Here is a 53,919-nt window from a genome sequence, read left to right on the forward strand (position 1 = left end):
GCAATCTTGACCCGGAATTGCGCGAGTTCTTCGGCAAAGCCGTTCATACCTTGATTCCGTTCTTTGCCTTCGCTTTGGGTAACACCATCGATTTGGCCGTGATCGCACAAACCGGTTTGTTGGGCGTATTGCTCGGTGTAGCAGTCATCATCATCACCGGTATTCCACTGATTATTGCCGACCGCTTGGTGGGTGGTGGTGATGGCACGGCGGGGATCGCAGCCTCCAGCACCGCAGGCGCGGCAGTGGCCACGCCGGTACTGATTGCAGAGATGTTGCCTCAGTTTAAACCGGTCGCTCCTGCAGCGACTGCACTGGTAGCGACATCCGTTATTGTGACTTCTGTATTAGTGCCGATTATCACCGCCGTCTATTCGAAACGCGTTAAGCGTTCTCATGTGGCGGTGGGACAGCGCGCTGCCATCAAGTAAGCCTGCTTATCTTTCCCCGGCCCTATGGTCGGGGATATCTCTGGATTTTACTTTATAAATCAATCTCTCATTTGGTCTGGCCTCACTCTGGATTACGCTGATGTTGCGTTTAACGCATCACATAACTAGAGGATGAGACTATGACAGTAATTAACCAACCAACTTGCAGATTGTTTACCGAAGTCGGACAAACTACCCAGCTGGCGGCCTATTATGAGGAGGGCCGACACACCATGTGGATGATGCTGCGTGCGCAGCCACGGCCTAGTTTCAACCACGAATTAATCGAGGAAATCATGAATCTGAGCTATGCCGCTCAGCGTTCGGGTTTGCCGATTGATTTTTGGGTGACGGGTTCGCTGGTGCCGCAGATGTTCAACGCCGGTGGCGATTTGCGTTTCTTTGTGGAGTGCATTCGTAACAACCGTCGTGAAGCGCTGCGGGCCTATGCGCGTGCCTGCGTGGATTGCATCCATTCGGCAGCGCGGGGGTTTGATACCGGAGCGGTGACGCTGGCGATGATTGAAGGTAGTGCATTGGGTGGTGGCTTTGAAGCCGCGCTGGCCCATCACTTCATTCTGGCGCAGAACTCTGCCCGGATGGGGTTCCCGGAGATCGCGTTTAACCTGTTCCCTGGCATGGGCGGCTATTCACTGGTGGCACGTCGTTCCGGCATGAAGCTGGCCGAAGAGCTGATCTGTGAAGGGGAGTCGCATAGCGCGGAGTGGTATGAGACGCGCGGTCTGGTGGATAAAGTTTTCCAGCCAGGCGATGCCTACCGCACCACGCGTACCTTTATCGATACCTTGCGTCCGAAGCTGAATGGTGTGAGAGCCATGCTGAAAGCGCGCCAGCGCGTGCTGCAACTCTCACGAGCCGAGCTGATGGATATCACGGAAGATTGGGTGGATTACGCTTTCACACTGGAGCCTAAAGACATTGCTTACATGGAACGACTGGTGCAACTACAGAACCGTCATAGCGCATCCCTGCGCAAAGCCGGATAATCGAGAGCAGCGTTAAACGCGGGCAGGATGCTTAGCCAGCCAATGCCCGAGCTGTTCTGCGGGCATTGGTTTTGCATAGTAATAACCCTGACGCCCATCGACACCGTTGGTCATAACAAACTTCTCTTCGGCTTTGGTTTCAATCCCTTCCGCAATGACTTGCAAATCGAGGGTTTTGGCCACGGCGACAATGGCACGAACCAACGATTGCGCCACGGGTTGTTTGTTGATGTTACGTACGAAACTTTGATCCAGTTTGATTGCATCAATGGGCACGCGAGCCAACTGGGAAAGCGAGGAATAACCGGTACCAAAGTCATCAAGATGAACCTGAGCACCCAGTTCCTGGAACTGCTTCATCAGCGTGAGTGCACCGGCTTCGTTCTCAATCAGGCAGCTTTCGGTGAGCTCGATATCAATGGGACAATCAGTGAGACCAGCTTCGATCAGCGCCTGCTTTAAATCGGTATAAATACTTTGGTCAATCAATTGTTTAGCTGAAACATTAACGGCAACGCGCAGGAAAATGCCCTCGCTGCGCCACTGAATAATTTGTTGCAGAACGTTCAGCATAACCCAGCGGCCGAGCGGAACGATGAGGCCCGATTCTTCAGCATACGAGATAAAGTCGCCAGGCGGCACCAGACCGCGCTCGACGGAATTCCAGCGTACTAATGCTTCTGCGCTGCGCACTTCGCCGTCACGATCTAATTTGGGCTGGTAATACACCACCAGATGCTCCAGTTCCAGTGCTTTACGCAGGTTGGTATCAAGCCACAAGTATTCGAAAACGCGCTGATTCATCTCGTTGGCGAACACGCAGAATTTGCCGCGCCCATTCTCTTTGGCGTGATACATCGCGGTATCGGCGTTGCGGATCAGACTTTCCCGATCCTCGCCATGCAGCGGGGCCAGGGCAATACCAATCGAGCAACCGCTATAGACTTCGATCAAACCGACGCGGAAGGGTTGACGCAGGCGCTCAAGAATACGTGATGCCATGGCTTCCAGCGCAGCCTGACTGGTATGTTCTGCCAGTACCACGAACTCATCACCACCAAGACGGGCCAGCGTCTGATCTTTGCCCAGACAGCTGAGAATGGCGAGGGAGACCGCTTGCAACAGTTGGTCGCCAAACATATGGCCGTAGGCGTCGTTCACCTTCTTAAAATTGTCCAGATCGAGATAAACCACGCCAGTTTGACTGCCATTAGCTAATTCCAGTGCCAGACTAATCTGTTGATGGATGGCATTGCGGTTCGGTAAACCGGTCACCGTATCGGTGTTGGCGAGAACACGTAAGCGTTCCTGAGCGCGTCGCTCTTCTGTGATGTCGGTTCCAGAACAGATGAGGAAAATTTCATTTTTCCCGCTACCGCTGTGCACAAACTTATTACGAAACAGAAACAGTCGCTGACCTTTTTTGGTTTTGATCCAGCGTTCCACTTCATAAGAATTGCCATCGCGGAAGAAACCCGAAATGTTGCGCCGTGAAGCCTGCGCTTCCTGCTTGGTCATAAACAGTTGAAACACGTTACGGCCGATCACTTCCTGCTCTTTCAGACCGGTGTACTCTTCGCTTAAGCGATTGAATCGCTGAATATTCCCACGTTGATCGAGGATCACAATCACCGAGTTTGCTTCGGAGACCACTTGTTCAGCAAAAGACAATCCGAGTGTTAAATCACGCGCCACGGAGGAGGTATCACCCCAGGCGGAAGAGGTACCAGCCCATGTTGATTGGTTGACCTTACGGCCGACAAAGTGCATAGGCACCGGCGCACCGCGCAGGGAGAGGGTCAGGTTGATACTGGAAGTGATCACCGTCATCGCACGCAGCAAACTGGCCTGCGCGGGGGTTAATGGAACCGCCAAATTGGTATTGGCATTCTCATCTTCGGCAAAATGCAAAGCATCGCTATCTGAAGTTAAACGCCAATGAGGGCTGGTTGTGCCAAACAGGGTGTATAGCAACGTTTGCCCTTGTTCATCGGTCATGGAAACTTCCTCCGGGGAAATGCTGAGCAGGCGGTATCTCATTATTTTAGCAACAGTATTCAACCTCCTGCGTTAGCACAAGATGCAAACCAAATATATTTTTGTTTTCACTAAAGAATGGCACGAAAAAGCCCCGAAAATCGGGGCTTAAAAATGTCAGCAAGGACACTTGCCGAGCTTGCCTGCCTGGCTGGGAAAACGGGCCTCAAGGCAGTAGCGATGAAAGGCTCGCTCATCCATCGGCGTTTGCCCGGGATGATGCTCGCGCATATGCTTCAGATAAGTTTGATAGTCGTGAACGCCAACCATTAAGCGAAAACTTTGCTTCAATCCCTGCCATATTCGTTGCCAGCGATTAAGAGTTTGCCCGGTGGTCTGGGGTGCGATCGGTAAGCAATGCTGAATGTGCCAGGCACCAATCGGTTTTTTCCAGCGATGAATGGACTCAGACATTCCGCACCTCCTTACGCAGGGAGACTTCGGACTCATGGGTGGTAGGGACCTGACTGCCCAGGGCACGGCGGATAACAAAGAACGCTGCAATCAACATGGTGACGGCCACCAGCATAAAGAAGCCACACAGGGCCGCGTTAATTTGATTGCTAAACACGATGGTTTGCATGTCCGCCACGGTTTTCGCCGGGGCGATAATCACACCCTCATCAATCCCTTTACGGAACTTGTTGGCTTGCGCAAGGAAGCCAATGGCGGGCTTCTCGTGGAAAATCTTCTGCCAACCTGCGGTCATGGAGGTCACAAACAGCCAGGCGGTCGGTAAAATCGTCACCCACGCGTAACGCTGCTTCTTCATTTTGAACAGCACCACGGTGCCGAGAATCAACGCCATCGAGGCCAGCATCTGGTTGCCAATGCCAAACAGCGGCCAAAGGGTATTGATGCCGCCCAGCGGATCGACCACACCCTGGTAGACAAAGAAGCCCCATCCGGCAACGGCCACCGTGGTGCCCGCCATATTGCCCAGCCATGAACGGTTGTTGGCCATGGAAGGCACTACGGTGCCGACCAAATCCTGCACCATAAAGCGACAGGCGCGGGTACCGGCATCGACCGCCGTCAGGATAAACAGCGCTTCAAACAGGATGGCGAAGTGATACCAGAACGCCATCATTACCCGGCTGTTAAATACCTCGGTGATGATGTGCGCCATCCCCACGGCAAAGGTCGGTGCACCTCCGGCTCGGGAAAGCACGGTACTTTCACCCACATCGCGCGCGATGCCGCTCAGCATCTCCGGCGTGACGACAAAGCCCCAGCCGTTAATCACCTGCGAAGCGCTCTCAACGGTGGTGCCGATCAGTGCAGCGGGTGAGTTCATCGCAAAATAGACGCCCGGATCGAGCACTGAGGCGCAAATCAGCGCCATGATCGCCACAAAAGATTCCATCAGCATCGCGCCATAGCCAATAAAGCGGATGTGACTTTCGCGCTCAACCAGTTTTGGCGTAGTGCCGCTGGAGACCAGCGCGTGGAAGCCAGAGATGGCGCCGCAGGCGATCGTGATAAACAGGAACGGGAACAGTGCACCGGAGAACACCGGCCCGCTACCGTCGATAAATTTGGTCACCGCCGGCATTTTCAGTTCCGGCATGGCGAACAGAATCCCAACCGCCAGCCCGATAATGACACCGATTTTCAGGAAGGTTGACAGGTAGTCACGCGGAGCCAGCAGCAGCCACACAGGCAGTGACGAGGCGACAAAGCCATAGATCACCAGTACCCAGGTCAGTTCAGTGCCTTTCAGCGTGAACAACGGTCCCCAATAGGGATCGGCTGCCACATCGCCACCGTAAATAATCGCCGCCATCATCAGCACAAAGCCAATAATCGACACTTCAGCGATCTTGCCGGGGCGCAGATAGCGCATATAGACGCCCATAAACAGCGCGATCGGAATGGTGGCGGCGATGGTAAACAGCCCCCACGGACTGTTGGCTAGCGCTTTCACCACCACCAGTGCCAGCGCCGACAGGATGATGATCATCACGCCGAGTGCACCGAGCATGGTGACCACGCCCGCAAACGACCCCAGTTCCTGACGCGCCATTTCGCCGAGCGAGCGACCATCACGACGCGTAGAGATGAACAGGATCAAGAAATCCTGCACCGCACCGGCCATCATCACGCCGACCAGAATCCAGATGGTACCAGGCAGGAAGCCCATCTGCGCCGCGAGGATCGGCCCAACTAAGGGACCCGCACCGGCAATCGCCGCAAAGTGGTGACCGAACAGTACCCATTTATTGGTCGGCACATAATCGAGACCATCATTGAGCCGCTCAGCAGGCGTGCGGCGACGGTCATCCAGTTCGAAAATACGTTTAGCGATAAACAGGCTGTAGAAGCGATAAGCAATGCTGTAGCAGGCAACGGACGCAATAACCAGCCAGACGGCGTTGACGTGTTCGCCACGGCTGAGGGCCAGCATGGCAAACGCACCCGCACCAATTAACGCCACCGCTAACCAGATCAATCCGGTTTTGACGTTGTTCATGAGTTAACTCCTTGTAGAGACCGGGAAAATAGGCGATCGGATACAACAAGTTAAAAGTAATGTAATGAATTGTTAACGACAGGGAATCGAATCAGAAGTGTGAAGCGGAAGGCAAATTTAACATCAGATAAAACGTAGAGGGAAAAATGCGGGATAACGGCTGTTATCCCGCAGATATTCATGCTCAGGCAGCAGGGCGCGCCACAACGCTACGGGTTTCCATACGCACTTCGGCAATGGTCACGTCGATAATGTCGGTCACGCGATAAGCGACTTCGCCTTTAATCTGCACGGTGCCGCTCTCTTGTGAGCACACCAGCTCATCACGCACCGCGTGGATGAACGGGGCAGGGATAAAGGCAACGGCGCCATTCTCCAGCAGACGTACGCGCATACCACCACGAGACACATCGATGATCTCGGCGCTGAATTTGCGATCGGTCCCGGCAGATGGCGCGAGGAAGCGCGCATACAGCCAGTCACCCACGTCACGTTCAGCCATGCGGTTCAGGCGACGGCGTTCACTCATAATGGTGGTGAACTCGTCTTTTGGACGCGCAATGCTGTCGCCGCGCACAATGGCTTTCAACAGGCGATGGTTGATCATATCGCCGAATTTACGAATCGGCGATGTCCAGGTCGCATAGGCTTCGAGACCCAGACCAAAGTGCGGACCCGGTTCGGTGCCGACTTCAGCGAAGCTCTGGAAGCGACGAATACGGCTGTCGAGGTACTGAGTTGGCTGGGCATCCAGCTCACGACGCAGCTGGCGGAAACCTTCCAGCGTGGTGATCGCCTGTGGATCAACGGTGATACCGTGACCCGCTAACACGCCAGCGGCTTGCTCCGCATTGGCCAGATCGAAACCGGTGTGCAGGTTATAGATACCAAAGCCCAGCTTCTCCTGCAGCACTTTGGCCGCGCAGACGTTAGCCAGAATCATGGATTCTTCAACGATGCGGTTGGCGATGCGACGTGGCTCAGAAACGATATCCAGCACTTCGCTTTTGTCACCCAGCACAAAGCGGTAATCAGGGCGATCTTTAAACACCAGCGCATGAGTTTGACGCCACTCGCTGCGCGCCAGGCACACACGATGCAACAAGCGAATCTGCGCGGCAATCGCCTCATTCTCAGGCTGCCAGCTCCCGGCATTTTCCAGCCAGTCTGACACTTCGTCGTAAACCAGCTTGGCTTTGGATTCGATCCAGGCCGCGAAGAACTGCACTTCGCCCGCTACACTGCCATCTGGCGTGAGCGAAACGCGGCAGGCCAACGCCGGACGACGTACGTTTGGACGCAGTGAACAGATGTCATCAGACAGTTCGCGCGGCAGCATCGGGATGTTGAAGCCAGGCAGATAGTTAGTGAAGGCGCGTTTAGAAGCCAGTTTATCCAGCTCGCTGCCTTCTGCCACGTAAGCGGTCGGATCGGCAATAGCGATGGTCAGCTGCAGATTGCCGTCAGCCTGCTCTTCAACATACAGCGCATCATCCATATCTTCGGTGCTGGCGCTGTCGATGGTAACGAAGTTGAGCGCGGTAAGGTCTTCGCGCTGCAAGTGCTCATCCAGCATTTCGCCGAAGCCAACTTTCGGGGCTTCGCGCTCCAGATTATGGCGCGACAGGGTGACCCACCACGGCGCAAGATGATCGTCGGCTGTGACAATGAATTCGGTCAGTTCAGCATAGAATCCGCGGTCGCCTTTCAGCGGATGGCGGCGCATTTCAGCCACGGCCCAGTCGCCATTCTGAAAATCATGGGTCACGTCACGGGCAGCGCGGCACTGAATCGCCTCTTTCAGCAGCGGATGGTCAGGCACAATCGACAAACGATCGTCCTTCTTCTGCACGCGGCCAACAAAGCGGCTCAGGAATGGCTCAATCAGGGTTTCCGGCTCGGCGCTCTCGCGATCTTTATCAGTGTGGATCACCGCAGAAATACGGTCACCGTGCATCACTTTTTTCATCTGCGGAGGGGGAATGAAGTAGCTTTTTTGAGCATCGACTTCAAGGAAGCCAAAGCCTTTTTCCGTGCCTTTCACAACACCTTCGGCGCGCGGGGTTTGCGCGTGAAGCTTCTCTTTCAGCTGCGCGAGCAGCGGGTTATCCTGGAACATAATATATTTAGTTTCGTGGCCTAAGAGCGGTGGACAGTTTTACGCGAATCAGGGGCGCGCGGCAAGGCCAAAACAGGCTAAAAAGCCGCATTACGCGGCTTTTTACCTTCTGATAACGCTGAGGACTCAGGCGATACGTTGGGTCGGTACGGCGGCGGTTAACGCCAGTTTGACCGGTACCGATTTCGAGGTCGGTGTCCCGCTGCCATCACCGTAGCTGGAGAGCGGCACCAGTGGGTTGGTTTCCGGATAATAGGCCGCGAGATTTCCACGCGGAATGTTATACGGCACCAGCTTAAAGCCACTGACACGGCGCGTCAGGCCATCATTCCACAGCGTTTCGATATCCACTAACTGGCCTTCACTAAAGCCAAGTGACGCCATATCATCCGGGTGGATAAACACCACTTCACGCTGGCCATAGACACCGCGATAACGGTCATCGAGGCCGTAAATCGTGGTGTTGTACTGGTCATGTGAACGCAGGGTCTGCAGTGTGAACGGCACTTCAACATCATTACCCAACTGCGGGAACAGTGAAGCTGGCAAGGCCGCCGCGCTGAATTCCGCCCGTTGACTTGGCGTATTGAAACGCAACTCTGCCGCCGCGCTACCGAGATAGAACCCGCCCGGAATATCGCATTTGTTATTGAAGTCGGCAAAGCCTGGAATGGTGGCGCCGATGTGATCGCGGATCACATTGTAATCATCGGCCATGCCCAGCCAGTCAATCTTGTCACTGCCCAGCGTGGCGTGTGCAATGCCTGCCACAATCGCCGTTTCGGAGCGTTGGGTGTCTGCCAGTGGAATGCCCACACCTTCTGAGGCATGCACCATGCTGAAAGAGTCCTCAACGGTGATGAACTGGTTACCGCTGGCCTGACGATCGCGCTCTGTACGGCCCAGCGTTGGCAGAATCAACCCCTCGTGGCCGGGCACTAAATGGCTGCGATTGAGTTTGGTGCTGATGTGCACGGTCAGACCGCAATGCTGCAATGCTTCCTCTGTCACCGGTGAGTCGGGTGCAGCAGCAGCAAGATTGCCACCCAGGGCTATCAGCACTTTCACTTCATCACGCAACATCGCGCTGAGTGCTTCAACGGTGTTATGGCCGTGTTCACGCGGCGGTTCAAAACCGAAATGCGCGCCCAGTGCATCGAGGAATGGCTTATTGGGTTTCTCATCGATACCCATGGTGCGGTTACCCTGCACGTTACTGTGGCCGCGCACTGGACACAGGCCGGCGCCTTTTTTACCCAGTTGGCCAAACAGCAGTTGCAGGTTGGTGATTTCACGTACGGTATCAACAGAATGCTTATGCTGGGTCACACCCATCGCCCAGGTAATGATGACGCGCTCAGCACTTTGGTAGATCGCTGCCGCTTCCCGAATCTGCGCTTCGCTCAGTCCGGATTGACGCACGATATCTTCCCAGCGCGTGTTATCCACGGCAGCCAGATAACCCTCAATGCCATGGGTATTAGCATCAATAAACGCCTGGTCGAAGATCCCCGGTTCACCGGCCGCCAGACGCGCACGCTGGACTTCCAGCAGGGTTTTCACCATGCCGCGAATGGCCGCCATGTCACCGCCAAGATTGGGCTGGTAATAGGCAGAACTAATCGTACCTGCTTTAGAGGTAACGATTTCCAGCGGTTTTTGCGGATCGGCAAAACGTTCCAAACCGCGCTCGCGCAGCGTGTTGAATGTCACGATTTTCGCACCGTGATCGGCCGCGTGGCGCAGGCTGTGCAGCATACGTGGATGGTTAGTTCCCGGATTTTGACCGATAACGAAAATCGCGTTGGCGTGGTCAAAATCATCGAGACGAATGGTGCCTTTCCCGACGCCGATACTGCGCTTCAAGCCGGTGCCGCTGGCTTCATGGCACATGTTGGAACAGTCAGGGAAGTTATTGGTGCCCATCACGCGGCCAAACAGCTGATAAAGCCATGAGGCTTCGTTACTGGCGCGACCGGAAGTGTAAAGCTCCATCTGGTCGGGATGATCCATCGCCTTGAGATGACGAGCAATCATCGCTAGCGCATCGTCCCAACTGATCGGTTCATAGTGATCGGTGGCATTGTTATAGCGCATCGGATGGGTCAGGCGACCCTGATACTCCAGGAAATAGTCGCTCTGTTGATACAGGGTGCTCACGCTGTGTTGGGCAAAGAATTCAGGCTCCACTACGCGGCGGGTCGCTTCCCAGGTCACCGCTTTGGCGCCGTTCTCACAGAAGCTGAAGGTACTTTTATTGTCATCACCCCACGCACAACCCGGGCAGTCAAAGCCACGCGCTTTGTTCATGCGCATCAAATTGCGCATATTTTTCAGCGCGGCTTTACTATCAAGGACGAAACGGGTAGTTGCTTCCAAAGAGCCCCAGCCGCCAGCAGCGGCACGATAAGGCTGAATTTTACGTTTAAATTTCATAGTCGTTGCAGGCTTATTGTTTATGAATTGTTATCAGAATATGACTTCTGTTGTGGGAAAGTGTGCGACTGACAGCAAAAGTTGTCTAATTGATTGGTTTAATGGTGCGATAGGCGGCGTTTATCGCGCTCAAGCTGGCAGAAGCGTGATACAGTTCAAATTTTACCCGCTGGCAGGACCGGGCTGCGACGTGAGAATCCGATAACTGGCTAATAATTGCTCTTTCCATCGATGAAAGGGCGCGCACCATGAAGAATCTTGCCAGCCAAATTCATGCCTTCGGTAAAGCATTAATGATGCCGATCTCCGTTATTGCCGCTGCCGGTATCTTTCTCGGCCTGGCTGCCGCGATGCAGAATCCCGCGGTCACCGGCGATGCCTTTGCACATCTGCAGGTACCACAACTGATTATTGGCTTTATCCGCAAAGTGGCGGCGGCCTTATTTGCCAATCTGCCCGTGTTCTTCGCCGTTGCCAGCGCCATTGGTCTGGCGAAAGCGGAGAAGCCTACAGCGGCTTTTGCGGCAGTCATTGGCTATGTCGTGATGAATGTGGGCATCAGTGCTACGCTGGCGGCCAAAGGGCTGACGGCGGCTACCACTACCCCAGAAGCCTTGCAGCAAGCAGGCCTGGATCAAACCACGGCGATGATGACCTCGGCAGAGTACATCGAAATGCTGGGCATCTTTACTTACAACATGAGTGTGCTTGGCGGTGTGATTGCCGGGCTGGTCACCGTGGCACTGCATAATCGCTTTTACACGCAACAATTGCCGACGGCGATTAGCTTTTTCGGCGGGCGGCGCTTTGTACCCATCGTCACCGTTATCATCTTGCCGCTGATTGGCGTGCTGCTGGCGCTGATCTGGCCCACGATCGGCGAAGGCATTGCCTGGGTCGGCAAAATGATTGGGAAAAGCGGCCAGTACGGCGCGTTTCTGCTGGGAACCGGCGAACGCCTGCTTATCCCCACTGGTTTACACCATATCCTCAATGAAACGGTGCGTTTCACCCCCATCGGTGGCATGGCGACGGTGGACGGGCAAACCATTGTCGGTGCACTGAATATCTTCAACACCTCGCTCACCAATCCAGGCGCTATACCTGATGAGACGGTGCGCAGCGCCACCCAATTCCTGGCTCAGGGTAAAATCCCGGTGATGATGTTCGGCTTGCCTGCGGCTGCACTGGCGATCTACCACACCGCGCGCCCGGAGCATAAACAGCGGGTTAAAGCGCTAGTGATGGCAGGTGCGTTGACCTCCTTCACCACCGGCATCACTGAACCGCTGGAGTTCTGTTTTATCTTTGTGTCACCGGTGCTTTATATCCTGCATGCGTTGTTGACCGGCCTGTCATTTATGCTGATGTCGATGCTGCATTTAATGATCGGCAACGTGCAGGGCGGCGCGATCGATCTGGTGGTGTTCGGTATTCTCGGCGGCAGTAAAACCCAATGGTGGTGGACGGTAGCGCTGGGGGTGATTTATGCACCGATCTATTACTACGGCTTCCGTTTTGTCATCACGCGCATGCGAGTGGAAACGCCTGGACGAGATTCGGATGAGGAGCCGCAAACCGCGCAGGTGACAGCGGATGAACGCACTCAGGTGATCATCAGCGGGTTGGGCGGCGAGGCCAATATAGAGGACGTCGATTGCTGTTTCACACGCCTGCGGGTGCGCGTGAAAGAGATGAAAGAGGTGGTGGATCAAACGCTGCTGACCACCGGCGCTAACGGGATTAATCGTGTCAGCGAGCACGATGTGCAGGTGATTTATGGTCCGCAGGTGGAGAAAATTGCTAACGAAGTGAAAAGCGCATTAGGCGTGGCGTAACACATTTAGTTACCAGGCTAATAATAAAATGAGCAATCAATGTTAAATCCAGTTCGCCATAATTTGCGAAGATGCATTTGCCCCTTCAAGAGCTAAGCCATTAAGAGTGCCGGAGATAAGCGCCGGGTGGGGCATTAACTTTCAATCGAAGGCTGCCGCAGGGTGGCCTTCGTGCTTTTTGCGCCGTGAACAGGATAAAGCGGTGCGGGTTTGCTACCATAGCGCGATCGAGACTTTAAGGTGGATGCCAAAATCGACATCAAGCAATTGATATATCTCTGTAATTTAGAGCGTGAGCGCCATTTTGGCCGCGCGGCAGAGGCCAGTTTTGTCAGTCAGCCGACCTTATCCATGCGGTTAAAAAACCTTGAGCGTGAGCTGGGTTTATCGCTGATTAACCGCAGCAATAACTTTGACGGCTTTACGCCAGAAGGGGAACGCGTGCTGACCTGGGCGCGTGAGATCGTGTCGGTCTACTCGGGCCTGAAGCTGGAAGTCGAATCGCTGAAGCATGGCGTCAACGGCACGCTGCGCCTGGGCGTGATGCCACAGTGCAGTGTCGCCTTGCCAGCGTTATTAAAAGCGGTTGAAACGCGTTATCCGCAGCTGGATTATCGCGTCTCCGCCATGAGTGCGGACCAACTGCTTGAAGCACTGAATAGCCATACGGTGGACGGCGGCATTGGCTTCTTCGAACTCACCGCTCTGCGAGAATTACACTTTCAGACCGCGCTGTTAAAAGACCCCGGCGTGGAGGCGATTTTTAATCCTCAGCACTTCCCGGATTTACTTCAACACGAAACGGTTTCACTTTCGCAACTGGCGCAGCAACCGCTGTGCCTTGCGGAACCCACGCGCTATTTCCGTCGTTACGTGGATAGCCAACTACGCGAAACCGGTTTGTTACCGCGAGTGATTGTGGAAAGTGCCTCGATTATGCAGCTATTACAGAGCGCGCAGGTGGGATTAGGCGTGATGGTGTCGCCGCGCGGACATTTACTGCCGGAGATGCTGCAAAATCTGGCGCGGAGGCCGATAGAGATGGCGCCCATGGGACGCCAGGCCGCGTTAGTGATTGCTGAGCCGGGCAGGGCATCGCCGCTGGCTCAACATTTCTTTGACGAAGCGCGGCGCCATCTGCCGGATTAACGTGTTTCACCCAGCGCCATCCATAACCGATCCTGCCAGCTGGCAAACGCCACTGTCTGCAACAGCGTAAAAATGCGCTCGGTTCCCCATCCCGCATTCAGCAATGGCTGCAGGTGTGCTGCGCTAAAGCGCTCAGGCATGCGGACCAGCTGAGCGCTAACGCCAATCACCGGCTGCACTTCTCCCGCTTTATCAACATCTGCAAGCAACGCTTCGCGCTGGCTAGCAGCATGGCGCGTGAACGGGCGCTGACAACCCAGGATGCGTGCGCTGGTTGCCAGCGCCAACGCGGATTGCTCGTCATGATGTTCGCCGATGCGCTGTTGCAAAGTCGCCCAGCCATACAGCGCCTGCGCGTCATGTACCAGCAACCAAATCGCGTCCTCTAATCCTTCGATGCCCTGACAAAAGGTTATCGCCGCCAGTTGATCGGCACTGGCATAGCGCAACTCAACCGGTTTGAGCGCGTGCTGCCATGCGGTGTCGCGGTCAAAAAGCGCCGGATCGGCATCCGCGGGTGGTGATACGCCGGGTATCCAGCGTACCGGCAAGCCCATCATGGCCTGCAGTGCCGCGACGACTCGCGCCTGATAGCTGACGAATCCCACCAGTTGGTTGAGTGTGACGATATCTGGTTCTGTGAGCCCGACGGCATCCAGGGCGCTGATACCCGTGGCATTGATCAGTGCCGGTTGCATCGCCAACTGACGCGCGTACTGGGTGATTTGCGTCAGGCGGTTGTTACTCTCGCGGGAGGAATCCGGGCCCGGCAGTGGATTGAGGCGCGCGGAGTAGTGATTACACAGGCGCTGCACACCGGCAACCTGCGCCACCGTCAGCGCGGTACTGAGACGATCGTAGAGCGTTAAGGTATGCGTGAGCGAGTTGCTCAGCGTATCCGGCAGCAAAATCTGGCTCAGATCGCGCGCGGCCAGTAACGCCGGCTGGAAGCGAGTAAACAGGGGCTGAAGAGCAGTGGCTTCCTGTTGCAGACCTAATAAAAATCGATCTTCGAGATAGGCGGCTTCGGGCACTAAGGGCGCGGTGGCCTGGGTGTGCGGGCGAGTCTGGCTTTCATAAAACCAGTGATCATGGCCGGGAGAACGGCGTTGTTCCATGGTCGTTCCTTGCGCAAAAAACGGTCTGGGTACGCGACGGGCAAATCTGAAAAGCGCATCGCCACCAAAAGGCTAGCTTATCGTCGCTGAAGCACTGGCTGTGGCAAAAGAATGAAGGGGAATAATTAAGATCGAATGAATCTATACGCCTGAAATTTCAAGCGGTAGCTAGCAGGGAGAGGTGAGTTTGCGGGAGCAGTCAGGCGAAAGTGAACAGGGCGAAAATCGGCCAGGACAGCCGAGACTTCGCTGAGAAAAAAGGCGAGCACCAGGCTCGCCTTCAGAACTTATTTCAGTTCCAGCTCGTTCATCGCGGCAATGCTGAAGCCGCCATCAACGTGAACCACTTCACCGGTGATACCACCCGCCAGATCAGAGCACAGGAAGGCCGCAGAGTTACCTACGTCTTCGATGGTGACAGTACGGCGAATCGGGGTAACGGCTTCACAGTGAGCCAGCATCTTACGGAAATCTTTGATGCCTGAAGCTGCCAGGGTACGGATTGGACCCGCGGATACGGCGTTAACACGCGTACCTTCAGGACCCATCGCGTTCGCCATGTAACGCACGTTGGCTTCCAGAGACGCTTTAGCCAGTCCCATCACGTTGTAGTTCGGGATCGCGCGCTCTGCACCCAGATAAGACAGGGTCAACAGGGCTGAATTCGGGTTCAGCATCGCACGGCACTCTTTCGCCATCGCAACGAAGCTGTAGGCAGAGATGTCGTGAGCGATTTTGAAGCCTTCACGGGTCACGGCGTTCACGTAGTCACCATCCAGCTGATCGCCAGGTGCGAAACCAATTGAGTGAACAAAGCCGTCAAATTTTGGCCAGGTTTTTGCCAGTTCGGTGAACAGCGCAGTGATGCTCTCGTCTTCTGCCACATCGCAAGGCAGAACAATGTCAGAACCCAAATCTTTAGCGAACTCTTCCACACGACTTTTCAATTTGTCGTTCTGGTAGGTGAAAGCCAGTTCTGCGCCCTGTTTGTGCATCGCCTGTGCAATACCGTAGGCGATGGAGAGTTTACTGGCAACGCCAGTAATCAGAATGCGCTTACCGGAAAGAAAACCCATAGCTGTAATCCTTATGGTCATTGTTGTTGGCGGTCGCAATGATTAAATAGTAGGCGACCGACGTTAATCGACGTGCGGATTCTAGCACGTCTCTCTCAAATGCGGTAAATCGCACCGCGTTTTCGCGATGTGATGAACAATCAACGAACTTTGCGCCAGGCTTCGGCGGTTAAGGCTTCGCCAAAATGGCTGGTGATCAGCCGTTTAGTGAGGTCATGCAGTGGCGAGGCCAACACATCAGCCGTGCCGCCGCGTTCCACCACTTCACCCTGATGCATCACCAGTACCTGATCGCTAATGTGCTTCATCATGCCGATATGTTGCGTCACATAAATATAGGCGATGCCGTGCTTCTCCTGCAGTTCCAGCATCAGATTCACCAGCTGCGAACGCATCGTCATATCCAGTGAGGCGAGCGCTTCATCCGCGACAATGACCTTCGGCTGCAGGATGAGTGCGCGAGCCAGCGCCAGACGTTGTTTCTGGCCGGGGGCCAGCATATGCGGATAGTAACCGGCGTGATCGCGCAGCAAGCCCACCTGACGCAGCGTGGCAATAATGCGCTTCTCCCGCGCTTCATCATCCAGATCGGTATTCAGGCGCAGCGGAAAGTCGAGAATCTGACTGACGCGCTGACGCGGGTTGAGTGAGGTCGATGGATCCTGAAAAATCATGCGAATACGCTGACTGCGATAACCGTAATCGCCATACTCCAGCGGATGATCGTCAATCAGCATCTCACCTTCCGTCGGAGCCACCATGCCGCTCAACATTTTCGCCAGCGTGGATTTCCCTGAGCCGTTCTCACCAATAACCGCTAAGGTCTGCTTCTCGCGCAAGGTGAAGCTTACCCCTTTCACCGCCTCAACATGCTGTCGGCGAAACAGACCGGTGCGATAGCGATAGGTTTTACTCAGGTTGCGCACTTCCAGCAGGGTTTCCATGCTCATTGCCCCTCCACATTCAACGGGAAGTGACAGGCAAACAGATGCGATTTGGTACCGGTGAGACGCGGCGTTTCAATACACTTACGCTGCGCATAGGGACAGCGTGGCCCTAGTCGACAGCCAATCGGCAGATGTTCAAGCGAAGGAATGGCACCGGACAGTGTGTTCAGGCGGCTTTTATGCGGCAGTGCACTGCCAAAGTCGGGCATTGCGCGGATCAGCGCCTGGGTATAGGGATGATGCGGCGTATCCATTAAATCTTCACTCTGCGCGGTTTCAACGGTCTGTCCGCAGTACATCACGTTAATGCGATCCGCCCACTGGCTCATGGTGCGCAGGTCATGACTGATCAGCAAAATCGTGGTGTTGTTATTTTGGTTGAGACGGCTCAACAAGCGGAATATTTGTGCCTGCGTGGTCGGTTCCATAGCATTGGTCGGCTCATCGGCGATCAGCAGACGCGGCTGATTGGCCAGCGCAATGGCGATCATCACTTTCTGGCATTCACCTTCCGTCAATTCATACGGGAAACTGCGCATGATGTCTTTGTGGTCTTTAATGCCCACGCGGTGCAACAGCTCGATGGCACGCGCTTTGCGCCAGAACCACAAACGCTGATACCAGCGCCCTTTAAAAGTCCAGCGTGGGATCGCCTGCATCAACTGGCGGCCGATGCTTTCAGAGGGATCCAGACAGGATTGCGGTTCCTGGAAAATCATCGACACGTTATGGCCGACAATGCGGCGTCGTTCGCGCGGCGACAAACGCAGCAAATCGATATCATCGAACACCATACGATCGGCGGTGACGCGCCAGTTATCTTTGGTTACGCCGCAAATCGCTTTCGCAATCAGGCTCTTGCCAGAGCCTGATTCACCCACCAGCCCACGCACTTCACCTTCACTGAGCGTCAGGTTAATGCGATCAACGGCTTTCACCGGACCTTCTGAGGTCATGAACTCGATAGTGAGATTACGAATATCCAGTAACGGCATTATTCAGCTCCCGCTTCTACGGCGCGACGGATGCCATCGCCCAGCAGGTTAACGATCAACACACTGACCATCAGCGCGACGCCGGGCAGCATCACGGTCCAGGGCGCGACATAAATCAGCTCCAGCGCATCGCCCAGCATCGCTCCCCATTCAGGTGAGGGCAGCTGTGCCCCTAAATCGAGGAAACCGAGTGCGGCAATGTCGAGAATGGCCATGGAGAGTGAACGCGTAAATTCCCCGACCAGCAGCGGCAGGACATTGGGCAGCACTGCGTTCCACAGAATATTCAGATTGCGCGCGCCATCCAGACGCAGCGCCACCACATACTCTTTTTCCATCTCGTTATGTACCGCAGTATAGATCTCCCGCACCAGACGCGGAATGATCGCCAGCAATACCGCCAGCATGGCGTGTTCAAGGCGTGGGCCTAAAAAGGCCACCACAATGATTGCCAGCAGCAGCGAAGGGATGGAGAGCAAGGTATCCAGCACGTGATTCATGACCGCAGAGCGCAAACCGTGAGTAACGCCAGCCAGCACACCCAGGATCAGGGCGCAAATCGCGGCTAAAACCGTCACCATGATGGCCGAACCGACAGTAGGCGCGACGCCGCTCAGCAGGCGACTCAATACATCGCGGCCCAAATCATCGGTACCGAGGAAGAAGGAGACATCCCCGTAACGCGACCATGAAGGGGGCAACAGCTGATAGCCGAGGAACTGCTGATCGATGCCATAGGGCGACAATAAGCCGCCAAACAGGCACAGGAATAGCAGGGTACCAAAGCCGTACAATCCGATCATGCCACTGGTATCACGATAAAAACGCTGCCAGAACAGACGAAACGGGCTGGGCAGCCGCTTCTCTGCATAGATATCATCGTAAGGCATACCATTCCTTGTGTTTCAACGGATTAAGCGCCGCACCCAGAATATCTGACAGCACGCTGACCAGAATCACCAGACCGCCTACCACCATCACACCGGCAGAGATGGCCGCATAATCCTGCTGACGAATGGCGTTGATCAACCAGCGGCCAATGCCCGGCCAGTTGAACACCACTTCCGTAATCATCGCCAGCGTCAGCATGGTGGAAAACTGTAAACCCAGACGCGGGATGACGGGCGGCAGCGCGTTGTGCAGCACATGGCGGCGAATCACGGTGAAGCGAGATAATCCGCGCGTGGCCGCCGCTTTCACATAGTTTTTATCCATCACATCGCTGGTGCTGCTGCGCAGTAAACGAATCACCTCGGTGGTCGGTGCGACGGCCAGTACCACCACCGGCAAAATCATATGCGTCAGGGCACTCATCAACATCTCATGGCGCCACGGTGAAGGGCTCAGCCAGGCATCAATCAGTGCAAAGCCGGTCACGTTTTGTACCGGGTAGAGCAGATCAAAACGTCCGGAAACCGGCAGCCAGCCCAGCGTCAGGGAGAAGAATAGGGTGAACAGCAGTGCCAGCCAGAACACCGGCATCGAGAAGCCGAGCAGAGCCAGTGCGCTGATGGCTTTATCCTGCCATTTTTTGCGCATCACGCCCGCGCAAATTCCCAGCGGGATACCCACCAGCAGCGCCAGCATAAAGGCCAGTATGCAAAGCTCTAGCGTGGCGGGGAACACCTCGCGCAGTTGCAGGTCGATCAGCTGGCCGTTGGTGCTGGAAACACCGAAGTCGAATTGCAGCAGGCCTCTAAACCAGAACCACCAGGCATCGAACAGCGAGGCACCTTCCAGCGGCGCATTCGGCGTAAAGTAGCTCAGACTGAAACTCACCAGTGACAATAAAAACAGGGTGATCAGCAGCAACAGCAGGCGACGCAGTATATAGATGATCATGCTTATTCCTCGCTGCTCTCATCACGGTAAACCCCGGCAAACGAGGCATTCCCAAACGGACTGAGCACCAGACCTTTAATATCATGGCGATATGCCTGTAAACGCAACGATGACGCCAGCGGCAATACCGGTAATTCCTGCGCCAGAATTTGCTGTGCCTGATCGTAGCTGTCGATGCGCGCCGAAAGTTGCTGCGACAACAACGCCCGTTGCAATGATTCATCAAAGGCCGGTGAACACCAGTGCGCAAAGTTGGTTTGCGAGCGGATGGCTGCACAGCTCAACAGTGGCCGGAAGAAGCTATCCGGGTCGTTACTGTCTGTCGCCCAGCCGGTCAGCGTCAGATCATGATTCATCGCCATCAACTGCGCTTCCTGGAAACGGCCCTCCACCGGAGCGATGGTGACGCGCACGCCAACCTGAGCCAAATCGGCTTGCAGCAGTTCAGCGGTTTTCAGTGGGCTGGGGTTCCAGGATTGTGAGGTGGTAGGCACCACCAGTCGCAAGTGCAGATCTTCCAGCCCGAGCGCTTTCAGCGCTTCACGGGCTTTCGCCGGATTGTATTCGGTGACCCGCGCGTCATTATCATACGCCCAGGACGCTCGCGGTAAAATGGAGGCGGCGGTTTCAGCGGTGCCGTAATAGATCGATTCCATCAGGCGTTCGTTATTAATGGCCAGTGCCAGCGCGTGACGCACTTCGGGGCGATCGAGTGGCGGTTTACGTGTATTGAACGCTAAATAGGCGATGTTCATGCCAGGACGCAGCGTCATGCGCAGACGCGGGTCATCACGCAAAATTGAGAGCTGGCTGGCCGCCGGATAAGCCAGCACATCGCATTCACCTGTGAGCAACTTCGAAAGACGTCCTGTTCCACCCACGCCAAGATCGATCACCACCTGTTGCAGCCGCGGCACACCTTTCCAGTACTGCGGATTACGCGCCAGGCGCAGATATTGCCCGGTACGGTACTCGCTCAGCTGAAACGGCCCGGTGCCCACCGGCTCGCGATCCAGGCGCTCCTGCTGGCCTTTCGCCGTCAACTTGTCGGCGTATTCCTGCGACAGTATCGGCGCGTAATGCGTAGCAATGTGCCAGAGGAAAGAGGCGTCCGGACTGTTGAGACGGATTTCTACCGTGTCGTTGTCCAGCTTTTTAACGCTTTGTACCGAGTCAGAGAACTGCAAACTATCGAAATAGGGGTAGCTGCCACCGTTGACGTTATGCCACGGATGCTGACGATCAAACATGCGCGCAAAGCTGAACACCACGTCATCGGCATTCATTTTGCGTGTGGGTTTAAACCAGTTGGTGTGCTGGAAAGAGACATCTTTGCGCAGATGAAAACGGTAAGTGGCGCCGTTATCGCGTACTTCCCAACTCTGTGCCAGGTCAGGAATCAGGCGATAAGTGTAGGGGTCCACATCCAGCAGGCGGTCATAGAGTTGTGCCGCCAGCGTATCCACCACAAGGCCGCTGCTGACCATTTGTGGGTTAAAGGTATTGACCGTGCCATTGACGCAATAAACAAAACCGCTATTACGGATGTTATTGGTTGGCGCGGCCAGCGCAGACGCACTCAATACGCTGAGACCGAGCAGCAGCGAGGAGAATAATTTTGGCATAGAACTCAACGATTCTGAGGCAATAGCGTGAGTGTATCGCAAACGTCACGCACTCCCCAAATTCATGATGGTTCTGCGTTGTTTTTCGCCAATCTGGCGAGGAGGTAATCACAATGTTAGTGTGGAAATGAGAAAAATTCTCAATTAGGGCTTTACAGATGATAATAAGAATGATTATTATTCTTCTGCGCTTCGACGGTGGCTCTACCGAAGAAGAGCACGACATTGCTCACATTGCTTCCAGTATTAAGTTGCCCGCATCTAATGCGGGCTTTTTTTTGTGTGTCGTTTTTCCCGTCATCTTTTACGCTGCTGCTGCGTTGGCTGCGCGCGCTAACCCCGGTCACATACTGATGTATGCTCCCGGGGATTAGCGCACTTGCCGCCTTGCATCAGCATAAAAGCTATAGGGAAAACCGACCCACACCTGAGCTGTCTTTAAAAGCACTTCGATAGGTAAAACGATGATGTGGTGAGTAACTGTTAGCAGCGAAGCAACGAAGCAACGAAGTGCTCCCAGATAATCACCAGACTGCGCTTTTTCATCTCATGTGGCTAAGGCTAATCCTCATCACGTACCGGTTGCCGTGCTTTTTCATGATGGCGCTCAATTGATGGTAGGAAATGCGCAGTAACTCTGCGGCGCGGTTTTTCCAGCTCTCGCTTTGTCGTTCAATCCTCATCACGTGCCTGGATGCCGTGCTTTTTCATCATGGCGCGTAATTGATGGTAGGTGACCCGCAGTAACTCGGCGGCGCGGCGTTGATTGTATTTTGCCTGTTGCAAGCTGGCTTCGACCAAATCGCGCTCCTGCTGGTTTTGCCACTGGCGCAGATCGAGTGGCAGGGCGGGTAAGCCGCTGGCGTTGGGTTCGGGGAGGCTTTCAGGCGCGGCGCTGCGCGGGGCGAACGGGTTGATGATGATATTATCCAGTTCCTGCTCTGCGCTGTGATGACGATACACCGAGCGTTCCACCACATTCTTCAATTCACGTACATTGCCGGGCCAACTGTGGGTGAGTAGCGTGAGCTGAGCGCGCTCGCTGAAGCCGGGAAACAGCGGCAGGCCGAGTTCGCGGCACATCTGGATAGCAAAATGCTCGGCCATCACCAGAATATCGCTGCGACGTTCGCGTAACGGTGGGAGTTGCACCACATCAAAGGCGAGACGATCGAGGAGATCCGCGCGGAATTTTCCTGCCGCAGCCAGTGCGGGTAAATCTTCATTGGTGGCACACACCAGACGCACATTGACCTGCAAGGACTGATTGCCCCCCACACGTTCCAGCTGACCGTATTCAATGACGCGTAGCAATTTCTCCTGCACCAGCATCGGCGCGGTCGCCAGCTCATCGAGGAATAAAGTGCCGGCGTCAGCACGCTCAAAGCGGCCAAGATGACGCTTTTGCGCGCCGGTAAACGCACCAGCCTCGTGGCCAAACAGTTCAGAATCCAGCAGGTTTTCATTCAGTGCCGCGCAGTTAAGCGACACAAAGGGCCCTTGCCAGCGATCGGAGAGATAGTGCAAGCGGCTGGCAATCAACTCTTTACCGGTTCCTCGCTCGCCTATCACCAATACCGGTTTTTCCAGCGGCGCGAGACGGGAAACCTGCTCCAGCACCTCCAGAAAGTTGTTTGATTCGCCCAACAGGTTATCACTGCCATTTGCCATGATGAATTTCGCCACTGGTTAATCAATTTCACTACATTAATGGATGCTTACTCGAATGTAAAATATGCAAACTCTATAAAATCAATAAATTAAAAGTTGGCACGCCATTTGTATTAAGAAACCGTGCACCGCACAACCACATGACAATCAGAGGAACATCATTATGGGTATTTTTTCTCGTTTCGCCGACATCGTGAACGCTAACATCAATTCCCTGCTGGAACGCGCCGAAGATCCGCAGAAACTGGTACGCCTGATGATTCAGGAAATGGAAGACACGCTGGTGGAAGTTCGCTCCACGTCAGCGCGCGCGCTGGCTGAAAGGAAACAGTTGCTGCGCCGAATTGAGCAGGCTGAAGTTCAGCAGGCTGAATGGCAGGAAAAAGCCGAGTTGGCCATCAGCAAAGAAAAAGAAGATTTGGCGCGCTCTGCGCTGATTGAAAAACAGAAACTGACCGATCTGATTGCAGCACTCAAGCAAGAAGCCATTCAGGTTGAAGAAACATTAGATCGCATGAAAGGTGAGATCGGTGAGCTGGAGAAAAAACTCAGCGAAACCCGCGCACGCCAGCAGGCATTGATGCTGCGTCATCAGGCAGCGTCCTCTTCCCGCGATGTGCGCCGTCAGTTGGACAGCGGCAAACTGGATGAAGCCATGGCGCGCTTCGAATCGTTCGAACGCCGCATTGATCACATGGAAGCGGAAGCGGAAAGTCAGCGTTTTGGTAAGCCAAAAGGTCTTGACCAGGAGTTCGCCGAGCTGAAAGCTGACGACGAAATCAGCCAGCAGCTGGCGGCGCTGAAAGCCAAAATGAACCGCAGCGAGTAAATGGGCGGGGGGCTCTACGCTGAGCCCCGTGACCAGGGTGTTAATGATTAAGGAGAGTCAATGAGCGCACTTTTTCTCGCCATACCCCTGACGATCTTCGTGCTCTTTGTAGCGCCGATCTGGTTATGGCTGCACTACAGCAACAAACGCAACGGTGGCGCGGAATTGTCATCAGGCGATATGCAGCGTCTGCAACAGTTGACCCAGGACGCGCGCCGCATGCGTGAACGCGTGGAAGCACTCGAAGCGATTCTGGATGCAGAACATCCGAACTGGAGGCAACCATGATGAATGGCCGCAAATTGTGGCGCATCCCGCAGCAGGGGAAAATTCGCGGTGTTTGCGCCGGTCTGGCCGAGTATCTCGATATTCCGGTGCGCCTGTTGCGTGTGATTGTGGTGCTGTCACTGTTCTTCGGGCTGTTTATGTTTACCGTGCTGGCGTACTTCATCCTGGGCTTTGTGCTGGATGAAAAGCCCGCGGATGCGCCCGATCAGCACACGCCAACAGCACGTGATTTGCTGGATGAACTGGAAACATCGTTGAAAAGTGATGAGCGCAACGTGCGAGATATCGAGCGTTACGTCACTTCCGAGACCTTCAGCGTGCGCAGTCGCTTCCGCCAAATCTGATTATTTCCGCCGGGCCCACAGCGGGTCCGCTTCATCGCATATTCTTAAGGAGTGGAGATGTACAATCCGCGTATGACTGCTCTGCGCCGCCGCGCAACACCTGCGTTGAAGTCGGCGGGGAAATTCATCATCATCAGTGCAGTAACCTATGGTCCCGGCGGGTTAGCTGGCTGGGCAGTGAAATCGGTGGCGCGTCGCCCGTTGCGCCTGCTTCTGGCGGCCGCCCTGGAACCGTTGCTGAGTAAGGCATTCAAACGCCTGTCCGCACGTTTCGTCAGGGAGATGGATGAAAAGACTGCAAAATGAACTGGCCGCGTTGATGAACCGCGGTGTTGACCGCCACTTACGCCTTGCCGTAACCGGCCTGAGCCGCAGCGGGAAAACCGCGTTTATCACCTCGCTGGTGAACCAACTTCTCAATGTACACAGCGGCGCCCGTTTACCGCTGTTTTCCGTGGTGCGTGAAGAGCGCCTGCTCGGCGTCAAACGGGTGCCGCAGCGGGAACTGGGCACGCCGCGTTTTACCTATGACGAAGGGCTGGCGCAACTCTACGGTACGCCTCCCGTCTGGCCAACGCCGACGCGTGGTGTCAGCGAAATGCGTCTGGCGCTGCGCTATCGGCCTGAACAATCGCTTTTGCGCCATTTCAAAGATACCGCCACGCTGTATCTGGAAATCGTCGATTACCCTGGTGAATGGTTGCTCGATCTGCCGATGCTGGCGCAGGATTATCTCAGCTGGTCGCGACAGATGATGGGGTTGCTGCAGGGCGATCGTCAGCAGTGGGCGTCATACTGGCACAGCTTGTCACAGGATCTCGATCCCTTTGCCCCCGCGGATGAAAATCGTCTGGCGGAGATCGCTGCTGCCTGGACTGATTATCTGCATCAGTGCAAAACCGAGGGATTGCACTTTATCCAGCCAGGCCGCTTTGTGCTGCCGGGCGATATGGCAGGCGCCCCGGCGCTGCAATTTTTCCCGTGGCCACAGGTCGATGAGATTCACGCCAGCAAGCTATTGCAGGCTCCTGCAGGCAGTAACTTTGCCGTGCTGCAGCAACGTTTTAACTACTACTGCCAGCACGTGGTGAAAGGTTTCTATAAAAATTATTTTCTGCGCTTTGACCGCCAGATTGTGCTGGTGGATTGTCTGCAACCGTTAAACAGCGGACCGCAGGCGTTCAATGATATGCGCCTGGCGCTGACCCAATTGATGCAGAGCTTCCATTACGGTCAGCGCACGCTATTCCGCCGTCTGTTTTCCCCGGTCATCGACAAACTCTTGTTTGCTGCCACCAAAGCTGACCATATCACGGCCGATCAGCACGCCAATATGGTGTCGCTGTTACAACAGTTGGTTCAGGATGCCTGGCAAAACGCGGCGTTTGAAGGGATCAGCATGGATTGTCTTGGACTGGCGTCGGTGCAGGCCACCGAAAGTGGGCTGGTGGATCATCGTGGCGAAAAGCTGCCCGCGCTGCGCGGTCATCGTCTGCATGACGGCGAAGCGCTAACCTTCTATCCCGGCGAAGTGCCGCCACGTTTGCCCGGACATCAGTTCTGGCAACAGCAAGGATTTCAGTTTGAACAGTTCCGGCCGCAGCAGTTGGATGTCGATCGGCCGCTGCCGCACATTCGCATGGATGCCGCGCTGGAATTTTTACTTGGAGATAAATTGCGATGAGCGACGAAACCCCTTTAAAACCGCGCATTGATTTTGCACGACCGCTCGAAGCGGAGACGCAGCAACCGCTGCGGGCGGCACACACTTTCAGTGAGGAAAGCGAGGGCGCGTTTCTTGCTACCCAAGAGTCGGAGCCGCTGGCAGAGGGCGAAGGTGAAAAAGTGGTTGAGGCCGCGCTGCGCCCCAAACGCAGTTTATGGCGCAAGTTGGTAAGTGCGGGTCTGGGGATTTTTGGCATCAGCGTGGTCGCGCAGGGCGCTCAGTGGATGCATGATGCCTGGATCACGCACGATTGGTTTTCGCTCGGCACCGGTGTAGCAGGAAGTCTGATTGTGATTGCCGGAGCCGGGGCATTGATCGGCGAATGGCGTCGACTTTACCGGTTGCGCCAGCGAGCAGAAGAAAGGGATATCGGACGAGAGTTGCTACACAGCCACGGTATCGGTAAAGGGCGCGCTTTTTGCGAAAAGCTGGCCCAACAGGCGCAGCTCGATCAGGCGCATCCGGCACTGCAGCGCTGGCATGCGGCGCTGCATGAAACCCACAATGACCGTGAAATCGTGCTGCTTTACGCACAACTGGTGCAACCGGTGCTGGATCGTCAGGCGCATCGTGAGATCAGCCGCCACGCTGCGGAATCCACGTTGATGATTGCGGTGAGTCCACTGGCGCTGGTGGATATGGCATTTATCGCCTGGCGTAACCTGCGGCTGGTCAATCGCATTGCGGCTATTTATGGCATCGAGTTGGGGTATTTCAGCCGCATCCGCCTGTTTCGTTTAGTGTTGCTGAATATGGCCTTTGCCGGCGCCTCAGAGTTGGTGCGTGAAGTGGGGATGGATTGGATGTCGCAAGACATCGCCGCACGGCTCTCAGCCCGCGCTGCTCAGGGCATTGGCGCCGGTTTGCTGACCGCGCGTCTGGGTATCAAAGCTATGGAACTGTGCCGCCCGCTGCCATGGCTGGAAGATGATAAGCCGCGTCTCGGAGATTTCCGTCGGGAACTATTGGTTCAGCTAAAAGAATCCCTGTCTAAGAGTGGGGGTAAAGCAGGGCAGGCTGCTAAATAATTTCCTGTTGCTCACCTTTCACGCTGCCAATCAGGTGGAAGGTGAAATTATCTTTGTTAAATGTGATATTTGGCGGGATTATTGTGGGTTGTTCCGCTACACTTCTTCGCGTCACCTGCCTCAAGCTGTCAACTTTTCATGACAGGCCTCTTCTGAGGCGCTGCAAGTTAGCGTATTATCTCTAAAATCAAAACCTGACTAAGGCTCATCGCAATGCGTTTGGAAGTTTTCTGCCAGGACCGCATCGGTCTGGCGCGCGAGCTACTCGACCTGCTGGTTGCGCGCAACATCGACCTGCGCGGTATTGAAATTGCGCCACTCGGTCGCATCTATCTCAACTTTTCTGCCCTTGAATTCGAACCCTTCAGTACGCTGATGGCGGAAATCCGTCGTACACCGGGCGTAACAGATGTGCGCACCGTAAGCTACATGCCCTCTGAGCGTGAACATCGCGCGTTGAGTGCATTGCTGATTGCTATGCCGGAGCCGGTGTTCTCTATCGACCTTAAATGCAAGGTGGAGCTCGCCAACCCGGCAGCGCAGAACCTGTTTAATCTCGATGAACAGAAACTGCGTAATCAGAACGCCGCAACCCTGATCACCGGTTTCAATTTCCAGCGCTGGATCGAGAATGAGCGTGTGGAAGCCCAGGCACATCACGTTGTTATTCAGGGCCGTGATTTCCTGATGGAAGCCCGACCGATTTATCTGGCAGAAGAAGAGGGGCAGAGCGATCAGCCCGTCGGCGCAATGATCACGCTGAAATCCACCGCCCGCATGGGCCGCCAGCTGCAAAATCTCACCGTGACGGATGAGTCGGAATTTGACCACATCGTGGCAGTGACGCCGAAAATGCGTCAGGTGATCGATCAGGCACGTAAACTGGCGATGCATGATGCGCCGCTGCTGATTGTCGGCGATACCGGCACCGGCAAAGATATGCTGGCACGCGCCTGCCATCTGCGCAGCGCACGCGGTAAAAAACCCTTCCTGGCCCTTAACTGTGCGTCTCTGCCGGATGATGTGGCCGAGAGCGAGCTTTTTGGTCACGCGGCGGGCGCTTATCCGAACGCGCTGGAAGGCAAGAAAGGCTTCTTTGAACAGGCCAACGGCGGCTCGGTGCTGCTGGATGAGATTGGTGAGATGTCACCGCGCATGCAGACAAAACTGCTGCGCTTCCTCAACGATGGCACTTTCCGTCGCGTGGGTGAAGAACATGAAGTGCATGTGGATGTGCGCGTCATTTGTGCCACGCAGAAGAATCTGATTGAGCTAGTGCAACGGGGTGAGTTCCGTGAAGACCTGTTTTACCGCCTTAATGTACTGACGCTCAATTTGCCGCCGTTGCGAGAGCGTCCCCTGGACATCCTGCCGCTAACAGAAATGTTTGTGGCGCGCTTTGCCGATGAGCAGGGGCTGCCGCGTCCGCGTTTGTCACCGCAGCTCGCGCCGTTCCTGACGCGCTATAACTGGCCGGGTAACGTGCGACAGTTAAAGAATGCGCTGTATCGTGCACTAACGCAGCTGGAAGGCTACGAGTTGCGTCCTCAGGACATCATTCTGCCTGAGCAGGCATTAGATGTGACGTTGGGCGAAGAAGCGATGGAAGGTTCGCTGGATGAGATTACCAGCCGTTTCGAGCGTTCGGTGCTGACGCGGCTCTATTTGTCTTATCCCAGCACGCGCAAACTGGCAAAACGCCTGGGGGTGTCGCATACCGCGATAGCCAACAAATTACGCGAATACGGTTTAGGGCAAAAACGTGGCGAAAGTGAATGACCTGCTAGCGCATAGCTCGCAGCGATAAAAAAGGGCGCACTTCACAAAGTGCGCCCTTATCACATCATCTTAATACTTACTTCAGTGCAGCCAGTGCCGCATCATAGTTTGGCTCTTCGGTGATTTCGTTCACCAATTCGCTGTAAATCACTTTGTCGTTTTCATCCAGCACCACCACAGCACGTGCAGTCAGGCCTTTCAGTGGGCCATCAGCGATTGCCACACCGTAATCTTCTTTAAATTCTGCACCGCGCAGCGCTGACAGGGTCACAACGTTGCTCACGTTTTCTGCACCGCAGAAACGAGACTGGGCAAACGGCAGATCGGCAGAGATGCAGAGCACCACAGTGTTGTCGGATTCGCCGGAACGCTCGTTGAACTTGCGCACTGATGCCGCGCAGACGCCGGTATCAATACTTGGGAAAATGTTCAGAACTTTGCGTTTACCTGCATACTGAGAAAGGGAGACGTCACTCAGGTCCTTTGCGACCAGACTGAAAGCTTTAGCCTGTTCGCCAGCCTGCGGGAAGTGACCTGCAACCGGGACCGGATTGCCCTGAAAGTGAACATTCTGAGACATACGATTTCCTTTTAGCGATGAAAAAGTCTGGCATTAAGCCTGCCAGAGCAGATATAGCGTTTGTTTATGACATAATTTTGAAGGGTTTACGAGCGCATTTCGTCGCGATAGCAGAAGCACATCGCAATTAAGCCACGGATTTAAGGAGAATTAATGAGAACAGTGAAGAGTTATCCAGAGGCCTGGCCGTTGCATTCGCCGTTTGTTATTTCACGCGGGAGCAGGACAGAAGCGCATGTTGTGGTGGTCGAAATTGAACAGGATGGTCTGAAAGGCGTGGGAGAAGCCACGCCTTACGCACGCTATGGAGAAAGTGAAGACTCGGTGCTGCAACAAATCGCCACGCTGTTGCCCGCTATTCAGGACGGTATGACACGTGGCGAACTGCACCAGGCATTAGCAGCGGGTGCCGCGCGTAATGCCCTCGATTGTGCCTTATGGGACCTGGAACGCCAGCAACAGAATAAAAGTTTGCAGGCGCTGTGCGGTGTTGAGTTGGCAGAGGAAATCATCACTGCGCATACGGTGAGTATTGATACGCCGGAAGCGATGGCCAGCAGCGCGTTAGCCTTGTGGCAGCATGGTGCGCGTTTGCTGAAGATCAAACTCGATCATCATTTAATCAGTGAGCGCCTGGTGGCAATTCGCACTGCCGTACCGGAAGCGACGCTAATTGTGGATGCCAATGAATCCTGGCAGGCTGAAGGGCTGGCGGCGCGCTGCCAGTTACTGGCAGACCTGAATGTCGCGATGCTGGAGCAACCGCTTCCGGCGGCTGAAGATGCTGCACTGGCAAACTTTGTGCACCCGCTTCCCATCTGCGCAGATGAGAGCTGTCACACCCGGGAGAATCTGGCGCAGCTGAAAGGGCGCTATGAGATGGTTAATATCAAGCTGGATAAAACCGGAGGATTGACCGAGGCGCTGGCGTTGGCCACATCGGCGCGTCAGCAGGGCTTTACGGTGATGTTAGGCTGTATGTTATGCACCTCACGGGCGATTCGCGCCGCGCTGCCGCTCACGCCGCTGGCAAAATTCGCCGATCTTGACGGCCCAACCTGGCTGGCTGCCGATGTTGAGCCGTCGCTGCATTTCTCACACGGCGTGCTTAAACCTGCGGCTGCCAGCGCAGCAGGTTAATCATCGCATCAAGATAAACCTCGGTGGCTTCATCCACCGAAATAGGCGGCATCTCGGCGGTTATGCACAGCAAGCCGAGATCGTCGCACCAGCTGCCAAATGATCCCGGCGTGGCATAGCCCACGCTACTCACCACCGGTAATTGCGTTTGTTCAGCCAGCCACTGCGCGAGGTGACTGTGATGTGGATCATCAATACAAGCCAGTGGCTCATGCCAGGACACCACCCAACGCGGCTTAATCTGATGAATCAACTGGCAGAGTGCGCGCGTTTCCGGTTCAGAAGCGGGGCTGCTGCCCGTCGACAGCACCACATCACGTTCGTCCGCTGCGCTGTTCCAGCGATAGACCGTGTCGCCATTTTGCCAGTTGGCGGCCGGGAAATTGCGGTTGAGATCGACCCCGTTCGCATTGGCACGCAGCCCCAACTGGCAACCATCCGGATTCACCGCCAGCACCACATGATGACGGCGCAGTGGCTCCGGCAGCGTGCGCATTGCACCGGATAGCGTCGCGACCGCGGCATTTTCATCACCGTGCGTGCCGGCAATGATCAACCCACTGTCGGCATCGGCCGCCGGGGCCGGGAACCACAGCAGCGGTGCACCGAGCACCGATTGCCCATATTGTTGCCAGACCGCGTCGAGTTTGCCGCGCAGCGGGCGGGGATGATGTGACGACATGACATTCCTCTCTGAAATCGTGCAATGAGCGCCAGGATGGCCAGGCGCTTCAGTATTAAAAAATGTGACCGACAATTCAGCCTCAACATAACGGTAAACAGCAGACAGGGAAATAGCTATATATCAATCAGCAATTTGCGATAGAGTCACCAAAGACGCTGGCGACGCAGACCTCTTCGCAGTCGCCATTTTTTTGGGTAAAGGAGTGGTGATGAAATTAACTTTTCGCAAGACGCTGGCCGCCGTAATGATTGCTGGTGTTTTCTCACCGGTGTTTGCCGCTAATGTGCCAGCGGGCGCACAGTTAGCGCCAACACAGGAAATTGTTCGCCATATTAAAGACGAACCTGCTTCGCTGGATCCAATGAAAGCCGTGGGTCTGCCAGAAATTCAGGTCATGCGTGATCTGTTCGAAGGGCTGACCAATCAGGACGCACACGGAAAAATCGTGCCGGGCGTGGCCGAAAGCTGGCACAGCAACGACAACCAAACCTGGATTTTCACGCTGCGCAAAGATGCGCGCTGGTCAAATGGCGAACCGGTGACAGCGCAGGACTTTGTCTACAGCTGGCAGCGCCTGGTGGAGCCGAAAAACAGTTCTCCCTTTGCGTGGTTTGCCGCGCTGAGTGGCATCGAAAACGCGGATGCCATTACCAAAGGGCAGATGAGTGCCGATAAGCTGGGCGTGACAGCCACTGATGCTAATCACCTTAAGGTGACATTGTCACGTCCTGTGCCATGGTTCCCGAGCATGGTCGCGAATGCCGCAATGTATCCCGTGCCGCAAAAGGTGATTGAGCAAAACCCTGATAGCTGGACGGCCCCGGGAAAACTGGTGGGCAATGGCGCCTATCAATTGCAGGATCGTGTGGTGAACGAAAAGATTGTACTGGTGCGAAATCAACACTATTGGGATAACAGCCATTCCGTACTGACCAAAGTGACCTTTATCCCTATCAATGAAGAGTCCAGCGCGACCAAACGCTACCGCGCGGGCGACATTGATATCACCGAATCCTTCCCGAAAAATATGTATGCGCTGCTGAAAAAAGAGCTGCCGGGACAGGTGTATACGCCGGATCAGTTGGGCACCTATTACTACGCCTTTAACACGGAAAAGGGACCGACTGCCGACGTGCGCGTGCGCAAAGCGTTGTCATGGAGCATCGATCGCCGCATCATCGCGGAGAAAGTCCTGGGCACCGGGGAAAAACCGGCCTGGCACTTCACTCCGGATGTCACCGCAGGGTTTACACCGCAGCAAAGTTATCTCCAGCAGCACAGCCAGCAAGAGCTCAATGCTCAGGCAAAAGCGTTGCTGACCTCCGCCGGTTATGGTCCTGGCAAGCCACTGCATTTGACGCTGCTGTATAACACCTCAGAAAGCCATCAGAAGATTGCCATCGCCGTGGCGTCAATGTGGAAAAAGAACCTTGGAGTGGACGTTACGCTGCAAAACCAGGAGTGGAAAACCTACATCGACAGCCGCAACAGCGGTAACTTTGACGTGATTCGTGCGTCATGGGTCGGGGATTACAATGAACCTTCCACTTTCCTGAGTTTGTTGACCTCAACGCACACCGGCAATATCGCCCGTTTCCACAGCGCGGATTATGATGCGGTGCTGACCAAAGCCAGCATGGAAACCAGCGTGGCTGCTCGCAATACCGACTACAACAAAGCGGAGCAGATCATTGCCGATCAGGCGCCGATCGCCCCGATCTATCAATATACCAACGGGCGCTTGATCAAACCGTGGGTCAAAGGTTATCCGATCACCAATCCCGAAGATGTCGCATACAGTCGCGAACTGTGGATCGAAAAGCACTGATTTAACGACGCTAATCAGCAGAGTGGCGTGATGGTGTGCGTCTCCTTAACCGGTGCAACGGATTAAGGAGACGCATCCAGTGACGTTGTTGCCGCTCTCGCTCTCGCTTTCTGCGGATGCTCACCTCTGCCTTGTCATCTTTGCTCACAGCCTGATGATTGCAACTCGTCGCCGCCACGCTAGACTGTATCGTATTGATTTTGATAGTGAGGCGAGTCAGTGAACGTCATTGAAGGAAAAGCGCTAAAAGTATCGGATGCGATTATCTCCTGCCAGCTGGACGGCAAAGGCGGGGTGATACCGATTGAAGATAAAGATGTGATCAACTGTGAGCGCCCATGCTGGTTGCATCTGAACTACACGCAACGGCAAAGTGCCGAGTGGCTGCAAAATACCCCATTGATCCCCGATTCCGTGCGTGATGCACTCGCGGGCGACAGCATGCGTCCACGCGTCACTCGCTTAGGCGATGGCTTTATGATTGTGCTGCGCAGCGTCAACCACAATGCCGATTCACGCCCCGATCAACTCGTCGCCATGCGCGTGTTTATCAACGATAAAGTGATTGTTTCCACGCGCCGGAGAAAGGTGTATGCCATTGATGAAGTGCTGGCCGATTTGCAAAACGGTAACGGCCCGGTGGATGGCGGCAGCTGGTTAGTGGATGTCTGCGATGCGCTGACCGATCACGCCAGCGAATTTATCGAAGAGATGCACGACAAAATCATCGAGCTGGAAGATGCGCTGATGGATCAACAGGTCCCGGCGCGCGGTGAGCTAGCGCTGCTGCGTAAGCAACTGATTGTGATGCGTCGTTATATGGCGCCGCAGCGTGATGTTTATGCCCGTCTGGCGAGTGAAAAACTGCCATGGATGAATGATGACGATCGCCGCCGCATGCAGGACGTTGCCGATCGTCTGGGACGCGGCCTGGATGACCTCAATGCAGGCGTAGCGCGAACGGGGATACTGGCCGATGAAGTCGCGTCTTTGCTGGCAGAATCAATGAACCGCCGCACCTATACCATGTCGCTGATGGCGATGATTTTCCTGCCTGCGACATTCCTGACAGGATTGTTTGGCGTCAACCTTGGCGGTATTCCAGGTGGTAGTTGGCCGCTGGGCTTTACCGCGTTCTGCGTACTATTGCTGGTGATGGTGGTGGGCGTGGCGATATGGCTCAAACGGCGCAACTGGTTGTAATGTAAGGCTCAGGTTATAAGCGTTAACCCGCTGTTAAATAAAGTGCGGCAAGCAAAAAAGCGGGAAAAACCTGATCGATATCAATAAGTGGATCGCCTAACAGGGGCAAACTCTCTCTCGCAGGTGAATGCAACGTCAAGCGATGGGCGTTGCGCTCCATATTGTCTTACTTCCTTTTTTAGAATTACTGCATAGCACATTTGATTCGTACAACGCCGGCTAATCCGCCGGCTTTTTTTTGCCCGCTTGGCTTGGCCGCGCTTCATTACCTATGCTTTAAGGACATTCAGCAATAAGGAGCAGGGCATGCAAGAACTCATTGCGAGCGATCCCATTCCAACCGATCCGCCACCGATTCCAGAACCGATTCCTCATCCGCAGCCGATTCCGGAACCTGATCCTCCCTACGATCCCGAGTTTCCACCGATCATCGACCCGCCTCCCCATCGGTAATAAAAAAGGCGCAGAGCCGAAGCGCTGCGCCTGTTTTTAATTCGTCTGCCAATTACTTAATTTCTAACACATCCAGACGAACGCTCATTTCCGGCGCGTCTTCTTCGTCCGGCTGCCAGCCCGCAGGTTTCACCGGCAGTGTTTCGCGATCAAAGCCAATATCGCCGCCGTCGACCACTTCATCGCCGTGCTGGATGCCTTTAAAGTCGAACAAATTAATGTCCGCCATGTGCGAAGGCACAATGTTCTGCATCGCACTGAACATGGTTTCGATACGGCCAGGATAGCGTTTATCCCAGTCACGCAGCATATCCGCAACGACCTGACGCTGGAGGTTCGGTTGTGAACCGCACAGATTGCAGGGAATGATCGGATACTGGCGCGCTTCAGCAAAGCGGATGATGTCTTTTTCGCGGCAATAGGCCAGCGGACGGATGACAATATGTTTGCCATCATCACTCATCAGTTTTGGTGGCATGCCTTTCATTTTGCCGCCGTAGAACATGTTCAGGAACAGGGTCTGCAGGATATCGTCGCGATGATGGCCTAGCGCAATCTTGGTACAACCCAGTTCAGTGGCGGTGCGGTAAAGAATCCCGCGACGCAGTCGTGAACAGAGCGAACAGGTGGTCTTACCTTCCGGAATTTTCTCTTTAACGATCGAGTAAGTGTCTTCGTCGACGATTTTATACTCAACACCCTGTTCTTCCAGATACGCGGGCAGAATATGCGCCGGGAATCCTGGCTGTTTCTGGTCGAGATTAACCGCCACCAGTGAGAAGTTAACCGGCGCGCTCTTCTGCAAATTGCGCAAAATGTCCAGCATGGTATAGCTGTCTTTACCGCCAGACAGGCAGACCATGATGCGATCGCCTTCTTCAATCATGTTGAAATCAGCAATGGCCTCACCCACGTTGCGACGCAGACGCTTCTGAAGCTTGTTCAGGTTGTATTGTTCTTTCTTCGTTACTTCTTGATTTTCATGCATTATTAACTGTCTCAGAAACCAAAAGGGGCATGCAGGGGGCAAGTCATTTCAGATCGCCAGTTTGCTGTTGAGCATATCAACCTGCTCGCCATTCATCTCTTCAATCCATGTCGCGTAGATTTCATACACCATCTGCGCGTTCTCATGTCCCATCTGATTCGCTATGAATGACGGGTTGGCGCCAGCCGACAAAAGCCAGCAGGCAAAAGTATGTCGCGTATGGTACGGATTACGGCGGCGAATTCCAGCACGTTTTACAGCCGCATCCCAGCGCGCACCGATACTGGATAACGAATAGCCCGGTTTTTGCTTACCATTCTTCATGCGCGGGATAAAAACGAACCGCACTTTTTCTTTCTCCGTCTTACCATATTCGCGATGGTGGATCACTATCATGGTCCTGGGCTGCAGCTCGGTCAGCAGACGCTGTGCTTTCAGTGCGTCGAGTGCCGGCTGCAGAAGCTTAATAACGCGGATGCCGGCAGCGGTTTTAGGTGGGCCATAAAGTCCCATTGCAGTGAGGTTGCGACGCACATGGATTGTACCGTTCTCGAAGTCCACGTCCTCCCAGGCGAGTGATGCCAGTTCACCATGGCGCATGCCTGAGAAAATAGCGAATTTCCACATATTCTGGCTTTGACCGGTTTCGCTTTGCATCAGCTGTTCAAACTCAGATTTTGAAAGCGGGTCAGGTTTTGGCCGGGACTTCTGCAGCTTTTTAACCCCCTCAAAAGGTTTGTTCTTTATGTATCCCGAGACATATGCAAAACGAAGCAGAGAATTCAGCAGCGAAACGTAGTTATCAACAGTTCGCACAGAACGACCGATTTTATTGGAGCGATCATTATGGCTGTATAAAGTTGAACCAGTCAGCAGCTCAAGTCGGTAGTTGAGAATATCACTGTGTCGTATGGAGGAAATGGGGGTTTCAGCATTGACCACGTGCAAAATCGTCTTCAGCTGGGACTTGGTTTTTCGCATGGTATTCGCGGTTAACTCGGTTTCTTTAATCCTTACCCATGCCTCGCAGAGTTGGCCCATCGTGTTTATCGAAAGAGTGGTGACGACTTCGCGAGCTTTTCGTGAGGAGGGGAACCGGTGATGATAATCAAATTCTCCCAGGTTGATTTCGCTGACAATGACAGCCCGCAGGTTACCGGCCTTTTTGATGTTGGCTGGCGTGTTCAACCATCCTTTGAGGACCTCCCGGCATCTTTTACCACGGTACATGAACCAGATGTAGATGCTCTTCCCTCTGATTTCTACGCCTGTAGGTAAAGCCGCCATGACTATGAGTCCTGAATAAATTTGTTTATTCTTGGATAGTTATACCAGGTAGTTCCACGTTTGCTGTCCGGATTTCCCTTTGGTGAGACACGTTTGAAATGAACACCTTCTATCCAGCAGTTCTGACGGTAACTTTCAATCTGTCGGTCATCCAAACCGGTACGCTGCGTGAGCTTAGCCTTTACCACCCATTCTTCATTGAAAATGATTTGAGCCATACGCTATCTCGATCTGAGTTTCGAATACTGAATGATTTAATTATTCCCCGGTGAGAAATGCTTACAGGTACTTGATTATTAATAGGTTATATATTATGAGTTTGTCGCGCTATCCTTAAAACAGGACGTGCCTATGTGTGGTCGATTTGCGCAGTACAGCAGCAGAGACGAATACTTTGAATCACTCGGGCTTAAGCCTGATGAAATCCTTTATGACCCGGAACCAATAGGGCGCTTTAATGTGGCTCCCGGTACCAAAGTGCTATTGCTCAACGAGCGGGATGAGGAGCTGCACTTTGACCCTGTTTACTGGGGTTATGGCCCTGAATGGTGGGACAAACAGCCGCTTATAAATGCCCCTGGCGAAACAGCTGCGACTGGCCGTATGTTTAAACCGCTGTGGAACCATGGTCGGGCAATCGTTCCGGTCGATGCGTGGTATGAATGGAAGCGAGACGGCGAAAAAAAACAGCCATACCTGATCTATCACAAAAAAATGAACCGTTGTTTTTCGCTGCCATCGGTAAAGCGCCTTACGATAAAGACCATGGCCATGAAGGCTTCGTCATTGTTACGGCAGCGAGCAACAAGGGTATGGTGGATATCCATGACCGACGCCCGCTTATGCTTACGGCAGATGCTGTACGTGAATGGCTAAGTGCAGAAACCAACCCGGAACGGGCGCAGGAAATTGCGCACGATGCCGCCTTGTCTGAGAATGATTTCTCATGGCATCCTGTTACAACCAGAGTTGGGAACATCCATAATCAAAGTGAAGACCTTATAGATGAAGTTTAAAGCGATAATATTGAAAAAATGAGAAATGAAGACCATGCTCAAATGGTCTTCGTCTGCGTTGAACATTAGCTTTCAGTGGTATGCTACGAAGTCATGAAATAAAGGCTGATGCATCAAGACTGATAGTGTATGTGTCAGAGGGAACATTCTGGTCCCCAAAAGGCCTTATTGAACCAGTCAGGGTTGTCATTTTATTATTAGTAATGATCCACCCGTCATCATAAATTTTTGTCGGTTTGTATGTTTCAGTCGTAATAATTACAGTAAGTATGTGCTTATTGTTATGCTTCCCTTTTATTTTTGCAATCGTTTTAGTCACATCACTATTACCTGGAGTCCAGCGCAGGCCTAATCGTGTAGGCGGAAAAACATCTATCTGGAAAGAAGCAAATATTGCAGCATGCTTAACTTCTCCACTATTAAGATCATTTCTGGGAGAAATTTTGATTTCCAGGGAGGTGGGTTGAGCAAAGACTAAATCAAAAGATTTATTCAAAGGCATCCCCAATTGCCATTCTACTTCACGCAGCGATGGATCAGAGCGTATAGGATGTGCATCAGCCAGCACGGGTTTGATGGGAAATGTACTTGTTAGGAATATCGCTATAGCTATATTGATTTTCAAAAAGATCACTCCCTAAAATATGCAGTCATTTCAGTTGTGGTTATTAATGATCGCATCCGTTAAGTAAAGTTCATAAAAGGCTGAAGTATTTCGATCATTCCCTTACGATGCAAAAAAACTGGCATCCATACTGACTGTATAGGTATCAGGTAGAACGAAATGGAAACCATTGATATGTATGTTTCCCGTAAAAAAAATCAGCTCATCTCTGGAAATTATCCAATTCTTGGTAGTAATAAAAGGGTCAACCGGGTCCAACTTAAGAGATAGTGTGTGGCTCGTATCATTCTTACCTGTAACGGTTACCTTATTGACACTGTCTACTTTACCGCTCCCTGGCGTAAAACGTACACCCAGCTTTGAAAGCACACTCGAATTGACAGTGAAACTCGCAACCCTGGTATCATTAGCATATTTACCTGCCTTTAAGTCCTTAGCAGGTGTAATTAAAAGGCTGATTTCTCCGGGGCTATGGAAGATCAAATCTGCAGACTGCGTGACCAAGTCACCAACTGGTTCTTTTGCCAATGCTGATAATGATGCAGTAACGAAGGTTATAATAACGGTCGATTTAATTAATTTCATTTCTTCATCCTTCTGATGTGGTTGTAAATGTTGTGTCGTTTCTTTGATACACGCCTGGCTGAGAATTTAGGTCGAAGACTTTTAGTTTCCAATGGCAAAAGCTTCCTGGTGGTTTAATTGATCGCTTTGGATCTGCATATAGCGGTTAAATCTATTAATAAGGTGCTGGCATCTGTAAACTGCTCACCCCGAGTTGATAAAATCAGTGTTGTATTATTATCAATTCCCATAAAAGATAAGCCTTTACCGGTCTGACTGTTTGGCTGCCAGTTCTCCCCGGAAAGTTTTCGTTAAGCCTCGTCATTCCTCCTTTATCATCGAACATTAGCTTTCAGTGGTATGCTACGAAGTCATGAAATAAAGGCTGATGCATCAAGACTGATAGTGTATGTGTCAGAGGGAACATTCTGGTCCCCAAAAGGCCTTATTGAACCAGTCAGGGTTGTCATTTTATTATTAGTAATGATCCACCCGTCATCATAAATTTTTGTCGGTTTGTATGTTTCAGTCGTAATAATTACAGTAAGTATGTGCTTATTGTTATGCTTCCCTTTTATTTTTGCAATCGTTTTAGTCACATCACTATTACCTGGAGTCCAGCGCAGGCCTAATCGTGTAGGCGGAAAAACATCTATCTGGAAAGAAGCAAATATTGCAGCATGCTTAACTTCTCCACTATTAAGATCATTTCTGGGAGAAATTTTGATTTCCAGGGAGGTGGGTTGAGCAAAGACTAAATCAAAAGATTTATTCAAAGGCATCCCCAATTGCCATTCTACTTCACGCAGCGATGGATCAGAGCGTATAGGATGTGCATCAGCCAGCACGGGTTTGATGGGAAATGTACTTGTTAGGAATATCGCTATAGCTATATTGATTTTCAAAAAGATCACTCCCTAAAATATGCAGTCATTTCAGTTGTGGTTATTAATGATCGCATCCGTTAAGTAAAGTTCATAAAAGGCTGAAGTATTTCGATCATTCCCTTACGATGCAAAAAAACTGGCATCCATACTGACTGTATAGGTATCAGGTAGAACGAAATGGAAACCATTGATATGTATGTTTCCCGTAAAAAAAATCAGCTCATCTCTGGAAATTATCCAATTCTTGGTAGTAATAAAAGGGTCAACCGGGTCCAACTTAAGAGATAGTGTGTGGCTCGTATCATTCTTACCTGTAACGGTTACCTTATTGACACTGTCTACTTTACCGCTCCCTGGCGTAAAACGTACACCCAGCTTTGAAAGCACACTCGAATTGACAGTGAAACTCGCAACCCTGGTATCATTAGCATATTTACCTGCCTTTAAGTCCTTAGCAGGTGTAATTAAAAGGCTGATTTCTCCGGGGCTATGGAAGATCAAATCTGCAGACTGCGTGACCAAGTCACCAACTGGTTCTTTTGCCAATGCTGATAATGATGCAGTAACGAAGGTTATAATAACGGTCGATTTAATTAATTTCATTTCTTCATCCTTCTGATGTGGTTGTAAATGTTGTGTCGTTTCTTTGATACACGCCTGGCTGAGAATTTAGGTCGAAGACTTTTAGTTTCCAATGGCAAAAGCTTCCTGGTGGTTTAATTGATCGCTTTGGATCTGCATATAGCGGTTAAATCTATTAATAAGGTGCTGGCATCTGTAAACTGCTCACCCCGAGTTGATAAAATCAGTGTTGTATTATTATCAATTCCCATAAAAGATAAGCCTTTACCGGTCTGACTGTTTGGCTGCCAGTTCTCCCCGGAAAGTTTTACGTTAAGCCTCGTCATTCCTCCTTTATCATCAGATATTGTGAATTCACCCGGCATTGACTCTACATCTTTAAAGGTATTCCATGCTTCCAGATTGCAGTTCTCACGCCTCCCCCAGAATTGTATTGTCGCCAGCACAGTATTATCCGGGAGCACACCTGCGGTTAAATGTGTCCTGGGGATTATTCTCATCTGAATTGCTTCAGCTATCGAGTATTGCAGCTGCAAGCTGATACTCAGTATTGATATCAAAAGATATCTTTGTGTCTTACGCGGCAAAATAAGCTCCTTTCATCGGCACTGTGCTGTTAAAAAATAAATGCCATTTGATAATTTACTTCTGGCGAGGTTGTAGTGGCATTTATATAAGGTCAGGTTCTTTTTGAAAGTGAGATCCCCCTCAGCAGGCAAACCTGTCATATAAACTTTTCCATTGTTATCAATTATCCCTTGATTGCCAGCCGCTGATTCAAGATGAACGATAGTGCCGAAAGGCACCTTAACTCCATCAAGGAACCGATTTGCGATAATAGCCTTTGCACCTACACTGGTATTGAATTTAACGGAAATAACGGCACCGGCTGTAGGCACAACTTTCCTGTCGGTGATAGTAACCTCGGCCTCGGGCGGCAAGGTTGCCGGATCCAACGAGAGTGTATTTTCGTGATAAGGGCTTAGATAAGGCTGTGCTGTAAAACCCCTGTAATCGGTAGAAATACCCGGCGTACCCGACACTTTCACACCTGAAGCGCCTCTTGCCTCGATTAGAGCATTAGTCTCACCAAGCGTTTGCGTTAACGTTAAGCCATGGCGGTGTACGACAAATCCGCCGTTCAAAGCGATTGAGCGCTGTTTATAATCACGGTCGTAACTGTAGCCACCCGAAATTTGCCCATAGGTACCAGTCCATCCGATGTTGATATCGCCATTATTTCGGCTGTCTGCGCTGGAAGATGTAAAGCGCTGGTCGACATTCCAGTTAAGGCGCTGATCAAACGCATCACCGCTTAATCCTGTTGAATGGCTGGCGTGGCCTGACGAAGCATGTGTGTAACGATACGAGGCGCGGGTATTGCCTCCGACCCATTGCTTAAGCGGCACACTCAACCAAAGACTGGCTATATGGTTTTTTCGATGGCGGTATTTACTCTGATTCGCTGACCAGTTCAACGACAAGGTTATTCCGTTTAAAGGAATAGAGTACCCAGCGTTAAAGCTGGTCTCAGGGTTGCCATTGTTCCAGTACGTCTCTTGGTAAGCGCCGGCGTTGAAGTAGCCCCATTTCCCTAGCCCCTGACTGATGGATATGCCCGTACGACTTTTCTTTTTGAACCTTCGTTGCTGGCTGAAGGACGCGTTATCCTTTCGCCAGCTGTCTAATGTCTCCCCGAGCGTCAGGTAGTTCGCCTGACTGAACTGGAAATTAACCAGTGAGAGCGAGGTCTTTGTCGCGACAAGCTCTTTGCTGTAACGCATGCGCCAGGATTGTCCACACATGATATTCTGGCCATACGGTTGTCCGCGGCTGAAAGCCACATCCGTGGAGAGTGCTCCCCAGTCACCCAGACTCAAACCTACACCCAGTGAAGATGACTGGTAATGCCGGGCCGCCTGAATACCGCCATAGAGGGTGAATCCTCCTGGCAAGCCATACATCGCAGTAGATTCGACTACGGGTGCCTGAACAACCCCTTTATCCGATGAACGATATTGGCCGGCCATCACGCTGTAACGCAGATATCCTTCTTTTATTGCCACAGCAGGGGTCTGAAAAGGCACGGTGAAAACCTGAGGGACCCCATCCGTTTCCCATACGGTGACCTGAAAGTCGCCCCCCGACCCGGTAGGATTAAAATCGGTCAGCGCGAAAGGCCCCGGTGCAACGATCTTGTTATAAAGGGTATACCCGTTCTGCCTGACCTCAACGCGTGCCTGCGTTCTGGCCACGCCACGGATAACCGGCGCAAACATATATTGACTTGAAGGAACCATGCGGTCGTCTGACGCGAGCATGACGCCGCGGAAAGGGACACCATCAAAAATCTCTGAAGGTGTATAATGCTCGCCCAGAGTCAGGCGGCTGTTCATGTCATTGATCCCACGTTCCAGATAGGTGTTGATGACCTCCCAGCGACCGGGGTTTCCCTTTGACTGATGCCAGTGGGTTGTATTTCGCAGACGCCATGCGCCAAGATTGGCCCCCGGATTAAGCTGAAGCCAGGAATAGTGTGATGTTCTTCCTGAGGGGCCACGCATCACACTCTGGCTCGAGCCCGCATGGTAGTTCAGTATGAAGGCGGGAATACCGTCATCCCACAGTGTTTTAGGTGCGATGCCGATGAGTCTGGGTTTGAGATACACCTGAGGAATGCTAAGAACCAGTGTCTGCTCGTTGAAAAGAAAATCGACCTTAGCACCCGGTATTCGGGACAGGTCAAACTGCCCGGTGCGAATTTCTTCGCGCGTAACCTTAAAACCCCCCATGCGGATCCCGTAACCTGAAAGCACATCGCGGTTCAGCAAGGGTACGAGTATCTGATGACCGTGTTTATCAAGCACCGATACGAAAACAAGGGCTCGGTAATCCACGCGCATTTCATTCAGTACAACGTCGACAGAGTAAGTGCCAGGGAGCTGACTACCTTGATTTAATAGCGACAAGTCGGCCTCGTTCCCGCCTCCCGAAACTAGCACAGGGCTAAAGGTGTAGGCCTTTCCCTGCGCCTGAAAAGCGGCCAGCGCAATACCTATTACAAGTATGGGTCTTGATACAAACATGAATCAGATCCTGACAAAAATTTAAGTAGCGAGTGAGTGCTAATTAAGGGGGGAGGTAAATTCCTGACTGTCCCCGCCATAATCTGTAATCAACCTCCAGTGCACCGGGCCATGGGCGGAATCGGGCAGGATGAGTTCCCGCTTCCCCATGGGCGGAACAAAATCCAGATTGTTCACACTCTCTTTGCCCAGCAGAACGCTTTTAAGATTGATGAAGAATGGCGTTGGATTAGTGACGGTGAGCGTTTTACCGGTTTTGACCCAGGTCAGGCTGGACGCAAAATCGTCAGGTGTGCCCCTCAGGGATGAGGGGCGGACAATAAGTTTTAGGCAGCTTTTGATGCGTAGCTGGGTCAAAATCGTGGCCTTTTTTCCGGTCTGTTTCTTCTTATACGCATCATCCGTCCAAGCGGAGTCCTGTTCTGGAGGGATACCCGTCAGGCACAGCCAATAAAGTGATTCCTTTTGGTCATCGTCGTGATTGCTGGTCGCGATGACTTTTATACGGCTTTGCTGATGTCCATCCAGTCGGAAAAGCGGCGGAGTGACAATAAAAGGGGCTTCTGACTTACGGTCATTCCCAATCACTTCTGACTGAACCAGCATGGGATAAGATTGCGGATTCATCACCGTCAGAGAGGCCCCGTTTGATCCAGCAGGATATATAAGACGTGTCGCGCCTGTTTTTACAGAAAAGCTCTGAAGTTCATTTTCAATCGGTACGTTTCCAGCTTGGGCAAGCGTCATGGTGCACATCATGGCCGCCATGAGGACAATGCAATTAACTTTTGCCATCATTTTAATATTCCTGAGGGTTTTCATTTCACCAGACTTAATGAAATGGGTTTCGTTAAATTCAATTCAATAAATGACCCGGCCTGCAATCATGTAGCGCCTCATTAATTTCTTCAACGCGGGGATAATAGGGTGCCCACTTCGTCTTTCTCCCATATTTACTATTACCGTCGTGAAGAGAGGAATAATGCATTCTTCGGCTCGTCCGCTTATAGCTTTATGATGATTGTCTCCAATGCACTTATCCATAGCGGAAAATTTACTATTAGTATTCACTTCGAACTGATGTTGATTGGAATTGAGTTGTTCAATCCTCTCACTGTTCTGTGAGATCAAACCGTTCGCATGTGAAATCACGTTCCGATTTGTGCTCATCTCGCCAGTGTTATTGCGGATTTTTATCTGTTTTTATTTCATCTTCCCCATTAATCATTGTGGTTTCCTCATTATTATCGATGAGTACTTTATGCTGACTGATTTTTTCAGTGTTTGTGTTAATGACGCGCCGGTTAATGTTGGCATTTCTCTCATTCATGCTTCTCCGTAGTTGAGTCCGGTAAGGAATCAATTTTCAATCGAATGCAATTTTGACATTCTTATAAAGGGGGTATAAATAATCATTTTTCCTTCCATGATTTGTCAGAAATCTCTCTGCTCCTTTTTTATTTAGGTATAACATATCTTCACTATCCATCCTTTTAACTCCCCAAGCTACTGGTGAAGCAATGATAGATAATTTTGCGGAGATATAAACTAATTGCTCCATAGGCTCGGAAGTTGTTTGTTCCAGTCGGTGATTAATGTAGTTTAATAAGGCTCTTTTCATTCATCCCTCCGGAATAAAGCTGCAAAATTCGAGTGATCTAAGGTTAGCTTGCCCATTTAAATGCATTGGTTGTGTTTGAATTCGGGAGAAATTAGCACTTAATGAAATATTCGTGAAGTCATTAAAATGAATTATTCTGAGTTTTCGCATTTGAAACCCTGGTGCGTGACATTAACTTTTATTTACTAAGACCAACCATTACGTAAAACACTCTGACAATACTGGCTGCGATGTTCTGACCATTCAGCATTAACCTGCCTCCTGGCCAGCATCATCGCTTTTAACCAGAGTTTCCCGGCTCTTTCGTATTCACCAAAACCTTCTGCAATGGCAGCTGCTTCAGCGACATAATAATACCGGTTATTACGAACAGTTCTTCTGACACTCATTCCCTGGCTCATTTTAATACCTGTATTCACTAAATTATTTCAGACTGGCTGCTTCTTCGATTTCGGCTTTTCTCACCAGAAAGACATCGGTTGCCTTTTCAAGCAATTCTGGCGTAGCAGCCAGAACCTTTGATGCGTAGGCATAGCACCGGGCCACCGCGCTGACGGTTTCCGCGTTCATCGCAGCCTCACAGAAATCGGCCAGCAATTTATCAGGGGTCCGCTCCTGATTATCCTCTTCTGTCTGTTTGGCTTTTGATGTCCTTGCGGGAAGTGGAGTTGGTTTTGGCACAGGAACGACAGGTTGAGGTGCTGGTGAGTTGGGCGGTAGCGCCGGCGGCGGTGTTTCGGAAGCACTTTGTTCAACACCAGATACTTCGGCTTCGCTGTGTTTACCGACGCCCTCGGCTTCCTGTCTGGACTGATTAATCATCGCGTTCAGGTCGGTCGATTTCGCCGGGGTAATATCCCTTTCAGCAGGCCGTGCTGTGTCGATTTCGTCTGGTGTATAAACGCCCAGGATAACATCCGGACAATGCAGCCTTGCCCACCGTTTAACGGCGAGGTAGGCCAACTGTTGTTTCGGGTCACTCGCCCACAGTGTTGAGTTGCGCACCTGTGCCTGTGATAACAGGATTTCTAGTTCGCGTGGCTGCTCCTCATTTTTCATCGTTGCCCATACACGAACACCACAGCCAGTTTCATCTGCGAGTGTCCAGCCGGGGGCCGCGTACTTGTTTCCCTTAGATGAGGTTCTTTCAACGAATTTGCCAATGACATTTTCCCAGGGACCAAACCATGCGTACTGAATGCGATCGCGGGTGGGGGCCATGGTGGTGATGACGGCATTAACCAGCTGAGCCTCATAACCCAGCACACCGTTAACCATGAAGGTCTTCTGGGCCACAGCAAACGGGTTCAAGCGCCACTGCACTGCCTGCATTGTAACGGCAAGGCAGTCAGAGGCTTTCCCGGCGAGGTGCGCTGGTACAGTCACCCGGCTGCCGGCCATTATCTCAGCGAAGCGAACCAGCTTATCCAGGGCTTCCGGGCTGAATATGGTTGCGGCCGTGCTGGTGTTATCTGACATGGGGTCCACAAGTTGATTCTGCATTATTGATTCTCCTGTTTGCGTGCCCAGGCCGGGCGTTGAATTGTCTCAATGCCACCCCAGTAATCGTTGAGCCGACAGTGGTGGTAGGTGTTGAGATTCTGGCGGAAGAGGTTTTTACCTGAATGCATGTCTTCGTCATCCAGTTCAAAAACTCTGACGGGGTAACGGCCGCAGTCGATCGATTCACTGATGGCAATAAAAACAAACTGAGGGTACTCGCCAAAACAATTGTTAAAACCTTCGCAGTACATCGCGGCCTGCACGTGGTAGCGGAACTCCTCGATGTGACGAGAGAAGCGGGACATGTCTGCAACTTTCTTCACATCAATGATGACAGGGCGGTCGGACAGGTATTTATCCGGGCGAATTCTGCAAAGCTCATCTGTTTCATTGTCCCTCCAGTAAATCGATGATTCGCAGAACCCGTTATGTTGCAGGAGGAATTTTGCAGCATGGTGTGCCAACGCACTGTCACGCATGAGCAGGAGTTTGCGCCCCTGTTCTGCATCCAGCACGGTCATACCCATCCGGCTACTGTCATCCAGAAACTCCTGTTCCTCCTCTTTTCCCTTATTGGTGCGACGGTTAAATGAGGGCGCGACGACATACCGCCTGTCAAACTCATCAGGTTCCAGCAGAATGCAATGCAGGGCGCTGCCCATCTCAAGTGCTGCGGTTTTTTCCGTATCGACAGGGGCATCTTTACGCCATTTATAAATGGCAGGGTTAAGCGCTACATCATCAAGCTGTGACTTACTGACGCCTGGGCCCGCGTGATAATCCGCGTTGCTGATGTCGTGATACACACCGGGTTTTACTGGCATGTTTCCTCCCATTTCAGCAACACCCGCAGGTCATAATTTTCATTTGCCTGGAGGTAAGCGAGGTTGAGAATGAAATCCTGATACACTGCGTTTGCACTGGCACCGGTGCAGCACTGACTGGCCTGCGGGTGCAGTTGAGAAGGACGAAATTCACTGAGTTTGTCTGGAAAGCAGGTGAGCAGGCGGGCGGCTTCATCGTCGATCCATTGTTCCTTCTCAATGGCTGCCTGCTCTGCCGCATCGAGTTGATCCTTCCGGCGTTCGAGCTGGATATAGGGCATCATGGCTGCCCCTCCTGAAGAATCATTTCGGTCAGTCGATCGGTCAGAACCTGCAGTAACGGTTTAGGCGGTTTACGACAGAAACTGTCACTGTTCAGAATGTTTTTACGGCTGAACTCGACAGATCGAATGGGATGAAAAGGGCGTGCGCAGGCGGCATCGCCCCTGATGCGTTGATTCATCATGGGTAAGGTTCCTGTCAGTGGGTTGGGCCAGGGATATTGCTGTGAAGAAAAGGGCTAAGTGAGGTTAAAGGGGGGCAGTTCTGGATTTTTATTCAACGTTTGATAACGAAGATTTCAATTACGACCATCTTCGGGTGGGCTTTTGCGTTGTTGTCAGGTAACAGGGCACCTTCGGTCAGAGCACCCTGCAAATCTGCACCTGCAAGTCTGGCTGTGCGCATATCTGCATTACGCAGATTCGCAGCCATCAGACGTGCGCGGCTGAAGTCGGTGTTGTTCATACTGGCGCCGGAGAGGTTGGTAAAAGGCATAAACGCGCCGCACAGGAGAGTGTTGTTCAGACAGGCGCCCTGTAAATTTGCACCAATCAGAATGGCACCCGTGAGGTCTGCCTCATTTAGTGGCGCATCTCTCAGGTCAATAAAACTCAGATCGGCGCGTTTTCCATCCAGGCCATTTGATCGTAACCATGCTTCATGGGCACGCAGTTCAGTTTCCAGTTTTGATGGGTTCATGATGTTGATCCTTTGGTTGGGGGGACATCAGCAGCAGTAAGAGAGCGACCTGCCAGATTCATTGCGTCAGGTCGGATGGGTATAGGATGCAGGGAACAACGGTCCTGCTGACGCAGACCGTAACGTTTAAACACGCCTGAATCAGATGACTGACCGTGACGACAGTGCGGAAGGTTTACTGGCTGAAAGAGGGTGAGTAATACAACGAAATGAAGCATTCATTTAAACTCTTCACGCCTGGCTGCTGCACGGGCTTCAAAAATGGCTGGTTTATCACCTGAGATGACCGTTCTCAGGCAAAAGAGCCCTGAGGTGGTGACAGTTGCACCTGGTGCAGCGCTAATCGCTGCATCAGTCACGCGGGCATGAGACAGCAAACGCAAAAGACAGGATTTAATGACGAGCATGGAATGTTCGCCATTGGTGATATAAGTGATTTTCACAGGACAACTCCGTGTTGGATATTCAAAGATAAGAATGGAAGGGTGCGCTAAAGCCAGTCTGGTCTTTCTCATTTTCCCGTATAAAAGTCCAGTATGTCGAGCAACCTAGGATGGAATTTTATTGCGCGTTCGCCATCCATGGATTCAATATCGTGTTGCCTGAATCGTCGCCAGTCTTCAATTTTATGGACCTGACAACCTGCACTTAACGTAACGCCATGCGTAATCTGAATTCGGTACTCTTCACCGAGAATGAGCCAGGTGTCAGCGGGTAACCGCGTGCCGAACAAATGAGCGCCTTTAAGGTTGGTTCCCGTTAAATCAGCGAGGTGAAGATTGGCATTATGAAAATCAGTGCAGAAAAAGGTGGAATAACTCAGTGAGGCATATTCAAACTTAACATGTGAGAAATTCGCTCTCTTCAGATTGCATCTTTTTAAAACAGCATGACGTAGTTTCGTCCGACTAAAATTACAGTTACTGAGGTCGCATTTAGAAAATATATATTTCTCAAGATTGCTGTTATAAAAACTGATGTTGGATAAATTCCGGTAGTTAAGTACTAATCTTTTTCCACCTTCACCTGCAGACTTGAGCCAGACATGATGTTGCTCAAGTAACGCCGATAATTCACCCTGACTCATTGCATTCTCGGAGGACGTGAAGGAATGACTTAAGGTTGAAAGATCCAACATATTCCTTAGTTCCTTTTCAGATTTCTTTGTCATAATCGGCATGGCTGAGTAACACCCACTTTCTGCCTCCGTTTTTTGAAAGAAGTCGCCAGGAAGGGGTCACGCAGAATGAAAGATAGCCATGCCGGATGGTACGTCTTGGTTTTATTTGTCCCAGACGCCATTGCCTGAGGAGACAGCGTGCCCGAATGCACACGCGCTGAGGTGCCCTATGTTTATTCATGGTTGACTACCCAGTCCTCTGCGCATGCCGCAGCAAGTTTTTGGGTGAATACCCAGTCGACACCTTCGCAGAAATGGACAAATCTCCTTGAGCGTTTCAACGAACTGGCTGTGAAGATATGCCAGCCCTCTCTGAATGTGTAAATCATGTATTCTCCGCTTTCCAGGTAAAAAAAAGTCCCGCCTTTGGCGGGACAACAGTGTTCAGGGCTCTTTTTCACCAGACGATGAGGCTGAATGGCGTTTGTTATACTTTCCGATTTTGTGGTGTCAGACGAAATACATCACGCGTTATTTATAGCGGATAATGGTGTTCATTAACCTGAATAAATAGCAATTACTGATCTTGCTCAGATTCATGCTGCTGTTCACACCCGCAGCATTTAGGACGTAAGTCAGGGTGTACCGCATACAGGGGTTCCAGAATTTCACTGATAATATTATCAAGCGAGACCTGCACTTTCTCCATGTAGTCCTCTGACTCCTCTTTAGATACTTTTCCCTCAGCTTCATACTCATAAATATTACCAACTGAGATGCTCAGTTCACGCACAACCATTAAAACCGATTGTTTAACGCTGACTGCTGCTTCGCGATTTTTCATAGGTACTCCTGGGTTGATTAAGCCTGTTCAGGCTCAGAATGTGGGGGACTAACGGATTTAACAACGTGAGGTAAATACTGCTGGTGGATTTCACAGCCAGTTGGACATTTAACTAGGGCGAAAAAAATCCCGCACGAGGCGGGAAAGTATTACAGGTATGCAGGTGGACGGCCTGATACCGTACGCCCGGCAAGTTGGGCTAAATCGCTATTGCGATATGACTAGACGAGGAGTCAGAATTACTTCCTGACGAAGCATTTATAATCTAATCGTTATTCATTTTGCTGAATAAATTCAACTTCTCGCTCATTTCACCTCTGAAGATTTTTATTGGAAGAGGATATAAGTCAGGCCTTGTTTGTTTTCATTAAAAATATCGATAAGCAAGGCGATTTTTGTTTATGAGGTTTACTTTGCCTAAAACAGCTACGTCGAACATCACGAATCCTTGCCAGCTCAAAATCACTGGCATTGCGATGATAAGTCTTGATGTGAGTCAGAGGTGTACGTGGGTCGAAGCGTCTGTTACAAAGCGGGCATACAACGGTAGTGTGTTTCATGCTTCCTTCTCCAACAAAGGACATGACACTGGTTAATGCCATGTCTTTTGTTGCGAGATAGGGTGGGTTTTGCCTCTTCGGGATATCGCACTCCTGTGCTCCTCCCGCCCGACTTTACTGTGCCGTGCAGACTAACTCCTAATGCGTTAGTTCGAGCGTTTCCGTTCCGCTGAATCTAGAATCACATCATGTGATCGGTTTAGTCAACACGTTTTGCATTAAAAATTTTTTGTTCACGTTTTGTCTTTGAAAGATATGTGATTTTAAACTAGATGAAACCCAGCGTGTGGGTTTCACCTTATTGGGGGGAATTTGCAGTTCGAAATAGGTGTCAGGAGGGGCGTGGCGGGGTGAGGTTATTTTGTGGTCTTTAAAAAAAATCATCATCCCACTGAGCTTTTACCACTTTTCCTAGTAACCGGCAGCTTTGATCGATCTCAATGCTCTGATATCTCGCGGTTGTGTTCATAGGCTCAAGCCATTGCTTACCATCTTCAATCACAAATTTTTTGAAAGCTACTTCCGTTTTATCGTAAACAACGCAGACACAATAATCACCTGTCTGGATAGGTGCGTCAGGATCGACTAGCACCAGTATCCCTTCAGGAAAACTTGGCTTTACTCCGTACGGTGAACTCATTGAGTGACCCGAAACTTCAAACCAAAATGACTTCTTTCCGACACGCTTGGTTGAGGGGTGATACTTAGTGTTGTTGTCCAAATCGCTCACCCCACCGAACTCTTGGCGGAGTATCTGATCTTTAGTAAGTAGTGGGTATTCATGTTGTTTATAAACCGTACTTGAATCATCTCCGAACAAGATAAATGCTGGCGTGACCCCCAAGGCCAGGGCAAGTAATGTTGCATCTTCTGCGTTTACCTTACGTGCACCAATCTCATAATTTCCTAATCTGGAAGGCGCATCCCAGCCGCACTGTTTTGCTAACTGAGCCTGACTAAGCCTTCTTGATTCTCTTAACGTCCTGATTCTTTCACCGATTTCGTTGTACATCGTTATCTCTTTAAATGCGAATACACATATCGTGAGTATAGCAGTATCACAACACGCTTGAAAATATGATCACAATTTGTGACACTAATTGTGTGATTAAACCGGAGGTATTATGAACAACCTTGCTTTAGTACGAAAAAAAACAGGTATCACCCAGTTACAGTTAGCCAAAGCCATTGGCTGGGGGCCATCTCGCATTGCTAACTATGAAAGCAACATCAGAACACCAAGTCTTGCCAATTGTCGTTTGATTTTAAAAGGCTTAGAGAAGCTTGGCTTTAAGCACACACTTGACGAGGTTTTCCCACCCAAAGAAGTGTAAATACAGCAAAACCTTAACTGATGTTCAGGCGTCGCAAAACATCATTAGCGCTTTCGATAATCATCATTTTGGAGAGCGCTGTTCCCTAAAAACATTGCCAGGAAATTATCAAATGGACAGAGCAAATACACGCAAATCAGATGGGACGAGTGTGCATGGTCGCCATCTACTCACTTTGGCGCACAAGGCCCTGCTACGAACACGTCAAACTGAAGTTGCCCGCCGACTGAACGTGGCCGACTCCACAATTCTCCGTCGAACAGAAAAGTATCCAGAAATCATGGAAACGCTGGCAGCAAGTGGAGTAGAGGATTTTGTGTTAAGGGGGGAGATGAAAGTGCCACTGGATCAATATCGATGGCTGCTCACCGTGGCTATTCAGTTTGCCGAGTATGAGCTGGAACGCACCAAAGAGAAAACCCCGGACTGCTGTAACAGTACCGGGGTTTAGTGCAGAACAGTTTCGTCAGAAACCATCTCGATTATGTCAGCAGCAGCCGTTTAAGTAAACGGCTGCAATTTGAGTTTAGGACCAGGAAATGAACGCTGAAAAAAAGAACATACCAGCAGCTCCTTCTTACCGTTCAAAGGCGCATTTGTTGGCGCAGCATCTCCCGGCGTTGAACTGCTCAGAAGGTGAAGAATATGACCCGGCAATGCAAAAGCGCTTACGACAGGAAGCAGTCCGTGACCATCAATATAATACTGTAACCGGGCTGGTGGAGTTCTGGTCTGCTGCGAAACATCATGTCCGAAACGGCGTGATACCGGATGCTGATCTCTCTTATGTTGATGCCATCGCGGACTATCCCGGTTTTGGTCACGCCATGCAAATGGTGGGGTGGATTAAATATGACAAAAAGAAAAACTGCCTATTGATACCAGCAATGAAAAGGGAGCAACTGAAGGCGGAAGTCCAAAAGGCGCAAGCTGCAGTGAGACAAAAGCGTCACCGGATGAAGCTTAAGGTCAGAAACTGGATTATTGAAGGAAGAAAGGCTGCTGCTGAACTTGCTAATTGCTCGCGTTTTAAAAATGAGAAGGCCGTTACCAATAATGATGTGGCCTACGATGAACACGGAAGAATGACCCGACTTGGCTCGGTCATCATGAATGGAAACGAGATGCAGGTCTTTTTCACTTCTCCCCGACACCGTTTAAGAGACCGGCATGGCAGCCCAGCCGGGGCATCTAATAAAACGGTCGGTGGTTCAGCCGTCATTCCGAACATCGCGGAAAGCATTACGGTCGTTGCCTCAGACGTTACTCCGCAAGTCGCGGAAAGCGTGACGCACGGTGATTCAGGCATCACTGCAAGCGTTACGGAATGCGTGACGCAGGATGATTCTGGCGTCACTCCGAGCGCTGCGGACAGCGTTACGGAACGCGTTACGGTCGGTGCCTCAGACGTTACTCCACGAGTCGCGGAAAGCGTGACGCACGGTGTTTC

54 protein-coding genes and 2 pseudogenes (1 of these 56 running past the window's edge) are annotated in these 53,919 nt (G+C 52.0%); 18 read left to right on the plus strand and 38 right to left on the minus strand.

From position 1 onward, the window contains the following. Both kdgT and ACCW76_RS16010 read left to right on the plus strand, forming a co-directional pair. A protein-coding gene (gene kdgT / locus ACCW76_RS16005; protein ID WP_436339142.1) for a 2-keto-3-deoxygluconate transporter crosses the window boundary here: on the plus strand, positions 1 to 431 show its 3' portion. 553 nt of this gene lie to the left of the window's left edge; the window shows 431 of its 984 coding nt (coding positions 554-984); its start codon lies off the left edge, out of view; it ends in the stop codon at positions 429 to 431. 140 nt (positions 432 to 571) lie between these two features. Continuing rightward, the gene (locus ACCW76_RS16010) at positions 572 to 1,438 is read left to right on the plus strand and encodes a crotonase/enoyl-CoA hydratase family protein (protein WP_034821448.1); all 867 of its coding nucleotides are present in this window, start codon (positions 572 to 574) and stop codon (positions 1,436 to 1,438) included. 12 nt (positions 1,439 to 1,450) lie between these two features. Here the strand turns inward: ACCW76_RS16010 and pdeR are convergent, their stop codons facing one another. From pdeR to ACCW76_RS16035, 5 genes are all read right to left on the minus strand, one after another. Further along, positions 1,451 to 3,436, minus strand: coding sequence for a cyclic di-GMP phosphodiesterase (gene pdeR / locus ACCW76_RS16015; RefSeq protein ID WP_436339144.1), 1,986 nt, complete (start codon positions 3,434 to 3,436; stop codon positions 1,451 to 1,453). 156 nt (positions 3,437 to 3,592) lie between these two features. Beyond that, positions 3,593 to 3,889, minus strand: a complete 297-nt coding sequence (locus ACCW76_RS16020; RefSeq protein ID WP_436339146.1) for a YbdD/YjiX family protein — start codon at positions 3,887 to 3,889, stop codon at positions 3,593 to 3,595. Next, positions 3,882 to 5,948: a carbon starvation CstA family protein gene (locus ACCW76_RS16025; RefSeq protein WP_436339148.1), complete on the minus strand. Its 2,067-nt coding sequence runs from the start codon at positions 5,946 to 5,948 to the stop codon at positions 3,882 to 3,884. Before ACCW76_RS16025 ends, ACCW76_RS16020 begins: the two co-directional genes overlap by 8 nt. A 184-nt stretch (positions 5,949 to 6,132) precedes the next feature. After that, positions 6,133 to 8,067, minus strand: coding sequence for an exoribonuclease II (locus tag ACCW76_RS16030; RefSeq protein ID WP_436339150.1), 1,935 nt, complete (start codon positions 8,065 to 8,067; stop codon positions 6,133 to 6,135). Between the two features lie 126 nt (positions 8,068 to 8,193). Further along, entirely contained in the window at positions 8,194 to 10,503 is a 2,310-nt protein-coding gene (locus tag ACCW76_RS16035; RefSeq protein ID WP_436339151.1) for an FdhF/YdeP family oxidoreductase, read from the minus strand. Positions 10,504 to 10,751: 248 nt separating this feature from the next. Between ACCW76_RS16035 and ACCW76_RS16040 the strand changes: the two genes are divergently transcribed. Further along, positions 10,752 to 12,341, plus strand: coding sequence for a PTS transporter subunit EIIC (locus tag ACCW76_RS16040; protein ID WP_436339153.1), 1,590 nt, complete (start codon positions 10,752 to 10,754; stop codon positions 12,339 to 12,341). A gap of 252 nt (positions 12,342 to 12,593) precedes the next feature. Next, positions 12,594 to 13,490: a LysR family transcriptional regulator gene (locus tag ACCW76_RS16045; protein ID WP_045832185.1), complete on the plus strand. Its 897-nt coding sequence runs from the start codon at positions 12,594 to 12,596 to the stop codon at positions 13,488 to 13,490. Here the strand turns inward: ACCW76_RS16045 and ACCW76_RS16050 are convergent. The 8 genes from ACCW76_RS16050 to pspF all read right to left on the minus strand — a co-directional run bounded on the left by ACCW76_RS16050 (position 13,487) and on the right by pspF (position 22,764). Next, a complete protein-coding gene (locus ACCW76_RS16050; RefSeq protein ID WP_436339154.1) occupies positions 13,487 to 14,608 on the minus strand; it encodes a CMD domain-containing protein in 1,122 nt (373 codons plus the stop codon). The two genes, ACCW76_RS16045 and ACCW76_RS16050, sit on opposite strands and share 4 nt — an antisense overlap. A gap of 287 nt (positions 14,609 to 14,895) precedes the next feature. Then, the gene (gene fabI / locus ACCW76_RS16055) at positions 14,896 to 15,684 is read right to left on the minus strand and encodes an enoyl-ACP reductase FabI (protein WP_007892455.1); all 789 of its coding nucleotides are present in this window, start codon (positions 15,682 to 15,684) and stop codon (positions 14,896 to 14,898) included. Positions 15,685 to 15,824: 140 nt separating this feature from the next. Continuing rightward, positions 15,825 to 16,628 carry a putrescine export ABC transporter ATP-binding protein SapF gene (gene sapF, locus ACCW76_RS16060; protein ID WP_038650074.1) on the minus strand — a complete coding sequence of 268 codons (804 nt, stop codon included), beginning with the start codon at positions 16,626 to 16,628 and terminating at the stop codon, positions 15,825 to 15,827. Positions 16,629 to 16,630: 2 nt separating this feature from the next. Then, positions 16,631 to 17,626: a putrescine export ABC transporter ATP-binding protein SapD gene (sapD, locus tag ACCW76_RS16065; protein ID WP_045814412.1), complete on the minus strand. Its 996-nt coding sequence runs from the start codon at positions 17,624 to 17,626 to the stop codon at positions 16,631 to 16,633. Next, on the minus strand, positions 17,626 to 18,516 hold the full coding sequence (gene sapC, locus ACCW76_RS16070) for a putrescine export ABC transporter permease SapC (RefSeq protein ID WP_436339156.1): 891 nt from the start codon (positions 18,514 to 18,516) through the stop codon (positions 17,626 to 17,628). Before sapC ends, sapD begins: the two co-directional genes overlap by 1 nt. Then, on the minus strand, positions 18,503 to 19,468 hold the full coding sequence (gene sapB, locus ACCW76_RS16075; protein WP_038646729.1) for a putrescine export ABC transporter permease SapB: 966 nt from the start codon (positions 19,466 to 19,468) through the stop codon (positions 18,503 to 18,505). Before sapB ends, sapC begins: the two co-directional genes overlap by 14 nt. Before the next feature lie 2 nt (positions 19,469 to 19,470). Further along, positions 19,471 to 21,093 (minus strand): ABC transporter substrate-binding protein SapA, encoded by a 1,623-nt coding sequence (sapA, locus tag ACCW76_RS16080; protein WP_200536840.1) that lies wholly within the window; start codon positions 21,091 to 21,093, stop codon positions 19,471 to 19,473. A 672-nt stretch (positions 21,094 to 21,765) separates the two neighbouring features. Then, positions 21,766 to 22,764 carry a phage shock protein operon transcriptional activator gene (gene pspF / locus ACCW76_RS16085; protein WP_436339158.1) on the minus strand — a complete coding sequence of 333 codons (999 nt, stop codon included), beginning with the start codon at positions 22,762 to 22,764 and terminating at the stop codon, positions 21,766 to 21,768. 163 nt (positions 22,765 to 22,927) lie between these two features. Between pspF and pspA the strand changes: the two genes are divergently transcribed. The 7 genes from pspA to tyrR all read left to right on the plus strand — a co-directional run bounded on the left by pspA (position 22,928) and on the right by tyrR (position 28,758). Continuing rightward, positions 22,928 to 23,593, plus strand: coding sequence for a phage shock protein PspA (gene pspA / locus ACCW76_RS16090; protein WP_038646734.1), 666 nt, complete (start codon positions 22,928 to 22,930; stop codon positions 23,591 to 23,593). 60 nt (positions 23,594 to 23,653) lie between these two features. Beyond that, on the plus strand, positions 23,654 to 23,881 hold the full coding sequence (gene pspB / locus ACCW76_RS16095; protein ID WP_034821383.1) for an envelope stress response membrane protein PspB: 228 nt from the start codon (positions 23,654 to 23,656) through the stop codon (positions 23,879 to 23,881). Next, positions 23,878 to 24,225, plus strand: a complete 348-nt coding sequence (pspC, locus tag ACCW76_RS16100) for an envelope stress response membrane protein PspC (RefSeq protein ID WP_045814418.1) — start codon at positions 23,878 to 23,880, stop codon at positions 24,223 to 24,225. The genes pspB and pspC overlap by 4 nt, the downstream gene beginning before the upstream one ends. 57 nt (positions 24,226 to 24,282) lie before the next feature. Further along, positions 24,283 to 24,531 (plus strand): phage shock protein PspD, encoded by a 249-nt coding sequence (pspD, locus tag ACCW76_RS16105; RefSeq protein ID WP_045814419.1) that lies wholly within the window; start codon positions 24,283 to 24,285, stop codon positions 24,529 to 24,531. Beyond that, positions 24,512 to 25,909: a YcjX family protein gene (locus ACCW76_RS16110; RefSeq protein WP_436339161.1), complete on the plus strand. Its 1,398-nt coding sequence runs from the start codon at positions 24,512 to 24,514 to the stop codon at positions 25,907 to 25,909. Before pspD ends, ACCW76_RS16110 begins: the two co-directional genes overlap by 20 nt. Continuing rightward, positions 25,906 to 26,979 (plus strand): YcjF family protein, encoded by a 1,074-nt coding sequence (locus tag ACCW76_RS16115; RefSeq protein WP_436339163.1) that lies wholly within the window; start codon positions 25,906 to 25,908, stop codon positions 26,977 to 26,979. The genes ACCW76_RS16110 and ACCW76_RS16115 overlap by 4 nt, the downstream gene beginning before the upstream one ends. A gap of 213 nt (positions 26,980 to 27,192) precedes the next feature. After that, positions 27,193 to 28,758, plus strand: coding sequence for a transcriptional regulator TyrR (gene tyrR, locus ACCW76_RS16120; protein WP_034821366.1), 1,566 nt, complete (start codon positions 27,193 to 27,195; stop codon positions 28,756 to 28,758). 76 nt (positions 28,759 to 28,834) lie between these two features. Here tyrR and tpx read toward each other — a convergent pair whose 3' ends face one another. Continuing rightward, on the minus strand, positions 28,835 to 29,338 hold the full coding sequence (tpx, locus tag ACCW76_RS16125; RefSeq protein WP_038646744.1) for a thiol peroxidase: 504 nt from the start codon (positions 29,336 to 29,338) through the stop codon (positions 28,835 to 28,837). Between the two features lie 153 nt (positions 29,339 to 29,491). Between tpx and ycjG the strand changes: the two genes are divergently transcribed. Beyond that, on the plus strand, positions 29,492 to 30,478 hold the full coding sequence (ycjG, locus tag ACCW76_RS16130) for an L-Ala-D/L-Glu epimerase (protein ID WP_436339165.1): 987 nt from the start codon (positions 29,492 to 29,494) through the stop codon (positions 30,476 to 30,478). On the opposite strand, the gene mpaA is transcribed toward ycjG, so the two are convergent. Next, a complete protein-coding gene (gene mpaA / locus ACCW76_RS16135) occupies positions 30,447 to 31,160 on the minus strand; it encodes a murein tripeptide amidase MpaA (RefSeq protein ID WP_045814423.1) in 714 nt (237 codons plus the stop codon). The two genes, ycjG and mpaA, sit on opposite strands and share 32 nt — an antisense overlap. A 211-nt stretch (positions 31,161 to 31,371) precedes the next feature. Here mpaA and ACCW76_RS16140 point away from each other — a divergent pair, with 211 nt between their 5' ends. From ACCW76_RS16140 to ACCW76_RS16150, 3 genes are all read left to right on the plus strand, one after another. After that, complete coding sequence (locus ACCW76_RS16140) at positions 31,372 to 32,991, plus strand: peptide ABC transporter substrate-binding protein (RefSeq protein ID WP_436339167.1); 1,620 nt, start codon at positions 31,372 to 31,374, stop codon at positions 32,989 to 32,991. Positions 32,992 to 33,210: 219 nt separating this feature from the next. Further along, positions 33,211 to 34,194, plus strand: a complete 984-nt coding sequence (gene zntB, locus ACCW76_RS16145; protein ID WP_034821343.1) for a zinc transporter ZntB — start codon at positions 33,211 to 33,213, stop codon at positions 34,192 to 34,194. Positions 34,195 to 34,500: 306 nt separating this feature from the next. Further along, positions 34,501 to 34,647, plus strand: coding sequence for a hypothetical protein (locus ACCW76_RS16150; RefSeq protein WP_167347098.1), 147 nt, complete (start codon positions 34,501 to 34,503; stop codon positions 34,645 to 34,647). A gap of 52 nt (positions 34,648 to 34,699) precedes the next feature. Here the strand turns inward: ACCW76_RS16150 and ttcA are convergent, their stop codons facing one another. From ttcA to xisR, 3 genes are read right to left on the minus strand one after another with little or no spacing between them, the layout of a single operon-like run. Next, complete coding sequence (gene ttcA / locus ACCW76_RS16155) at positions 34,700 to 35,635, minus strand: tRNA 2-thiocytidine(32) synthetase TtcA (RefSeq protein ID WP_436339169.1); 936 nt, start codon at positions 35,633 to 35,635, stop codon at positions 34,700 to 34,702. Positions 35,636 to 35,683: 48 nt separating this feature from the next. Next, on the minus strand, positions 35,684 to 36,922 hold the full coding sequence (locus ACCW76_RS16160; protein WP_436339170.1) for a tyrosine-type recombinase/integrase: 1,239 nt from the start codon (positions 36,920 to 36,922) through the stop codon (positions 35,684 to 35,686). Between the two features lie 2 nt (positions 36,923 to 36,924). Then, a complete protein-coding gene (gene xisR / locus ACCW76_RS16165) occupies positions 36,925 to 37,140 on the minus strand; it encodes an excisionase family protein (protein ID WP_436339171.1) in 216 nt (71 codons plus the stop codon). A gap of 133 nt (positions 37,141 to 37,273) precedes the next feature. On the opposite strand from xisR, the pseudogene ACCW76_RS16170 reads away from it, so the two are divergent. After that, positions 37,274 to 37,938: pseudogene (locus tag ACCW76_RS16170) on the plus strand (SOS response-associated peptidase family protein). A 91-nt stretch (positions 37,939 to 38,029) separates the two neighbouring features. Here the strand turns inward: ACCW76_RS16170 and ACCW76_RS16175 are convergent. The 20 genes from ACCW76_RS16175 to ACCW76_RS16270 form a co-directional block, all read right to left on the minus strand. Further along, a complete protein-coding gene (locus ACCW76_RS16175) occupies positions 38,030 to 38,563 on the minus strand; it encodes a hypothetical protein (RefSeq protein WP_436339173.1) in 534 nt (177 codons plus the stop codon). A 102-nt stretch (positions 38,564 to 38,665) separates the two neighbouring features. Beyond that, the gene (locus ACCW76_RS16180; protein ID WP_436339174.1) at positions 38,666 to 39,148 is read right to left on the minus strand and encodes a hypothetical protein; all 483 of its coding nucleotides are present in this window, start codon (positions 39,146 to 39,148) and stop codon (positions 38,666 to 38,668) included. Between the two features lie 350 nt (positions 39,149 to 39,498). Further along, positions 39,499 to 40,032 carry a hypothetical protein gene (locus tag ACCW76_RS16185; RefSeq protein ID WP_436339173.1) on the minus strand — a complete coding sequence of 178 codons (534 nt, stop codon included), beginning with the start codon at positions 40,030 to 40,032 and terminating at the stop codon, positions 39,499 to 39,501. Positions 40,033 to 40,134: 102 nt separating this feature from the next. Then, positions 40,135 to 40,617 (minus strand): hypothetical protein, encoded by a 483-nt coding sequence (locus ACCW76_RS16190; RefSeq protein WP_436339174.1) that lies wholly within the window; start codon positions 40,615 to 40,617, stop codon positions 40,135 to 40,137. A gap of 113 nt (positions 40,618 to 40,730) precedes the next feature. Next, positions 40,731 to 41,183, minus strand: a complete 453-nt coding sequence (gene afaD, locus ACCW76_RS16195) for an AfaD family invasin (RefSeq protein ID WP_436339176.1) — start codon at positions 41,181 to 41,183, stop codon at positions 40,731 to 40,733. Between the two features lie 12 nt (positions 41,184 to 41,195). Next, a complete protein-coding gene (locus tag ACCW76_RS16200) occupies positions 41,196 to 43,682 on the minus strand; it encodes a fimbria/pilus outer membrane usher protein (RefSeq protein WP_436339177.1) in 2,487 nt (828 codons plus the stop codon). A 39-nt stretch (positions 43,683 to 43,721) separates the two neighbouring features. Further along, on the minus strand, positions 43,722 to 44,480 hold the full coding sequence (locus ACCW76_RS16205; protein WP_436339178.1) for a fimbria/pilus periplasmic chaperone: 759 nt from the start codon (positions 44,478 to 44,480) through the stop codon (positions 43,722 to 43,724). A gap of 382 nt (positions 44,481 to 44,862) precedes the next feature. Continuing rightward, positions 44,863 to 45,012, minus strand: coding sequence for a hypothetical protein (locus tag ACCW76_RS16210; RefSeq protein ID WP_436339180.1), 150 nt, complete (start codon positions 45,010 to 45,012; stop codon positions 44,863 to 44,865). Positions 45,013 to 45,048: 36 nt separating this feature from the next. After that, complete coding sequence (locus ACCW76_RS16215; RefSeq protein WP_436339181.1) at positions 45,049 to 45,303, minus strand: hypothetical protein; 255 nt, start codon at positions 45,301 to 45,303, stop codon at positions 45,049 to 45,051. Between the two features lie 185 nt (positions 45,304 to 45,488). Next, entirely contained in the window at positions 45,489 to 45,704 is a 216-nt protein-coding gene (locus tag ACCW76_RS16220) for an ANR family transcriptional regulator (RefSeq protein WP_436339183.1), read from the minus strand. Between the two features lie 22 nt (positions 45,705 to 45,726). Continuing rightward, positions 45,727 to 46,806 (minus strand): RecT family recombinase, encoded by a 1,080-nt coding sequence (locus ACCW76_RS16225; protein ID WP_436339185.1) that lies wholly within the window; start codon positions 46,804 to 46,806, stop codon positions 45,727 to 45,729. Beyond that, positions 46,806 to 47,630, minus strand: a complete 825-nt coding sequence (locus ACCW76_RS16230; RefSeq protein WP_436339186.1) for a PD-(D/E)XK nuclease-like domain-containing protein — start codon at positions 47,628 to 47,630, stop codon at positions 46,806 to 46,808. The genes ACCW76_RS16225 and ACCW76_RS16230 overlap by 1 nt, the downstream gene beginning before the upstream one ends. After that, positions 47,621 to 47,914 (minus strand): host nuclease inhibitor GamL, encoded by a 294-nt coding sequence (gene gamL, locus ACCW76_RS16235; protein ID WP_436339188.1) that lies wholly within the window; start codon positions 47,912 to 47,914, stop codon positions 47,621 to 47,623. The genes ACCW76_RS16230 and gamL overlap by 10 nt, the downstream gene beginning before the upstream one ends. Next, positions 47,911 to 48,096 (minus strand): hypothetical protein, encoded by a 186-nt coding sequence (locus ACCW76_RS16240; RefSeq protein ID WP_436339189.1) that lies wholly within the window; start codon positions 48,094 to 48,096, stop codon positions 47,911 to 47,913. Before ACCW76_RS16240 ends, gamL begins: the two co-directional genes overlap by 4 nt. Positions 48,097 to 48,188: 92 nt before the next feature. Continuing rightward, positions 48,189 to 48,611: a pentapeptide repeat-containing protein gene (locus tag ACCW76_RS16245; RefSeq protein WP_436339191.1), complete on the minus strand. Its 423-nt coding sequence runs from the start codon at positions 48,609 to 48,611 to the stop codon at positions 48,189 to 48,191. A 218-nt stretch (positions 48,612 to 48,829) separates the two neighbouring features. Continuing rightward, positions 48,830 to 49,054 carry a hypothetical protein gene (locus tag ACCW76_RS16250; RefSeq protein ID WP_436339193.1) on the minus strand — a complete coding sequence of 75 codons (225 nt, stop codon included), beginning with the start codon at positions 49,052 to 49,054 and terminating at the stop codon, positions 48,830 to 48,832. 68 nt (positions 49,055 to 49,122) lie between these two features. Continuing rightward, positions 49,123 to 49,749: a pentapeptide repeat-containing protein gene (locus ACCW76_RS16255; protein WP_436339195.1), complete on the minus strand. Its 627-nt coding sequence runs from the start codon at positions 49,747 to 49,749 to the stop codon at positions 49,123 to 49,125. Between the two features lie 16 nt (positions 49,750 to 49,765). After that, positions 49,766 to 49,972 (minus strand): ParE family toxin-like protein, encoded by a 207-nt coding sequence (locus tag ACCW76_RS16260; RefSeq protein ID WP_436339197.1) that lies wholly within the window; start codon positions 49,970 to 49,972, stop codon positions 49,766 to 49,768. Positions 49,973 to 50,308: 336 nt separating this feature from the next. Further along, entirely contained in the window at positions 50,309 to 50,575 is a 267-nt protein-coding gene (locus ACCW76_RS16265) for a hypothetical protein (protein ID WP_436339199.1), read from the minus strand. A 930-nt stretch (positions 50,576 to 51,505) separates the two neighbouring features. After that, the gene (locus ACCW76_RS16270) at positions 51,506 to 52,147 is read right to left on the minus strand and encodes a helix-turn-helix domain-containing protein (protein WP_039327976.1); all 642 of its coding nucleotides are present in this window, start codon (positions 52,145 to 52,147) and stop codon (positions 51,506 to 51,508) included. Between the two features lie 112 nt (positions 52,148 to 52,259). Between ACCW76_RS16270 and ACCW76_RS16275 the strand changes: the two genes are divergently transcribed. Together ACCW76_RS16275 and ACCW76_RS16280 are read left to right on the plus strand one after the other, a co-directional pair. Further along, positions 52,260 to 52,469 (plus strand): helix-turn-helix transcriptional regulator, encoded by a 210-nt coding sequence (locus ACCW76_RS16275; protein WP_039327978.1) that lies wholly within the window; start codon positions 52,260 to 52,262, stop codon positions 52,467 to 52,469. A 539-nt stretch (positions 52,470 to 53,008) separates the two neighbouring features. Continuing rightward, positions 53,009 to 53,919 (plus strand): annotated as a pseudogene (locus ACCW76_RS16280) (hypothetical protein); the annotation flags it as partial.

It is taken from the genome of Pantoea sp. C8B4 (assembly GCF_051336905.1).
Taxonomy (GTDB): Bacteria; Pseudomonadota; Gammaproteobacteria; order Enterobacterales; family Enterobacteriaceae; genus Pantoea; species Pantoea rwandensis_B.

Coding starts and splice junctions, on each gene's coding strand:
- ACCW76_RS16275 (WP_039327978.1), top strand. CDS start 52,260: ATGAACAACCTTGCTTTAGTACGAAAAAAAACAGGTATCACCCAGTTA.
- gamL (WP_436339188.1), bottom strand. CDS start 47,914: ATGATGCCCTATATCCAGCTCGAACGCCGGAAGGATCAACTCGATGCG.
- ACCW76_RS16200 (WP_436339177.1), bottom strand. CDS start 43,682: ATGTTTGTATCAAGACCCATACTTGTAATAGGTATTGCGCTGGCCGCT.
- ACCW76_RS16255 (WP_436339195.1), bottom strand. CDS start 49,749: ATGTTGGATCTTTCAACCTTAAGTCATTCCTTCACGTCCTCCGAGAAT.
- ACCW76_RS16020 (WP_436339146.1), bottom strand. CDS start 3,889: ATGTCTGAGTCCATTCATCGCTGGAAAAAACCGATTGGTGCCTGGCAC.
- pspC (WP_045814418.1), top strand. CDS start 23,878: ATGATGAATGGCCGCAAATTGTGGCGCATCCCGCAGCAGGGGAAAATT.
- pspD (WP_045814419.1), top strand. CDS start 24,283: ATGTACAATCCGCGTATGACTGCTCTGCGCCGCCGCGCAACACCTGCG.
- ACCW76_RS16050 (WP_436339154.1), bottom strand. CDS start 14,608: ATGGAACAACGCCGTTCTCCCGGCCATGATCACTGGTTTTATGAAAGC.
- pspF (WP_436339158.1), bottom strand. CDS start 22,764: ATGGCAAATGGCAGTGATAACCTGTTGGGCGAATCAAACAACTTTCTG.
- ACCW76_RS16225 (WP_436339185.1), bottom strand. CDS start 46,806: ATGCAGAATCAACTTGTGGACCCCATGTCAGATAACACCAGCACGGCC.
- sapD (WP_045814412.1), bottom strand. CDS start 17,626: ATGCCGTTACTGGATATTCGTAATCTCACTATCGAGTTCATGACCTCA.
- ACCW76_RS16205 (WP_436339178.1), bottom strand. CDS start 44,480: ATGATGGCAAAAGTTAATTGCATTGTCCTCATGGCGGCCATGATGTGC.
- ACCW76_RS16040 (WP_436339153.1), top strand. CDS start 10,752: ATGAAGAATCTTGCCAGCCAAATTCATGCCTTCGGTAAAGCATTAATG.
- ACCW76_RS16215 (WP_436339181.1), bottom strand. CDS start 45,303: ATGAAAAGAGCCTTATTAAACTACATTAATCACCGACTGGAACAAACA.
- ACCW76_RS16180 (WP_436339174.1), bottom strand. CDS start 39,148: ATGAAATTAATTAAATCGACCGTTATTATAACCTTCGTTACTGCATCA.
- tpx (WP_038646744.1), bottom strand. CDS start 29,338: ATGTCTCAGAATGTTCACTTTCAGGGCAATCCGGTCCCGGTTGCAGGT.
- fabI (WP_007892455.1), bottom strand. CDS start 15,684: ATGGGTTTTCTTTCCGGTAAGCGCATTCTGATTACTGGCGTTGCCAGT.
- ACCW76_RS16260 (WP_436339197.1), bottom strand. CDS start 49,972: ATGAATAAACATAGGGCACCTCAGCGCGTGTGCATTCGGGCACGCTGT.
- ACCW76_RS16160 (WP_436339170.1), bottom strand. CDS start 36,922: ATGGCGGCTTTACCTACAGGCGTAGAAATCAGAGGGAAGAGCATCTAC.
- ACCW76_RS16240 (WP_436339189.1), bottom strand. CDS start 48,096: ATGATGAATCAACGCATCAGGGGCGATGCCGCCTGCGCACGCCCTTTT.
- ACCW76_RS16035 (WP_436339151.1), bottom strand. CDS start 10,503: ATGAAATTTAAACGTAAAATTCAGCCTTATCGTGCCGCTGCTGGCGGC.
- xisR (WP_436339171.1), bottom strand. CDS start 37,140: ATGGCTCAAATCATTTTCAATGAAGAATGGGTGGTAAAGGCTAAGCTC.
- ACCW76_RS16245 (WP_436339191.1), bottom strand. CDS start 48,611: ATGAACCCATCAAAACTGGAAACTGAACTGCGTGCCCATGAAGCATGG.
- sapF (WP_038650074.1), bottom strand. CDS start 16,628: ATGGAAACCCTGCTGGAAGTGCGCAACCTGAGTAAAACCTATCGCTAT.
- ycjG (WP_436339165.1), top strand. CDS start 29,492: ATGAGAACAGTGAAGAGTTATCCAGAGGCCTGGCCGTTGCATTCGCCG.
- sapC (WP_436339156.1), bottom strand. CDS start 18,516: ATGCCTTACGATGATATCTATGCAGAGAAGCGGCTGCCCAGCCCGTTT.
- pspA (WP_038646734.1), top strand. CDS start 22,928: ATGGGTATTTTTTCTCGTTTCGCCGACATCGTGAACGCTAACATCAAT.
- ACCW76_RS16150 (WP_167347098.1), top strand. CDS start 34,501: ATGCAAGAACTCATTGCGAGCGATCCCATTCCAACCGATCCGCCACCG.
- ACCW76_RS16210 (WP_436339180.1), bottom strand. CDS start 45,012: ATGAATGAGAGAAATGCCAACATTAACCGGCGCGTCATTAACACAAAC.
- ACCW76_RS16110 (WP_436339161.1), top strand. CDS start 24,512: ATGAAAAGACTGCAAAATGAACTGGCCGCGTTGATGAACCGCGGTGTT.
- mpaA (WP_045814423.1), bottom strand. CDS start 31,160: ATGTCGTCACATCATCCCCGCCCGCTGCGCGGCAAACTCGACGCGGTC.
- ACCW76_RS16030 (WP_436339150.1), bottom strand. CDS start 8,067: ATGTTCCAGGATAACCCGCTGCTCGCGCAGCTGAAAGAGAAGCTTCAC.
- ACCW76_RS16220 (WP_436339183.1), bottom strand. CDS start 45,704: ATGAGCCAGGGAATGAGTGTCAGAAGAACTGTTCGTAATAACCGGTAT.
- pspB (WP_034821383.1), top strand. CDS start 23,654: ATGAGCGCACTTTTTCTCGCCATACCCCTGACGATCTTCGTGCTCTTT.
- ACCW76_RS16025 (WP_436339148.1), bottom strand. CDS start 5,948: ATGAACAACGTCAAAACCGGATTGATCTGGTTAGCGGTGGCGTTAATT.
- ACCW76_RS16270 (WP_039327976.1), bottom strand. CDS start 52,147: ATGTACAACGAAATCGGTGAAAGAATCAGGACGTTAAGAGAATCAAGA.
- ttcA (WP_436339169.1), bottom strand. CDS start 35,635: ATGCATGAAAATCAAGAAGTAACGAAGAAAGAACAATACAACCTGAAC.
- pdeR (WP_436339144.1), bottom strand. CDS start 3,436: ATGACCGATGAACAAGGGCAAACGTTGCTATACACCCTGTTTGGCACA.
- ACCW76_RS16115 (WP_436339163.1), top strand. CDS start 25,906: ATGAGCGACGAAACCCCTTTAAAACCGCGCATTGATTTTGCACGACCG.
- tyrR (WP_034821366.1), top strand. CDS start 27,193: ATGCGTTTGGAAGTTTTCTGCCAGGACCGCATCGGTCTGGCGCGCGAG.
- ACCW76_RS16265 (WP_436339199.1), bottom strand. CDS start 50,575: ATGAAAAATCGCGAAGCAGCAGTCAGCGTTAAACAATCGGTTTTAATG.
- ACCW76_RS16190 (WP_436339174.1), bottom strand. CDS start 40,617: ATGAAATTAATTAAATCGACCGTTATTATAACCTTCGTTACTGCATCA.
- ACCW76_RS16010 (WP_034821448.1), top strand. CDS start 572: ATGACAGTAATTAACCAACCAACTTGCAGATTGTTTACCGAAGTCGGA.
- sapA (WP_200536840.1), bottom strand. CDS start 21,093: ATGCCAAAATTATTCTCCTCGCTGCTGCTCGGTCTCAGCGTATTGAGT.
- ACCW76_RS16230 (WP_436339186.1), bottom strand. CDS start 47,630: ATGCCAGTAAAACCCGGTGTGTATCACGACATCAGCAACGCGGATTAT.
- sapB (WP_038646729.1), bottom strand. CDS start 19,468: ATGATCATCTATATACTGCGTCGCCTGCTGTTGCTGCTGATCACCCTG.
- ACCW76_RS16140 (WP_436339167.1), top strand. CDS start 31,372: ATGAAATTAACTTTTCGCAAGACGCTGGCCGCCGTAATGATTGCTGGT.